Origin of the sequence: Rhizobium sp. PP-F2F-G48, assembly GCF_004342335.1 — a bacterium.
Classification (GTDB): Bacteria; Pseudomonadota; Alphaproteobacteria; order Rhizobiales; family Rhizobiaceae; genus Ferranicluibacter.
This window is the reverse complement of sequence record NZ_SLVH01000002.1, coordinates 532,852-590,324: the sequence shown is the minus strand read 5'-3', so window position 1 is coordinate 590,324 and position 57,473 is coordinate 532,852. Positions and strand designations below refer to the sequence as shown.

The window sequence follows — 57,473 nt, the reverse complement described above, 5'->3', positions numbered from 1 at the left end:
AGCTTGGCCTGCGCCGTTTCGCTCGCGCCGATGCCGCCGGCCCCTGTGTAGGTGGTGTAACCCGTTTCGGTGACGACGATCGGATCGCCCTTGGAGGCTCCGCCCGCCAGATCCATCGAATTCTGCATGCTATCGTCGATGACCGAGCCCGTGTGCGGATAGGCATGGGCATTGGCGTAGTCGGAATATTTGCCGAGATCGCCCAGCGCCTTGTAGGCTTCCAGGCTGTCATGGCTGATGCTCAGGTTGAGAACGGAGACGTCGCTGAGGCCGGATGCGCCCTTGACCGCCGTGTAGAGCGCTTTCTGGAAGGCGGCTGCCGCTTCCATGGTGAAGGCGCCGATATGCGCGCCAGCGATATTGGCTTCGTTCAGTCCCTCGACGGAAATGATGCTGCCCGGGTGCGCTGCCTGAAACGCCTTGAGGACATCGACATAGGCTGCAAGCCCGGCCGAACCGCGGGCGACGAGCTCGCCCGGCGTCATGAAGTCGAACTTGATGCCGGCCGCCGCCATGGCGTCGAGAACCGGCTTGGCCTGGCCATAGGCGGACAGAGAATCCCGCACCGTATCGATGCCGAGATATTTGAGGCTCGATATGGTCTGGCTGGAGTTCTTGTAGGCATCCATATAGTAGCCGCCGCTGGTATTGATGCCAATGGAGCCGACAAAGGCGTTGGCGCTGACGGTTTTCGTGGTGATGATCGGGGTGGATGCCATGTTGGGACTGTCTCCATCGTCGTTTGAGGAGACGGTACCCGAGCGCCAGAAAGAAAGGTTTAGGCGGATAGTTCAACTTTTATCGATCGGACGATTCGCCATCGGTCCATCGGGAAACCCCTTGGCCATGTCGCGAAAGATCGCCTTCGATCGCGGCGGCGATATCGGTACGGGCTCCTCCGAAGCCCGTACCGATGACCATTTTGCGACCGGTATCCGGCCATCGCCCGGCGCTTTCAGATGTCTGTTCCTCAGACGAACAGGAAGTTTCCGGCTCCCACGCTGCCGACGGAAATGCCGAGGAGTGTAATGCTGTGGCCGTTATCGAAGGAGATGACGGTGTCGTTTCCGCTCTGGTTCAGGTGCAGGTCGCTCATCGCCGTCGCCCAGTTGGCGTCGAGAAGGATCCGGTCCTGCGTGCCCGGCGTGACGTTAAAGCTCGAGAGCGTGTCGTTGCCGCCGTCAAAGTCGAAGATGCCCTTGATGGTGTTGCCGAACTGAATCGTGTCGTTGCCGGTGCCGCCATGGAAGGTCTGCTCGTTTGCAGCGACCGTAATCGCGTGCGAGCCGTCCTGATGGCGGATATCCGCCAGCAACAGCTTGACGGCGCTGTCATAGGCGTCGGTGCGGACGTTGCCGGTGCCATCCTTCAGAAACGTCTCGACCGTGCGGGAGCCGTCACTCGCCAGCGTGACATGGGTCGAGATCTTGCCCGCGGCATCGTAGGACGAGATTTCCTTTGAGCCATCGAGATGGCGGACTTCCTTGTAATCATAGGTTCCGTCCGCATGCAGACGCTCGATCAGCAGGATGTTGCCGGCTGCGCCGATGGTCTGGTGTTCGGTCGTATAGGACAATCCGGTCTTGTTGAAGCTCGTGTAGTCGATGGTTCCGTCCGCATGCTTGATCGTCTCGTTGGTGAGGACACCATTGACGAAATTTTTGACGTCGAACGTTCCGTCGCTGTACTCGATTTTGCTCTGCGTGAGTTTCGACGTCGCCGGGTCGTAGGTCAGAGCCAAGCGCGATCCATTGACCCCGACCGTCACGTCGCTCACCAGCGCGCCCTTGGCATCGTAGGAGAGATACACCTTGCTGCCGTCGGCGTTGACGGTCTGGCGGAAGTCGAGCGTTCCGTCGGCATGCTTGCGGATGAGGTCGATCAGTTTGCCCCCGGCGTTCACGACCTGCGTTTCGGTGACGTAGCTTTTGCCTTTGATGCCGAAGGCCGTGTATTCGAAGCCGCCATCGGCGAAGATCTTGTTTTCGCTGACCACCGTGCCGCTCGACAGGCCGTATTCGGTCCGGGTCAGAAGATTGCCCGCCTCGTCGAAGGTCTGGACCTTTCGCCAGGTCTGCTGTTCGAAGCTGACCGAGAAGGTGACGTCGCCCTGCACTTTCGACAGAAAAGCGCCGTAGGTCGCGATCATGTACTTCATCGTCTCGATGGAAGAGACCTTGAGAACGGCGCTGTCCGACAGCGTGATCGACTGGAGGCCGGTGGCGCCGGCAAGTGTATCGATCCTGGCGACCAGCTCGGCCGCCGTCATCGTCAGGTTGGGCGCAACGGTCGTCACCGGCTCCGTCACCGGACCGCTGGCGCCGACCTCGATGATCAGCGCGTGGTCGCTGAGCGGGATCTTGATCGACTGGACATTGCGGTAGACGGCGATCGGCTCGAGGCCTGTCAGCGGATCATAGACATAGACCAGCGCCTCGACCTTGCCCAGATCGACGGTCACCTCGGTCGCAGCCGTGACGACGTCCTTGCCCGTGGCCTCGTTCCAGACAATCTTGTCCGTCCAGACCACGATATCGTAGACGCCGCCGGACTTCTGCATCGCCATCGCATGGGTTTCGGACGGCGCGTTGCTCAGGCTGTAGGTGATGGTGGTTCCGGCCGCTGCCGAACCGTCGTCGCCGGACTGAAGAATGGTGGTGAAATTATGGATCGCGTTGGCGGCGAGCTTCGGGCTGCCATCGGCATTGAAGACGCCGAACTCGACTTCCTTCGGGCCGCGGAAGGCAGCCGACGGCAGGTCGAACAGCATGAAGATGTAGGTCTGCTGCGACCCGTTCTCGTAGGCATTGAGCAGGTTGTTGAGGATCAGCTTGGCCTGTGCCGTTTCGCTTGCGCCGATGCCTCCGGCCGGTTTGTAGGTGGTGTAACCCGTTTCGGTGATGATGATCGGATCACCCCTGGAAGCCGCGCCTGCGAGATCCATCGAAGTCTGCATGCTCCTGTCGATGACCGAGCCCGTGTGGGGATAGGCATGGGCGTTGGCATAGTCGGAATATTGCCCGAGATCGCCCAGCGCAGTGTAGGCTTCCAGGCTGTCATGGCTGATGCTGAGGTTGAGAACGGCGACGTCGCTGAGGCCTGTTGCGCCCTTGACTGCCGTGTAGAGCACCCTCTGGAAAGCGGCCGCCGCTTCCATCGTAAAGGCAGCCGTGTAGTCATCGGGGATATTGGCTTCATTCAGTCCCTCGACCGAAATGATGCTGCCGGGATGCGCTGCCTGAAAGGCCTTGAGGACATCAATATAAGCAGCAAGCCCGCTTGCGCCTTCGGCCACGAGGCCTTTTCGCGTCATGAAGTCGAACTTGATGCCGGCCGCCGCCATGGCATCGAGCACCGGCTTGGCTTCGCCATAGGCGGCCAGAGAATCCCGCACCGTATCGATGCCAAGGTATTTGAGGCTCGATATCGTCTGGCTGGAGTTCTTGTAGGCGTCCATATAATAGCCGCCGCTGGTATTGATGCCAAGGGAACCGACAAAGGCGTTGGCGCTGACGGTTGTTGTGGTGATGACCGGGGTGGATACCATGGTGGAACTGTCTCCATCGTCGTCAGGCGGGGGGCGTCCAACCGCCAAAAGGAAAGGTTCAGGAAGTCGATTCGACTTCTCAAGGTTCGAAGGTCAGCCAGCCGTTTGTAACGACCAGGTGTCTGCTGCAGTGGCAGCAGGGTTTGGCATCACGGGGCTAAAGAGATTTACGTCTTGTGTGCACTGCACAATGCCCTTATCGTAAGCGCCTCGTCTCCTTGCCCTGCTTCAGCTTTGTGATCGTCGGACAATCATTTTGAAGCTTGATGAAAAAGAGACGCTTATGCTAGGTGTTCGTAATTTAGATTATTCTAAATATCAACGAACTTTTTTTGATGGGAATTCTCGTGGCAACAATTCCAGTACAGAAGATTGCTGAGACGACGGTTCCCGTCAGCGCGCATAGGTCTCGAGTGTCGCACGCTATACCGCCTGTGAACAACATGGACAGCTTGCGACTGTTCTTCGCGAGCATTGTCGTTTTCGCTCACTGCTATGATCTCACCCTAAACGCCGCGCTTATACCCCTGCGAACTCTGGCCTATTCCAGCGTAGCGGTTCAAGGGTTCTTCATCCTGAGCGGGTTTCTCGTGACCATGAGCTACGAGCGGTCCAAGACGTTAAAATCGTATTTGAACAAGCGCATAAGACGCATTTACCCCGCGTATTTTGCGATTATTGTCCTCTGTTCCGTTCTGGGCGTTTGGCTGACGACGCTGAGCCTTCGCGAGTATTTCGGGCTGGATCTTTTAAAGTATCTTTTCGCAAATCTGATCTTTTTGAATTTCTTGCGGCCAAATTTGCCGGGCGTGTTTGACGGAAATCTATTGAACGCCGTAAATGGCTCTCTCTGGACCATCAAGATCGAGGTGTCTTTCTATCTCGCCGTTCCGGTTATCTGCTATTTTATCCGCAAATTCGGCGCTTTAAAGATGTTGATTGCCATCTACATCCTGTCCTTTGCCTATAAATATACGTTCGATTATTTAAGTGTCACGACGGGTCGGAACATCTTCGATCTTCTCGCAAAATCGTTGCCGGGTCAGATGATGTATTTCGTTTCCGGCGCCGCTCTGTATTATTATTTTGACGTGTTGATGAAGCAAAAACTTGTGGCTTTTGCTGTGGGCATTGTGCTTCTCGGTCTGGGCTGGGGCCTTGGATTTGAGCCGGTTGCGCCGATCGGTTTGGCTCTGGTCGTGTTCTCGGTCGCTTTCGGCCCGTACTTCGGGAACGCCGCGAGATTCGGCGATCTCTCATACGGTGTCTACATTACGCATTTCCCTATCGTGCAAACGCTCATCCTCTTCGGGGCTTTCGCTGCGAACCCGTATCTGGCAACTGCCGGCGCATATGTCCTGGCGGTTCTCGCTGCGCTTGTGTCGTGGCACCTGATCGAAAAGCAATGGCTGTCACGCTCAAGCCATTATGTCGCCGTAAACACGTCGGTCCCTGCAGGGCATACGGCATCTTGAGGAGCAGGTGAGAACCATATGCAAGCGCTTCATGAAGCGGGTCAGGCCGCCGTGGGAAACAATTTGGAACACTCTGCCAGCCCGATGAGCACAAATAGCTCAGATCGACTTAAGAACTTCATTTTCAAATATTCCGTCTTTACATTCGTGCTATTCTGCTTGCGGGACGGCTTTACGGGCTCGGTGCGCTATTACTTTCAGATGCTCGGCATCAGTTTTGTGTGGTTTTTGCCGGACGTGCTGGCATTCGGGTCGGTTCTGATATTTTCGTACTTTCAAATATTTAAAGAGAGAAATCCGGTTGGTATATTTTTCGTAGCGGCATTTTGTCTGGCTTTGTTTACCAGCGTCATTTTTATGAATGACAGTGCTTTTACGCTATTTTCATCTATCAAAATGTTTATCCCAATGTTTGTTGGGTTTTGTTTCTACGAAAGGCGCATAACGGACATTAAGTGGGCGCAGTATCTGTTCCTTTTCGTATTTTTTGCTTCTGCCATTGGGGTCATACTGAATCCCTATGTTGAGTATCCCTGGTACGGTCAGGTTCTCGTCAATTTCGGCGTTGAGCGAGAAGCAACCAAGATGTGGTGGGTGGATGGCGTTCCCCGCTATGGCGGGTTTGCGGGCGATAGCACGATGGCCGCCTTTATGACGCTCTTCACGTATCTTCTAATATCTCCCTATCGTGGGATCATTTTCAACGTCTTATGCTGGCCGATCGTGATCATCGCCTTGTATCTGACGAATAGTAAGACGGCGATCGGGATCGCTGGGATCTACGCTATCCTCTACACAGCTATGAACTTCGTGCCATACGCCTCGCGCGTTCCGCTTGTTAAGACGTTTACGCTGTTGTCGTTCATATGCCTGATCGTCCCTCCAATCCTCATGATCGCGCTCGGGGGAGTCGATCTCGGCGCCATCGACCCGAAACTGGAAAGTATGGCGGACCGTATCAACAACACGTGGAACGGACCGTTCATCTGGATTTCCGAACTGTTTCCTGTCGGCATGTTCACGGGATGCGGAATCGGCTGCTACAGCTACCCCATGTCCTACACCGACATGGCAAAGTACAACCTGCCACTCGATAACTTCTACATGACGACATTCCTGATGATGGGGTACCCATTCCTCCTGTTCGTCGCGTTCCTGTTTTCCAGGGTTCCGTTTATGCGGGATCCGATCAAGCTGTCGATCCTCATGCTTTGGAACATCTACTCCGTTACCGTTCAGGGGTACGGCCCGTCCTATGCGACGCTGCTCTACGGCTACGCCATCAGCGAGGTCTTCGGGCGGGTCTCCATCCGTCGCTCGTCGACCCGCTCTCTGAAGCGAGCACCGGAGGGCAATCCGGGCCTGCAGACGATCGCCGCGCAGCCTGGTTGAATTCGCCCAGCCTCCGTTCTGCCTTACATACATGTCATCCGGATCTGAATTCGCCCGTCGAAATGAGAGTTCGAGAGAAGGAGACGTGATGAAATTTTGGGATGTCGTCAAAGCTGATATGCGGGCAAACGCCGGTCATGCGAACATGCTCAAGCTCCTCCCGACCTTCATTTTCAATCCCGGATTCTCGGCCATATTCCTGCATCGTGTCGCATGCAAATTGCGGCAGGGCGGCGTGGTCCGGCGTCGGCTGGGGCTTCTCGTCTGGCGTTGGAACGTTGGCCGTTCGGCGTGTCATATCAATCTCGACAGTGATATCGCTCCAGGGCTCTTCCTCCCGCATCCCACGGGTATCGTCATCGGTTCGGGTGCCAGGATCGGTCCGGGAACCACGATCTACCAGTCGGTGACGATCGGGAAGACGGCGTCTCCGCAGTATCCCGTCATTGGCGCCGGATGTGTCCTCTACCCCAATTCCCTCGTCATCGGCCCTCTCACGCTCGGCGACCGCGCGATTGTCGGCGCGGGATCCGTCGTGTTGAAAAGCGTGCCGGCGGACGGCGTGGTGGTCGGTACGTCGGCAAAGGTCCTGCGGGTGGGCCAACCGGAAAATGCGGTCGCCCTGCCGGTTTAGAGCGTTTTACCGCAGTGTCCGACGCCGAAGCGATTCCGCTTCGGGTGGAGATGCCCCCCATCGACGCGACGCCCAACGCTCCGCGACGCCCAACTCTCCGTAAGAGCCCGGGGCGTCCTGTCGCGACTTTTCAAGTTCGCCTCTCCCATCGGTCGGTCCCGTCCTCTGCGCGTGGGCGGGCACGTAGTGCCGTGCGCGGCCCTCAGGTCGCGGTGTCGGGCTGACGGGAAAAGATCAGGAGATAAGCGCCTCGGATCCCCGTCACGACCAAGGCCGTGATCAGCGCGGCGACGCCGGTTCCATTGAAGCCCAGCCAGGCAATCATGGCGGCCGTCATCGTGACCGACAGGCAGACGCCAAACATGTTGATCGTTGCGTAGTGGCTGTCCTTGTTCAGGCTGGTCAGGCCGACATTGAGCAGGTCGGAGCACGAGCGCACAATGGCTGCGAGCAGCAGCAGGATGAACAGTCCACGATGTTCGCTGATTTCCGTCATCGACAGGAAGCGGATCAGCAATTCGCTTCCGCCGAGAACGCCGGCGGCAAGCACGGTCGCGATAATGGCGGTCTTGACGATCTGCTTGCGGAAAACCTGCTTCCACTCCGCAATCGAGCCCTTCTGCCGGGCCTGGAACAGGATCGGCAGGGCGAGTTGGACCACGGCGGTCTGCATCAGCGTCTGCAGCGCATTGGTCAGCGACCAGAAGAACGTATAGATGCCGGTGAGCGTGAGGTTCAGCATATAGTTCACGATGTAGCGGTCGGCATAGATCAAACCGACGATGCTGAGATCGCTGATGTAAATGTGCCAGGAGTGGCGCAGCCGCTCCTTGATCCAGCCGAAATCGACGGGTGTTGCCGCCGTCTGGCGAAGCGGCCAGCTGCGCAGCAGATAGGCGAGCAGTGCCGCCGCAAGCACGTAGCTGGCGATCCAGCCGATGAAGACAGCCTCCAGCGTCCGGAAGACGGGAAATGCGACGCCGAGACCGACAACGACCGGCACCCAGAGGGCCGAGCGGACGAAAACCAGCAGATTGGCTTCCGTCGCCATGCTCTGTCCGATCAGCGGCATATGAATGTCGAGCCCGTAGGTCTCGAGCCAGATAAGGGCGATGATCAGTCCGTAGAGGAACGTGATCTGGTACCCCATCGCAAAGGCCACGATCACCCCGATGATGGTGGCGAGGACCAGCGTGACCGTCGTGACGAACAACCGGTTTTTGACGATGGCGGCAGCAAAGGCTGCATCCCGGCCGATGACTTCGCGAGATGTCCGATAGTTCAGCCCCCATCCGAGCATCGCCGGCAGAATGCCGATCGCTCCGAGCGCCAGACCGTAAATGCCGGTTGCCTCGAAGCCGAGATACTTGATGATGTAAAAGGACAGCAGGAACCGAAAGACCAGCGTCGAGCCCCGAAATGTCAGGTTGACCAAGCTCGACAATTTACGAAAGTGGCGCATCAGCAGTGATCTTTCATCTGGACGACGACGCGATGGTCGTCACCACACGCAGCAGCTCGGTCGCGCTGTTCTTCCACGAAAACTCTGCCGATCGCAATCGTCCCGCTTGTCGCAAAGCCTCTAGGTCGGCCTGGCCGTCCAGGACGGCGAGCATCGCGCGGGACATCGAGCCGATGTCCAGCGGATCGAAATAGGCAGCGGCATCGCCACAGACCTCCCGCAGAACGGGAATATCGGAGGCGAGGACAGGACAGTTCTCGCGCATCGCCTCGAGCGGCGGAATGCCGAAGCCCTCATAGAGGCTCGGAAACACGAGAGCCTGCGCATGCGCGTAGAGCGAGAGGATCTCGGCGTCCGACAATCTCCCGGTTTCGAGGAGATGGGCCGGGCGTACGGTCGCTTCGCCTTTGGAAAACGCCTTTGCCGCCTTGCCGACCAGAACGAAGGAGACGTCGCTGCGGTCAAGCGCGCCGAAAGCCTGGATCGCCCGTGCCAGGTTCTTGTTCGGGGCAGGGGAGCCGATGAAGAGAAAATACCTGCGATCCCTCAGTCCCAGCCGATCGAGGACGGTCTCGTCCGCCGTCACGTCGCCCATGTGATCCACCGCATTCGAGATGACCGAAATCGTCTCGACCGGCACCTTCAGAACGTCGGACAGTTCTTTTCGGGAGAAGTTCGAGACTGTCGCGAGACGCGAGCGGCGCGCGAGCAGGCGGCCCAGCGTCTGGTGGAGAAGGCGGTATGAGCGGGAAAAACCCTGGGGGAAGCGGTAGACCAGCGCGTCATGGATGACGGTCAACTGCCGTCCGTGCAGAACCGGTGCCGAATTGCAGGGGTTGACGAGAATGCCGTCGCGGCTGGCAGCGAGGAGGTCGATCTGTTCCCAGGCATGGCCCGTCAACCGCCCGGCGGTTTTGACCGCGATCTTCCGAAAACCCTGATCGAGCGATACGCCTTTCGGCACGAGGATCGTCCAGGCCTTTGCCTGCTCGTCGTCCAGCAGGTCGTCGATCGCGTGCAGGATCCCGCCCGCGAAACGCTCGACGCCCGTAAGCGGACGTCCGAGGAAGCGACCGTTTACATAAATCGGGATCTGGTGGGGTGGGGTCCCAGACGGCATCACGCGATCATTCATTATGGCTACCGGGTGCAGGCCCGCAAGCAGGCAAACAGTGTCCGCCTGTGTTGGCATGGAATTGTGCGGCGCACAAACAAGTCTCGCAATGTGGGCTGGACATGGCAATCGTTGAATGGCCGGCGTGGCGAAAAGGACACCTTCTGTCCGGTCCGCGGGCTTGCCTCGCGGGGCAAATCGCGATCGATCCCGTTTCTCTCTCTGCGTGGCGCTCTTGGATAAACAATGTTTTCCAGCTAGGTGTGGAAAAGCCCTCGCGCCAATGAAAAGGTTGATCGAACATCGTGCGGATCGCCATTTGCAATGCCCTTTATCCCACACCCGACGATCCCCTGATCTTTGGCGGTGCGGAAGTCTTCGTGCGCCAGTTTGCGGAAGAGCTGGTCCAGCGTGGCGACACCGTGACCGTGTTGCGCGCATCGCTGAAGGGCAGGCGCTCGACGGAAAACGTCAACGGCGTCACCGTGGAGTTCATCCCGGTGCGCAATCTCTTTCCACCCTTCGAAGAGCGGAAGAATCCGCTCGTCCGACTTGCCTGGCACGCGATCGATGACAGGATCCATGCCAGCGGCGAGATCCAGCGCATTCTGGACGCTTTTGCACCAGACCTGCTGCATTCGCACACATTGAACGGCTTGAGCACGGATGTCTGGCGGATGGCCAAGCGGCTGAAACTGCCGATCCTGCACACGATGCACGATTACTATCTCATCTGTCCCAAATGCTCCCGTTTCAAGTCCGGCGCGTCCTGTCAGACGACCTGCGGATCCTGCCGGGTGCTGTCGGACAACCGGCGTCGCCGGACGGCTCTCGTCGATGCGGTTGCCAGCGTCAGCCAGCGCACCCTCGATATTCACCGCGAGAATGGCGTCTTCGACGGGTCGAAGCCGACCTATGTCGTCCGCAACGTGCCCAACCCTGCCATCGTCTTCTCCGAGCTGACGCGCGGCCCGGGGCCGCTGACGATCGGTTATCTCGGCCGTTTCTCGGAGGAGAAGGGTGTCCGGCTTTTGCTGGAGGCCGTTGCCCGTCTGCGTCCGGGCAGCGTGCGCCTGCTCCTGGCTGGCCGCGTGTCCGACGCGGAGAAGGAAACGCTGAAAGCTCTGGCGCCGGAAGCCGATGTCGATTTCGTGGGCTTCGTATCGCCATCCGATTTCTACCGGCAGGTTCAGGTGGTCGTCATGCCGTCGATCTGGCACGAGCCGGGGTCGCTGGCCCTGGTCGATGCTCTCGCGGCGGGCAGACCCGTCATCGGCACGCCGTTCGGCGGAATACCCGAGATCATCGAAGACGGGGTGACCGGCTGGATTGCGGAGGCGACGCCGCAGGGCATGTCCGCCGCCATATCCCGCCTCGTCGCGGAGCCACAGCTTGTCGTGGCGGCGCATGAGGCCCTGGCTGAGAAACGTCATGCCCGACGCGCTTTCTCCGACGTCGTCGACGACTATCAGTCGATCTACAGCTCTCTCCTGCGGGGCCGATCGAACTCGCCCGGCACGGCAGCGGTCTTGCCTCTCAGATGATCGAGGGGGACGCGCCCCTTCCTGTGGTGAGACCGGAGGAGACCCGATTGAAGAATCGCCGGCCGGGCTCTTCCACGAAGCGGTAGGTGATCGTCGCGAACATGAGGACCACGCCGATATAGGCGAGGGCGACAAGATCCATCAGTCCGGCCGGGCCGAAATCCAGACGGTCATGAAGGCCGTCGAACCGGATGAGATCCACGCCGAGCCGCCCCTGCGCGATGCGAACCGCCGCGAACAGGATCGTGAAGACGATGAAGTGAACCAGATAGATCGAGTAGGACAGCGTACCGAGTAACAGGAGCGGCCGCACGCGCAGCAGCCGGGAAATCTGACCCCGCTCGAAGGAAAAAAGCAGGATGGCCACGCCGAACGCAATGATGTCGGCGGCGACGTAGCGGGGCTTGAACCAGAACAGCAGCACCATGATCGTCGTTGCCACGAGCTCCGGTGCCGTTCCCGTGAGGTAGGGCTTGTCCCGCAGTCGAAGATAGAGGTCGTAGGTCAGGTTGCCGGTGAAGAAGCCGAAAACGCACTGCACCAGGCCGAGGCCCGATGCGAGATTCAGCGTCGTCTGGATGTCATCGAGCCAGAAAAGCAGCAGGCCCGACGCGGCGAACATGATCACGGCCCCCCACTGGCGGTAGGTTCCAAACCCGAGAACGACCGCGACGAAGATCAGATAGGTATAGAACTCGGTGCTGATCGACCAACTCGGAGCATTCCAGGTCAGTTCTGGAAACGGAATGATGGCTTGCAGAAGAAACATGTTCGCGACCAGCGACGGGACATCATTCGTCCCGGCAAAGGGCGCTTCGGATCCGTGATAACCATGCGACGACAGGTAGAGTTTCGCCGTTTCCAAGAGGATGAGGATGCCCAGCGTCACGATGTGCAGCGGATAGAGCCGGCCGAACCGGCGGATCATGAACCGCAGGCCCTCCTGCGGGCCATCAAGGCTGGCGCGATAGGCATGCGTGATGACGAAGCCGCTGAGAACGAAGAAAAAGGGAACCGCGAGATTGCCGTTCCGCACGAAGGGGACGGCGTAGAAGTAGCCTGCGGCCTGGAAATGAAACAGTGCAACCAGCAACGCGGCAATGCCACGCCAGGAATCCAGCGCATCGAACCTGACCGGCTTTTCTCTCATCGTGGCGCCTCGTTTTAACGTGAGCCACTGTTTTAGAACAAACTACATAAGCGTCAATGAGAATGCCGAGCGAAAGCGCGAGTGCCGTCAGAAGACGCGCATTCGTTGCGAAGTGGCATGCCGGACGCCCGCGCCGGAGCGCAGAGTCATACGGGAGCGCGTGCCCGACCGGCGTTCAGACGGCGGCTCAGCGCGGCCCCGATGGGCTTTTCGACCCAGAGATGCACGGCCAGCGACCCGGCAATGGTCGCCAACATGCCCAACCAGTAAAGCGCATGCAGCGGCAGGCCGGCCTTGACGCCGATGGCGGCAAAGATCTTGATCGTGAACGGATGCGTGAGATAGAGCGCATAGGACGCATCGCCGCCGAGTGCCAGAAAGCGCGAGACGCGACCGTCAGGCGCGGGATTGCCGAGCACCACGGCCGCCGTGATCAGCACCGCGGGAATGCCGCCGGTGATCAATCGTGGCAGGTATTCGTAGCTTCCCGTCTGGAAGAACAGGACGGCAAGCACGAGGCCCGCGCCGACGAGAAGGGCTGAGACGGGCCGCGAAATCCGTGTCTTCCGCAGGAACAGGGCGGCCACCAGAATGCCGAGCAGGAACTCCCCGATGATCGAATTGCCCCAGAAGCGGAGAGGCCACACGGTCGGCGGAACGGCCAGCGCGACGATCATGAGCAGCGCGAAGGCAGCGACGAGCAGGCCGAGGCCCAGACGTTTCGGCAGGAGAAGCGCGACCGCGAAAACGAAATAGAAGAACATTTCGAAGTTCAAAGTCCAGCCGAGCGACAGCAGGGGGAACAGCTCGCCATCGGCTCGAGGCCATGGCAGGAAGGCGTAGGACGCAACGATATGCACGGGATCGATCCCGTTATTGTTGATCATGCTGCCCGCTGCGAGGATCGAGGCCAGCATCAAGGTCGTGCAGATCCAGTAGAGCGGCACGATCCGGATCAGGCGACGCATCAGGAACAGTCTGGCGGTGCCGGGCACGCCGAAACGATCATGCATCAGGTAATACATGATGAAACCGCTGATCACGAAGAAGATGTCGACACCGAGCCCCCAATCGAGCGGATGCCACATCGTGAACGCCTGACCCGTCGCGCGGGCCTTGTTCTCGATCTCCACACCCACATGCGCAAAAACCACCAGGATGGCCGCGCAGAACCGCAGGATCTGCACGTTCACGACATATCGGGCGGCCATGTCGAATCCTGTCATGGTTTGGAGGCGGCACAGGCATGAAGCATCATGCCGGGGAATACGGGTTGGCCAACTTTAACGCGGTCTGAACCGGGTTACAATCCATCCCACAGCTTAGATCGTTGTTTCCCCTTGACGAACGCGCTTGTCACGGGCGCGGCGACGGCTGTTTTTTTCCGGGGATAATCGTCCTTCGTCGAAAAATCGTTCCCGCTTTGTCCCCGCATGCCTCTGCGGTGGGATAGTCGGCCCGTCATCTGAAACGAGGTTCCCATGATCTGGACAGGTATCGGCATATCGCTCTCAGCGCCCTCGACCGCCTTGGCTGTCACCGCCGCCGCATACGTCCAGCTGAAGGGGAAAGTGACGTCGGGTGGCGACGTGGACCTGTCGGGCCTTTTGCCTGGCGGGTCCAGAATGGCTCTCATTGGAAAGAAATCATAATGGCTGGTGAAATCGAACTCTCCGACATCCGTACCCTGACGCATGTCCTCGGTCATGACGCGCAAGGCCTTTTCGGCCGGGCGCCGATCGGCAAGATCGCTGCGCCGCGATCCTTCAATATCGTCGCAGCCCTTGGCGACAGCACGGTGCAGCAGATGCACCTGGACTCGACGGTCCGGAACCGTGCGACCTACAACCACTTCTTCATCGGCAATGCACTGTCCGGCAACCGCATCGCCCGCGCCTACAATTTCGGTGTTTCGGGCGAGCGCACCGACCAGACGCTGGCGCGTCTCCCGGCGGCGCTCGCAACCGATGCCGGGGTCCTCTACATCAGCGAAGGCGTCAACTCGATCGCCCAGGCACCCTACACCCATGCGGTCAGCGGCCTGACCGTTTCGGCGGCAACCGTCGGAGCATCGGCCTTTGCCGATACGCAAACGAAGGTCGATGCGGCGCTGGCCCTGGGCTTGCGCGTCATCGTCGTGCTTTGCCACGGCGCGACGAACTATACGGCCGCGCAGATCAAGCAGCTCGTCATTTACAATGCGGCTCTGCGGCGCCTGGCGGAACTGCGTCAGAACGTCTGGCTCCTGGATGCTCCGGCCATTCTCCACGATCCCGCCACGTCTCCTACGAGCCTCGTCTTCCGCACGGGCTATATGCGGCTCGGCGAGGCGACGATCGTTCATGAGGCGACGACCGGCGCCTACTTCGTGGGCAAGGCCTTCGCGAGGATCCTGAGCGAGGTCATGCGGCTTCTTCCCCGGAATTCTGTCGATGGCTCGAACCAGCGCGTCAACGGCCAGCAGCTGATGAACAACCCGTTCTTCAACGCGACGACCGGCAATGCCGGCACCCTCGGGGCAGGCGGGTCGCTCGCGGCGGGAACGTCGGCAGTTCCGCGCGAATGGCTGTTCAACCGGGCGAGCGGCGACACGACCACGACGTTTACGGTGGGTGTCGAGCCGAACGCGGACGGCAATGGCAACGACGTTGTCATTACCTACAATGTGACCACGGCCGGCGGTGGTGTTCGGGTCGTTCAGGATCTGGCGGGCACCAGCCCGAATGGCGACTATTGGGTGCCGGACACGGTTCTGCAGGGGTTTTCCAAGATCTCGGTCGCAGCGGGATCGACGGGCATCGCGTCCGTGCAGACGAGCGTCGACATGAACGGTACGCTGAACGGCACCAGTACGACCCTGACCACGCACGCGCTGCTGGGCGATCTGGCCAGCGGACTGCTGCCCTCGACGGAAGGCTACGCGTTCGAGCATGCCACGGAGCAGATCCAGGTTCCCGCCTATAGCGCGCGCGCCTATCTCAGCTTCCGGGCGCTCAACCTGCTCTGCGGCGCGCCGGGCACGGGCACGGTGCGGCTTAACATGCCGCAGCTGAATGTGATCTCGACATTGGTTGCCTGACGATAGAACAGGCCCCGATCCCACCGTATGGGATCGGGGCCTGTTTTCCATTTGGCGACCGCCGGACGTCGTTACGTGACATCCGTGTCGGGCAAGGACTTGCCGGCATAGACGGCGTCGATTTGCCGGACCATCCGATCGGCCGTGTAGGTCGAGGCGAACCGCTGATATCCGATCGCGCCCATCTCTTTCAAACTTGCCTTGTCGAGGGTCCGAAGCGTCTCGTGCAACTGCTCGATATTCTCGGCTTCGACGATATAGCCGTATTTTCCGTGATCGACGATTTCCTGCAATCCGCCGACGGCGGAAACGATCACCGGCTTCGACAAACGCATGGCTTCGATGGCCACGAGGCCGAAGCCTTCCCAGCGCGAGGGGACGACGAGAACGTCGCAGCTCTTCATCTGGGCCGTCACGTCTTCTCTGCTGAGCCAGCCCAGCTTGACGATACAGTCGGGCAGTGCCTCGGGCAGGACATTCCGGCTGACGGCGACATCGCCCACGAGGCGCACGCTCAGCTTGTCCTCGAGACCTTTCACGGCCTTGATCAGGACATCTACGCCTTTTTGATAATCGAAGCGTCCCGCGTACAGAACCTTGATCCGATCGTCGTTCCAGACGGCCGGTTCAACGGCGGGTGCGGTCGTGGCGATGCCGTTCGGAACGAGACTGAGACGATTGAACGGGATGCCCAGTTTGAGCGCCCGGCCGAGTTCATGGCTGGAAATGACGATGATCTGATCCGGAAACACGGCGAGGCCGCGCTCCACAAGTTCGGCAAGCTTACGGGTTCTCGGGTTACCGGTCATGTCCATAGACCAGCCATGCGCACAGAAAATCAGCCGGGCTTTGGTAAAAGCCCGTGCGACGCGCACCACCGCACCCGCGATCGACGAGTGCGCATGAACAATATCCGGTTTTACGGATTTCAATACTTCAAGATACCGTCTCGCAAGCAAAAATGCGCCATAAAGTCTCTTGGGCCGTCGGAATGTCGTAATCGTGATGCCGGTCGAGAGTATTTTTGGATCGATATACTTTAAGTGGGATTCAGGGACTAAGAGAGAAACATTCTCTACGCCGTATTTTTTGACCTGATGAGGGACGAGTTCAGCAAGATATGATCCCGTCCCTCCAATGATTGTTTCACAAACGTGCAAAATCTTCATAAAAAAACGTTTCTTTCAACTCCAAAATGGACCGGCTCTTTCGGTTTTACTGTTATAATCAAGCCGTCTTGTCGTCAATCGCTAACGTTTGGGTTGGCTAACTGCCTTGTTGTCCGATAGGAGTAGAGCTGACCTCCCGCCGGCTATTCGCCAGAGACTCTGCCAAGGCCTGCGCGTTGGCGCGGGGAAGCCCCGGGACTCCGGTGCAGGATTTGATGATCCTGGGGACGCCGGGTGGTTTGAGGAGCGGAAGGACGAAGCGCTTTCGAAACAGCATCATGCTTTTCAGATGTGCGCGTCCTGCAAACGTCATCGGGCCGCTGGCGCTGGAGCGCTGGTGGTCGTGCACGAGTTCTGCCCCAGGGAAGCACTTGACCTTGTATCCGTAGCACCAGACCCGCGCGCAAAGATCCACGTCTTCCATGTAGAGGAAGTATCGCGTGTCCATTCCGTTGAGCTTCTTGTAAAGCGCCCGGGGGATCAGGAAACCCGTTCCCATGACCCATTCCGCATCGAAGGGCTCCTCACGCGGCCAGGCATCCAGCATCAGGTGCCGGTCGAGATGCTTTTGCAGAAGAGGCTTCAGTTGCGCCACCCGGCGTGCGACCACGTCGAGCGCGGAATAGAAGCGCCGTGCGGAAAACTGCCGGCTCCCATCGGGGTTGATCAGATCGAGGCCGACCAGCCCCACATCCTGGTTCTCCGCCATGTAGTCGAGCACGCGCGATACACTGTCGAATTCGAAGTAGGTGTCCGGATTGAGCACGAGCAGAAAGTCGGCCGTGGCATTGGTGGCGCCGATATTCACACCGGAGCCAAAACCCTCGTTCGTCGGCGAGAGGACGAGCTTGATCGACGGCGGAAGCTCGCGCTTCAGGCGCTCTGCGGAATCATCGGGAGAGAGATTGTCGACGACGATGATGTCTTCCGGGTCGCAGATCTTCTGCTCGACGATGGATGCGATGCATCGCAGCGTCAGATCGACCGTCCTGTAGTTGACGATGATGACATTCAGACTGGGGCGGTGTGACATGAGAACCTCACAACGATGTTTCTCTTGGGTCGGGAACGGTAAGTCCCAAAGCTGCAAAGAACGTCCTTGCATCCGACCGGGATGTTTCATGCATGGATTTGACGTGCAGGACGCAAGCTTGCGAAATAACGGTCCGTTGCTCGGCAACCTCCGTGATCACGCGGTCGAGAAGCCGTACGTCCTGTTCAAGGTCAAAGGTGATGAGCATGCTCGGAAGACGCATCCGCTCGGGGATGCATCCGGTTGAAGAAGCGAGAATCTCGCTTCCATAGCTGTAAGCTTCCAGTATCACCAGCGGGTCTGCTTCGTCTACCAGGCGTGTGGGAAGAATGAAAATGTCGACGTCTTCGTAGAAATGCGCCTTTGCGTCGCCTTGCACGGAGCCGAGATAGGTCGAAATCGTCGGGTGCCGCTCGCAGAACGCGACGATCTCCTGCTTGAGCGCGGCGTCGGCCACGGGGCCGGCAAGGCAGAAACGGAAATCGCTCCGGATCGCGGCCAGTTTCTCGATCATCTGCAGAAGGTAGTCGACGCCTTTCTCCCGCGTGATCACGCTCAGATGGCCGATCGTAACCGGGCCATGACGCTCCGCCGTGCGCCCCTTCTCGTCGTAGAAGAAGAAGGCATTCGGCAGCACGAAGCTCCGGCTCTTCTGTTGATCGGTGAGGTAGAGCGCCGCGTACCCGTCGCGCATCCTGGCGGACAGGAAGACGTGACGCTGGAACGGCCCGCCCAACCTGCACAGGACACGACTTGCGCGCGCCGGACCGAGATTGATCGGTCGGAAGGAATGGTGATGGACGATGTGGTCGAGTTTGCGCAGACGCAGCGCGGCGATGGTGGGAAGAAACAGCCAGACGCCGTTCTGGCCGGGAGGAGACGTGTAGACGTGATCGTCCCGACGAAGGAAGAACAGGATGATGAAGGGCAGCAGACAGCCCGCTACGATCTTCTCCGCCCCGGTGCCGCCCGTCGGCAGAATGGTCGTCGGGGCCTGTGATTCGAAGAATCGGGTGATGGTGGCATTGTAGTTAGACTGGCCATTCAGTGGCAGCGGCATCGGGCCGATCATCCAGATGCGCGGGCGCAGATGCGTCTCGGCTCTTGCCGCGCGGGCCCTGTTCATCAGCAATATCAGGAACTTCAGCATGGATACCCGTTTCAGAACAATCGGTTTCAGGACGGCCGACGGTCAGGTGTGTGGAGCGAATCAGTCGGTGATATCGATCGAGAACGGCTTGGCTGCATCCACATCATACATGATGGGCGCCGGACCGAGAGCAACATTTTGCGTTGCAACATTATTATCGCCGCACATCATCGTCCCGGTCGGGGTCCCGAAGGGCAGCGTGAAGGTCGCTTTTCTCTGTTCGTAGGACGTCCAGAGGACGATCTTCTGGCTCGTTCCAGACGTTATGCGGGCAACGAAGACATCCTTGAGGGGTTGTCTGACCTCGATGGCGTCAGCCGACTTGACGAGATCGGTTGCCGTGCGGACGAAGCAGACGGCCATCTTCGGCTTGTCGGCATAGGTGAAAAGACCGTAATTGCTTTCGCGATCGACCGGGTCCGGGCTGATGTTCTTCAGCGCGTGTATCCAGATGCCCTTGATCCACGGGATCGTTGCACTCTGCAGGATAAATTGTGCAAAATTATAGGCCGTGAGGTCATAGGGCATTCCGCAATTGCCGTTCGATGTCGGCCAGCCGTACTCCGTAATGTAGATGGGCGTCTCGACGCCGCCGCGAATGGTCTTCAGCTTGGCCTGAAGATCCTCGACGCGTTCGATCATTTCCGCCGCCGTGCGTTTCGACGGTTCCGCGCGGCACTGGTTGTAGAGGTGAACGGACAGGCCGAGGGCATTGTCGAGGACGCCGCCCCGAACCACCGCCTGAGCCCACTCCCAATTCGCGTCGTCACCGACGGTGCCGACGAGAATGCGCGCGTTCGGCATTTTCGCCTTGATCGTCTGGACGGCGAACTTGGCCACGCGGACATAGTGGACTGCGGCCCGCGGATCGTCCGGCGGTCCTGCGCCGTCAAGCGTCTTTTCCCGCGCGCCAAAGCCGATCGTCATGTTCCACTCGTTCCAGATCTCATAGATTGGATTGAACGGTGCGGTGATCTCGACGGCTTTCCTGAGATAGGCTCCGAAGTAACGCAGCCCCTCGTCGGTGAGCGGCGGTACGCCGCCGGGCACGGTCAGCGTGTTGGTGTGCCCAAGGTTGATCAGCGGCTGGAGATCGGACTTTGGCAGGAATCGCATCATGCGCCCTGCACCGGCAAGCACGACGCCGCCCGCCGGCGGAAACTTGAAGGACTGCCAGATGAGATAGTCACGGGTGGATGTGGCTCCGAGGTCGTGCAACTGGCGCAATCCCGTATCGGGATTGATGTAGCCGAGCACGCGAGACGGACCGTAGTAGACGTTGACGCCGATGATGGGCGGCTCGAACCTGGGCGCGTGTGACGCGATCGGATCAAACGTCACGGAGCGTGTTTCTGCCAGTGCGGATGCGCTCAGAGCGATCGTGGCGGCAGTGATGGACGCTGCCCATCGAAGCAGAGACGACAATCTTGAAAACAGGGCTGTAACTCCTTCCGTCTTTTCAGACGAGATGATGGCCCCCCAGAGCGACATTTGTGCGACGATGGCGACGCACGAACCTTCCCACACTTCCCTTACGCCCATGCTTCGTCAGAGGGGCGCGATCTTCCTGGCTGTCTGTATAGACATTACGCCCGCTTTCCGACAGGCCCGGAATCGCGAATTTTCTCCATGAACGCCAGAAATCTCGAACCCAGATGATCGGGATCGTATTCGCTGGCGCGCGCTGCAGCATTGGAGCGGAGATGCGCCAGTTTTTCAGGCTGGGACAGAAGGGTCTCCAGCGCCCGACGCCATGCATCGACATCACCCGGTTGTACCAGCAATCCGTTGTAGTCATGCTCCACGAACTCGGGGATGCCGCCGATCTTGCTCGCGATGACGGGCACGCTGTTCTGTAGCGCCTGCACCACGACACCGCCTAGAACCTCGAACCACAGGGATGGGATGCACAGGACATCGCTGCCGGCGATATGGTCGATGGCTTCTTGCATCGGGACGTGGCCGGTAAATTCGATCCAGTCGTGATGCCCGTAGCGCGCCTTGAGGTCCGCTTCGGCGGATCCCTTGCCGACCACCTTGAACGTGAAATTCCAGTCCTTCCTTGCGGCTTCAGCTGCCGTCAGAAGGACATCGACGCCTTTGCTTTCTTCCAGGCGTCCGGCATAGACGAAGCGGACAACATCGGATGGCTGACGTGCGATCGTGGGGGGCGGATATTTATTGGCGTTCGGAATGGCCGCCGTCGGATAGTCGTTGAGCGGCTGGTGCCGTGCGTTCAGTTCCAGATTGGCGCGCGATGGAGAGGCAAAGCCGATGCGCCGCGCCGCCGTGATGCCCTTGCGCTTCGACCAGGCCGAGACCTTGCAGACGGTGCACTGGGTTTCGCAGGTTTTCCCCTTGGAGAACATCGTCATACGGACGCACGAAAGTCCCATGTCGTGCATGACGTACATCATCGGGATATCCCTCTTGCCGATTTCGGCAAGTGCATTGTGCCCGATCCCCGTCATGTAGTGGACGTTGCAGAAATCTGGCTTGAACGCGTCGAGAACCTCACCGAGAATGCGCGGGTTGCGCGGGTCGATATGATCTTGCAGGTGCCAGAGTGGCTTGAGATAGGTCTGCTTGACATTCCCCTGCTTGTGGATCGGGTAGGGCCGCGGAAAGAAACGCGCCCACACCTTCATGCCATCGACCATCTCGCCGGATTTTTCCTCGTCCGGTGAGGGAGCAGCCGTGAGCACCCCGATTTCGTGTCCCTGCTTCAGGAGCCATGAAGCCAGGTTGGAAGCCGAGATCTCGGCGCCGCCAAGAATATGCGGCGGGAACATTGCTGATACGACAAGAATCCGCATTACAGTCCGCTCTCATGTTGAACGGACCCAAATTCCCGATCATGTGCAGCGGAAGCCAGTTTTTCACAGGGAATCAGATAAGAACGACCAAAGTCGCACGTCTCAAAGAGCTTCCGGTTTCCGAAACGCCGTTCGTGAATATTCAGTAACATTAAAAGCTCCGCAGCGTTCGAAGTATAGTGTGCAGCGGTTGCTTTTATATCAGAAAAATGCTGCAGGGCAATGATGGGGCTCGCTGCAGCGCACTAAATTTCGCGATGTCGTTTCGGTGGGCGGAAGCGCAACGCGCGCAGCGGGGCCGCAAGCGTCAGAGCGTGCGCGCATCCATCACGCGTCAAAGACCCAGGCGGCGTGGCGGCTCAAGCGGCTCGGCGTGTCAGCTTGCGTGAGCCGTTGATGCTGCGTTGCGCGATGTGTCGGCGAGATTGCCTTGGGCGCTTGATGCCGGCGTGAAATTGCGAATCTCGTCCATAAACGCAAGATATTTCGCGCCGAGATAATCCTGGTCGAATTCGCTGGCGCGGTTGGCAGCGTTCGTCTGAAAGCGCGTCAGGCGCGCGCGGTCCGAGAGAACCGCATGCAGCGCCTCGCGCCAGGACTCGACGTCGCCCGGTTGCGCCAGAAGGCCATTCTCGTCGTGGCGGACCAGTTCGGGAATGCCGCCGACATCGCTGCCGATGACCGGCACGCTCATGCCGAGCGCCTGAATGACGACGCCGGGGGAGTTTTCCATCCAGATCGACGGAATGCACAGCATGTCGCTTCCGGCGATAGTGTCGATCGCCTGCTGGAGCGGCACATGACCCGTGAAATCGATCCAGTCATGATGATCGAACCGGGCGCGCAAGTCCGGTTCGGCCGCTCCGCTCCCGACCACCTTGACGGTAAAATCGAAGTCCGCTTTGAGCATCTCGGCTGCGGAGAGCAGGACATCCACGCCCTTGGCCGACTCCAGCCGTCCGGCATAGATGAAGCGGACGGTTTCGGATGGGCTGCGCGCCATCGTGGGGGTAGGGTACTTGTTGGCGTTGAGGATGTGCGCCGTGGGATAATCGGCGAGCGGCTGGAAGCGTGCATTTCGCTCGAGATTGGCGCGGGACGGTGCGCAGAATCCGATCCGGCGGGTGGCGCGGATGCCTTTCCGCTTCGAACGCGCCGAGAGCTTGCACGTCAGACACTGTTTCTCGCAGGTCTTCCCGTCCACGAACATCGTCAGCTTGCTACAGGACAAGGCCATGTCCGGCATGACATACATGACCGGAATGTCGCGTTTCCCGATCTCTTCCAGAACATTATGCCCCAGCCCGGTCAGGTAGTGGACATTGCAGAAGTCCGGCTTGAAAGCATCGAGGATGGGCGCAACAAGCGACGGGTTCCGGGGATCGAAATGATCCTGCAAATGCCAGAGCGGCTTGGAATATGTCTTCTCGACGTGCCCCTGCTTGAAGATCGGGTAGGGCCTGGGCATGTACAGGCTCCAGATCTTCATGCCATCGACCATCTCTCCGAACCGCTGTTCCTCCTGGGTCTTTGCGGCCATGACGACCCCGATGTCGTGGCCCTGTTTCAAAAGCCAGGATGCAAGATTAAAGGCGGATATCTCTGCGCCACCCAGTATATTGGGAGGAAACATTGCCGAGAAAACGAGGATGCGCATGTCGTGACCATTTCAATTTCGCGGGTTCTTCTGGACCCTGACGTGCTGAGAAGAACGGAATTTTGGGAAGGATATCCCGGTTGTTTTTCGGGACCCGATCGGCTTTCCTTTTTGCGTCGAGGGGTTTCAATCTTTCAGAGGGATCAGGCGCAGATCGATGGCCTGTATCCTGGCTGTCACGGAACGGCCGCCACGTATCATGGAGCCGTTGCGGGGAGGCTTGGTGATGCTCGCGCAACGGTTGCAAGGGCGCGGAGAGCATAAGTCTTCCACGCTCCTCAGGAAGGCGAAACGTCCACCAGCAAGTCTCTGCATTGTCTATCGTCTCTCCGCTCAACGCTGCCAACAGAGGGCCGGAGAGTGGTGCAATGCAAAGCATCTCACCCTATCCGGTTGTAATTCCACGATGTTGCATTGCGGTAGAGGCGAAAATTGGGCATGGTGACACGAGGCTCTGCTTTTCGATATCTTCTAAAGTATGAAAGACTGAAAAGATATTCTTGGTAATGGCAGGGTTTGAGATCAGCTTTAAATTGTATAAAGAAGTCACATGCGCTTTCTCATCACTGGAACGGCCGGCTTCATCGGCTTTCATCTCGCAAGACGGCTTCTGGACGCAGGCCACTTCGTCGTCGGTTTCGACGGGCTGACGGCCTATTACGACATCGAGCTGAAAAAGAAGCGGCATGCCATTCTGGAGCGGTCGAACGGTTTCAAGCCGGTCATCGGCATGCTGGAAGACAAGGTGGCCATCGATCACGCGGCCGATCTGGCCGAGCCGGATGTCATCATTCACCTCGCCGCCCAGGCGGGCGTTCGCTACAGTCTGGAAAACCCGCGCTCCTACGTGGAATCCAACGTGGTCGGCTCGTTCAATATTCTGGAAATCGCCAGAAACCTGAAGCCGCGGCACCTGCTGCTGGCATCGACCTCGTCGGTCTATGGGGCCAATGAGAAGGTGCCTTTCGCCGAAAGCGACAAGGCCGACGAGCAGATGACCATCTACGCGGCCACGAAGAAGTCGATGGAACTGATGGCGCACAGTTACGCCCATCTCTTCCATGTTCCGACCACGGCGTTCCGGTTCTTCACCGTTTATGGCCCATGGGGTCGCCCGGATATGGCGCTGTTCAAGTTTGTCGAGGCGATCCGCAACGACCGCCCGATCGACATCTACGGCGAAGGCCGGATGAGCCGGGATTTCACCTATATCGACGATCTGGTCGAGGGCATCGTCCGTCTGGCCGATATCCCGCCGAATGAGTCCAATCGGGTGACGACGGAGGGTGTCAACGACACCCTGTCGAAGCATGCGCCTTTCCGTGTCGTGAACATCGGTGGAGGTCAGCCGGTCGAGCTTCTCCGCTTCGTCGAGACGATCGAGGCGGCGATGGGCAAGGCGGCGGTGCGCAACATGCTGCCCATGCAGCCGGGCGATGTCCCCAGAACCTACGCGTCGCCGGATCTGCTGGTCGCCCTGACGAACTTCCGTCCGGACATCGGTCTGGACGTCGGTGTTGAAAAGTTTGCCGAATGGTATCGGACGCATTACGCATAGGCGACAGATTGCCATCGGCGTCGGGCCGGGCTGTGGAGATGCGATGTGAGACACCTGTTTGCGGCTTTGTTGGCTCTTTCAGCCGTTGCGATCTCCCCCTCGGCAGCTTTGTCTCAAGGCCCTGAGAAGACGATCGCCTTCGATGCCCGGACTTTGGTCTCGCGGCCCGAGCCGCTCATCATCGGCGTCGGTGTTCATTTCGGCATCGGCGGCGACATGAACTATGTTGCCGAGGCCTCTGCCGCGCGCCTGAAGGAACTCGGCGTCGATTCCTACCGTGACGATCTGGTGTGGCCGATCTTCGACCAGCCGGGGAGCGTGGCCGGCGCCTATCAGCCGCGCCAGCTGTTCGATTTCATGGCGGTTGCCGGTCTTCGCCCGCTTCTCATTCTCGGTCATGGAAACGAGCAGGTGAAGGAGGGCAATCCGCCCTTGACCAAGAACGGGCGGCAGGCCTTTGCCGATTTCGCCGCGCGGGCGGCGGCAGCGACGCAGGGTTTCGACCCGATCTACGAGATCTGGAACGAGTGGAATGTTCAGCAAGGCTTCAATCCGCCCTGGCTGATCGGCGCGGGCGTGCCGTCCGACAAACGCGCCGCTGCCTATTATGCTGCCCTGGCGAAGGTTGCGGTGCCCGCCGTTCGCAAGGTTGCCCCCCGTTCGACCGTTCTGTCCGGAGCCGTGGGGGCCGATCAGGACTGGCAATGGACGAAGGCGATCATCGATGGCGGTGCGATCCGCGATGCGAGTGCCTTGTCCGTTCACCTCTACAATCACTGCGACCCAGATGAGACCAAGCGCACCGCGACGGAAATGATCGACAGGCTTTCCCTGCTGCAGGAGCGTTTGTCCGGCAATGGCGTGCCGAAGCCGATCTACGTGACGGAGTTCGGCTGGCCGACGGCGCGGAAGCCCTGTGTGATCAGCCAGCAAACGGCTGCCGACAATGTCTCCCAGTTTCTCCTCTGGTCGGCCGCCACCCCCTGGATGAAGGGGGCGTGGGTCTATCAGTTGAAGGATCAGGGCCGTAGTCCGGACGAGATGGAGTTCAATTTCGGCCTGTACGACTATGACTACAAACCGAAGGCCGCCGCCTGCGCCGTGCGCGAAGCGACGCGTCTCATCAAGGGTGGAAAGGCCTTCCGGCTGGAGCGCCCATTTCCCGACATGTTCGTGCTGCATGTCACGGGCGACGACGGTCAACGTCTCGTCGCCTGGACCACAGGGGCCGGCAAGACGGGCAGTCTTTCCCTAGGGACCTCGGAAGGCGCACCGGCACGGGCGCTTTGCGGGTCCGGGGCGGTGTGGAAAGACGGTCGGCTGACCATCGGCGGGGAGCCCGTCGTCATCGATCTGCCGAAGGCGGAGACGGTCAACGTCACCGTCGGCCTGGCCGGGAGCCCTTGATCGACGCTTGTTGGCCCCGCTAAATTATGCGACTGATCGCAGCGCGATAACACGGCTCGGCAAGCACCCCACCGGAGGGTGACGGCCGGCAAAGAGGTGGTCTTGAAGCTCTATAAAACGGATAGCATCGACGTTCCGATCGGACCGCCTGGCAGCAGGGCCGAGTTCATCGATTTTGACGAGTGCATTGCGGTGATCAGGAGGCAGGTGAGGATTTTTCTCATCATCCTGCTGGTGTCCCTGTGTGTCGGCGGCGCTTATCTTTCCGTGGCCAAACCGTTCTACAGCGCGGATATTCTTGTCCTTCTCGATGAAGATGGCGACCTCGCCAGTGAGCGGCGGTCGGAGTCTGCGCGCGATTGGGCCAAGATCGACCCGATGCGCAACAGTCCCTACATCCTCACCCAGATGCAGCTCTTCACATCCAACGCGGTGCTCGACAGGGTTATCGACAGTCTTGGCCTCCTCAAGGATCCGCTGTTTCAGGACTCCAACCGGTCGCTTCAGGAGTCTCTTCTGAACGTGCGGACGAAGATATTGATCTTTCTGGGAATAGCCTCGGACGGCCGTGTCGCTGCGGATGCGGACGTCGCGCGCGAATCTGCGCGCGCGGGGCTTCTGTCGGCTCTGCGCGTCACCCGGATCGGTGAATCGAGCGTCGTGCGCGTCCGGTACGTCTCGACGGACGGCGACATGTCTGCCCGGATCGTAAACGCGATCGGCGACGCCTACGCGACCGATCTTCTCAGTGCGCGCTACGACGCGACGCGGCAGACAGGCAGCTGGCTACAGGCAAAAATCGGGGAACTGCGTCAGCAGGCCCTCGATAGCGACATGGCGGTTCAGGCCTTTCGGACCGAGCACGATTTGTTGACCACGACCGACAAGGAGACCGAGGAAGACTCTCTCATCTCCGATCAGCAGTTGCAGGAGCTCAACAAGAGTCTTTCGGCCGCAACCTCGGACGTATCCTATCTCCGTGCGCAGTATGATCAGATCAAGCGCATCGTCGATTCCGGACGAACCGATTCCGAGGTGACGGGGACGATCCGAAACTACCTGTCAAATGATCTGCGCCAGCGCTATCTCGACGCGGTCCGCATCGAGGCCGATCTCAGCCGCCGTTTCGGTCCGAACCATATTCAGGCCGTCCGTGAGCGCGTGACGATCGACGGCTATCGCAAATTGATGTTCGAGGAACTTCAGCGTGTCGCCCAGACCTATCTCAGCGAGTTGACCGTCGCGGAGGCTCGATTGGCCAATATCACCGATCGCGTGAAGAAGGCCACCGAAGTGACAACCCTGGCATCACAGGACAAGGTCCAGATGCGGGAACTCGAGCGAACGGCCGAAACCTATCGCCGGCTCTATGGCGCATTTCTCGCGAGTTATCAGCAGGCGCTCCAGCAGCAGAATATTCCGGTTTCACGATCGCGCGTCGTCAGTAGCGGTCGTCCGCCCGAAGCGCCGAACTATCCGAGCAAGTCCTTGATCATGGCGCTCTTCTTCATGATCGGAATGATCGGCGGCGGCAGTGTCGCCGTGCGCCGCGAAAACCGGGAGAAGTTTTTCCGCAATGGTGCGCAGGTGCAGGAGCGTCTGGGGCTGACCTTTCTGGGTACGGTTCCCGCAATCGTCAAAACGGACGCAACGAAGAGTCTCGAGCCGAATCCGCTGCTCGGGTCGCAGGCCGCTTTCGCAAGCTATGTTCTCGACAATCCGTTTTCGGATTTCGCGGAGACCTTGCGCAGCACGAAGATCGCCATCGACATCGCGAAGAGCAGATCCGGGGCAGCTGTGATCGGCATCGTCTCCACGGCGCCCGGCGAAGGGAAATCGACGATTGCCATCAACTTCGCAAAGCTTTTGGCGGACCAGGGCAAGCGCGTCGTTCTGATCGACGGAGACTTGCGCAATCCCGGGGCGACCCGCGCGCTCGCCCCGGCCGCGACCCGCGGTCTGTTGCAGGCGCTGATGGAGGAAGGTGCCCTGGGATCGACCCTCATCGAGGACCAGCGAACCGGACTGAAATTCCTGCCGGCCGTCATCCAGCACCGCGTCTCGCATTCCGCCGATCTGCTGTCGTCCGATCGGATGCAGGCGCTCCTCGAAGGCATGAAGCGGGAGGTGGACTACGTCGTCATCGACCTTCCGCCGCTGGAAGCGCTGGTCGATGCGCGCGCGATGGAGCATCTGATCGACCGGTTCGTCTTTGTCGTGGAATGGGGCGGCATCTCGGAAAAGGCTGTGCTTCAGGCGTTCGATCGCGCACCAATGGTGATCGACAAATGCGTCGGGGCGATCTTGAGCAAGGTCAACATGGCCAAGGCAAAGCTTTATCGGCGTCCCGATCTTCTGAACTGATCGGCTGCCGGAGACGCGGCGGTCGTCTGGGGAAGACGAGACGCAATCCCCCGAAGACGAGCGAAAGCAGAGATATCCAACGTTTTTCTGATCCGGAACGGAGCTGACGGACGCCTCGAGGAGAGGTCAGGTCGATGCTGCGGAACGTCGTTTCCGCGGACCGCGGCGAGCGGAGCGTCCGTTCAGGGGCGGCAACCGATCGAGGCGACGAGCGGACACAGGAAACATGCCCCAGAACGCATGATGGCGTCGGTCCTGTCAGAGCCGACGCCATCGCTTCGCGTGAGAACCGTATCCGTGTTACTTGAGCGGCCGGATATGGCGCATATAGTACCAGCCGGGAGACTCGGCCGAGATCAGGTTCTCGTACATGATCCGCGGCGCCTTGATGCGCCGGACGGAGCCGTCGTTCAACTTGATCAGCAGAGCACTTGCCGCCACGTCATAAGACGCCGACGAAATCATCTTCGATGTCAGATTCATTGTTTCCATAAGGACCACCGCTGCGAGCAAATTCACGTGAACCGGTAAAATGCCACCGATTCATGGTTAAATTGTGCGCTGCAGCGAAGATTGTCAACCGCCTATCCGGTGCCGGCCTTACAGAGCAAACCAGAGGCGGGGGTTCTCGCCGGACTGGATCTTGATCCAGGAGAGGCCCGCCTGGCGGAAAGGCCGGATCCGGCTGGTGCGATTGTCGAGGACGAGATCGCCATCGGATGTCTTGACGACGAGGACAGCGTGACCTTCGCCTTCACGGGTGCGGGCGACGGCGATGCGCAGTGCCGTGGCGGGCCAGCCGAGCGACATCAGCTTGCGTCTCTTGGTGAGGGCGAAGTCCTCGCAGTCGCCGGCTGAGACATCGGCCTGCCAGACATCGCCCATCGTGCCGCTCCGGTCGTTGACGGGGATGATCGCGCCGTTGACGGCGCGGTTGACGCGCTGCAGCTCCGCATTCTTCTCCGAGGTCAGCGTGACGATGGCCGCACTGGAGCCGACCTCGCAGTCGCCGGGGTTCTGCAGGCAGAAGCGGATCTGCGCGAAAGGCGCCAGCGTCGGGCCCTTCTGCTGGAGATAGAGGGCAGGGTTCACGAAGCCGACCCCGCGGGAGAGTTCGCCGAGCGGTGCAGCGACCGCCTGGAAAGGGACCATCATGGATGCCGTTACGGAGAAGGCCAAGATGAGATGTCTGATCATACTGTTCTCCATTTCTGGCGCCTCGATGAAGCGCATCTCGGCGGTTCCAACCGGCGCCGTGTCTGGCGCTTTTCGTTTCCTGTGCGATCACCCTAGCAGCGAGATTTTACGGGCCGCTTTCCCGGATGCTTAAAATTTGAACGGTGCTTCGTTTTCGGAATCTCGGTCCCGTTTTTCTCTCTGTCGCTCTGGGGACGCTCCGACGCACGATTGAAAAATCAGCAGAACGCGGGTAGAACCCGGCCATGCAATGGACCGATGAGGCTATAATCCTGGGCGTGAGACGTCACGGCGAGACGTCCGTCGTCGCCGAGGTGATGACGCGGGCGCGGGGGCGTCATCTCGGTCTGGTCCGGGGCGGGCGGTCGCGCGCGATGCAGCCCGTGCTGCAGCCTGGCAATGCGGTGGAGGTCACATGGCGCGCCCGCCTGGACGAGCATCTCGGCGAGTTCCGGATGGAGCCGCTCGAACTGCGTGCGGCCCGCCTTATGGAAACGGCGGCCGCGGTCTATGGCGTACAGGCGATGGCGGCGCTGCTGCGCCTTCTGCCCGAGCGCGATCCGCATCCGCACCTCTTCACGTCTCTGTCCGTCATCCTCGATCATCTGCATGATCCGCGCGATGCCGGCGAGCTGTTCGTCCGGTTCGAAATCGCCGTGCTCGAAGATCTCGGCTTCGGGCTCGATCTCGCCCGCTGCGCGGCGACGGGAACGCTTGAGGATCTCGCCTTCGTTTCGCCGAAATCCGGCCGCGCCGTCAGCCGCACGGCGGGACTGCCCTATGCCGACCGCATGTTCGCGCTGCCGCCCTTTCTGTCGCTCGAGGGGAGGGCGGCCGATCGGCAAAGCCTGGAGGATGCGCTGCGCATGACGGGATATTTCCTGCACCGGCATGTCTACGAGCCGCGTGGCATCGACGTGTCCGCTGCCAGAAACGGCTTCGTACAAGCCGCGCTGAAGGCGCTCGCCCCGCTGCCCCCCGCGCCGGATGCTTCGGAGACGGGCACCGCGGCAGGGGATAAGCCGCGTGGCATCCCCTCTCTTTCAAACGATTAGCCTCCGATCGCGAGATTAACGCCGCGCCCGTCTTGGTTTCCGCGGCAATGACGATAAGTTGCCGTCTTTCCTTATCGCCTCCGTCGGCCGCTGCCGGCAGGGTCTGTATGACGGGTACCCATGACCGACCTCCTTGTCCTCGCCGCCTTCGTCTTTTCGTTTCTGGCCTTTGCCCGGACCCGCCAGGCCCAGGAGCGCTTCACCCGCGACATCGCCTTCCTCCAGTCCGAGGTCGCGCGTCTCTCCGCCGACCGTCCGCAAGCCGCACTTGCGGCAGGCGCGGCGACGGAGGTCGTGGTGGTGGATGAGAACAACGAGGCCGATGGCGCAACGGCAAGCGAGGCCGTGATCGAGCCTGGGACGCTGGAGGCCGGGGAGCCGCCCGCGCTGCCGCCGGAAACCGAGCCGCAGACGCCGCGCGAATCCTTCGAAAGCTGGCTCGGCGCGCGCTGGGCCGTCTGGGTCGGCGGCATCGCTCTGGCGCTGGGCGGTATTTTCCTGGTCAAGGTCTCGATCGACGCCGGGCTGTTGAGCCCCGCCGTGCGGCTCGTGCTGGCCGCGCTGTTCGGCGCTGCCCTGATGGCGGGCGGCGAGATGATCCTGAGGCGCGGCTCCGTCGAAGGGGCGCGGCGGTTCGGCAATGCCATGATCCCGGGCATCCTGACCGCGGCCGGCGCTGTGACGATCCTCGGCGCGATCTTTGCGGCGCATGCGGTCTACGCGTTCATCGGACCGACGACCGCCTTCGTTCTCATGGGGCTGGTCTCGTTCTTCGTGTTCTTCCTGTCGCTGCGCCACGGACAGGCGCTGGCGGGGTTGGGTCTCGCCGCCTCGCTCGTGACGCCGCTGCTGATCGATGCCGACGATCCTTCTCCCTGGAGCCTCTTTGCCTTCCTGTCGCTGGTGTGGCTCGCCTCCATGGCCACCGCACGGATCGGTCGCTGGCGCATCGTGCCGGCTCTCGCCAATATCGGCCTCGCGCTCTGGGGCACGGTCTATCTGATCGCGGCAGATCCGGCCGTCACCCTGCCGGTCTCCCTCTCGCTGCTCGTCCTCATCTTCGGTCATGCTTTCGTGTGGCCGGCTGGTGCCGACGATGCGGAGCCCGAGACCGTCGAAGACGACCATCCTGTCCGGGAGCCAACCGAACCGACCGGCGAGATCGCCGACGTCCCAGCCGAAGGCCCCGCCGCCGTGCCGCCGCGCCGCGCCGCGCCCTGGCGCCGCCTGCTGCTGCCGCGTCATGCGCCCATCATTCTCACCGGCGCCTTTGCCGTCTTGATGACCGGCCTCTCGCTCATCGGGCCGCTGACGGAAACCATCGGCGATCCGACCTATGAATTCCTGGCGGTCACCGCCGCCCTCGGCCTCCTCGGCGCCTTGCGCGTGCGCGCCGTTTCGGCCGCGCTGGCAGCGGGTCTCATGGCCGTGCTCGGTGTCTCCACGCTCGCCACCTTGCCGCAGCTTCTGGAACTCTCCAGCATCGGCGTCGTTGCCGACCGGCCGTTTTCGACGTCGTCCTTTGCGGCGCTTAGCCTCGCGGCCATCTTCATCGCGCTCTGCGCCTTCGCGCTGCACCGTCATTCCGGAAGAGCGCGCTTCGCCATGCTGTGGGCAGGGCTGGCGGCCGTCACGTCGGTCGCCTGCGTCGGGCTCTCCTTCCTGATCCTCGGCACCTATGCCTTCGATCCGCTGCATGGCCTGGCTGCGACGGTCGCCGCGGTCGCCTTCCTCGCGCTGGCGGAGTTGTTCTCCCGCCGCGATGCACGCCTGCCGCCGGTGGCGCAGGGGCTGCTGCTGGCCGGCGCGCTCGGCCATCTCGTCATTGCCGCGCACGCGCTGTCGGACGGATTGGGAACGGTGCTCGCAATGGCAGTCTTCGCCGCTGCCTTCATCGCGGCCACGAAGGTTCGCAACTGGGTGGCGCTGCCATGGGTCGGCGCTCTCGGCTTCGTTCTGGTGCTCGCGCGCATCGGCTGGGAGCCGACCATCGTCGGACCGCTTGCCCTTGGCCGCACGCCCGTGTTCAACGCGCTGCTGCCGGGTTACGGCGTTCCCGCGCTGCTCGCGCTCTGGTCGGCCTATGCGCTGCGCGACTGGCCGTCCGACCGGCTACGTAACGCGCTGCAGGCCATCGCCAGCCTATTCGCCCTGCTGACGCTCGCCATCCTCGTGCGTCACGCCATGAATGGCGGCCAGTTGCAGGGCGGGGCGCCGTCGCTCGCCGAACAGTCGATCTATACGCTGCTGGTCATCGGCGGTTCCGCCATCCTGATGCGGCTCGATCTTAGCCGTCCCGGCTCGTTCCTGCGCTATGGAAGCATCGGCCTCGGCGTCCTCTCGCTGCTGATGACGTTGTCGGCCCATCTCTTTGTCCTCAACCCCTATCTGACCGGCGAGATGCTCGGCCCCTATCCGCTGTTCGATCTCCTGCTGATCGGCTATCTCCTGCCGGGTCTTGCCTATGCCGGTCTCGCGCGCGTGGCGGTCGGCCGGCGCCCGCCGGTCTTCGTCGCAGCCCTCGCGACGGCTGCGGCTTTGCTGGCTTTCGCCTGGGCCACGCTGTCGGTGCGCCGTGCCTGGCAGGGGCCGGGGATTGCCGACTGGAAGGGCTTCCTGGCGGGCGAGACCTACACCTATTCGGTCGTCTGGCTCGTCCTCGGCGTGGTTCTGCTCGTCGCCAGCCTTCGCTTCCACAGCCGCGTCATGCGCATCGTGTCCGGCGTGCTCGTCTTCGTGACGGTGCTCAAGGTCTTCCTGTTCGACATGGCCAATCTGGAAGGACTGCTCCGGGCCCTGTCCTTCATCGGCCTCGGCCTCGTGCTCATCGGCATCGGGCTGTTCTACCAGAAAGTCCTGACATCGCGGCCGAAACAGGCCGACGATGCGTCGGCGGGAACAGGCCTATGACGCCGACCGGGAGACAGTCCGAGGCTATGTCCTCACCCGGCCTCACCGCCGCCTTCGCCCCTTTCGAGGATCTGGCCGAGGCACTGCTTGCCGAAGGAGCGGCGGGTGACGACGGCTCGCACGATGCGGCGCATCTGATCCGCGTCTGGCGCAATGTCTGCCGCCTGCAGGCGGAGGAGGGCGGCGACCTGCGTCTGCTGTGCGCGGCGGTGCTGCTGCATGACGGGGTGGCGGTGGAGAAGAACGCGCCCAACCGCGCAAGCGCCTCCCGGTTGTCGGCGGAGAAGGCCCGCGGGCTTCTGGCAGGCCTTCGCTGGAGCGCATCCGATATCGATGCGGTCGCCCATGCCGTCCTCACGCACAGCTTCTCGGCCGGCATTCCGCCGGAAACGCTGGAGGCAAAAATCCTTCAGGATGCGGACAGACTCGATGCGATCGGCATGATCGGTGCCGCCCGCTGCTTCTACATCGCCGGGCGTCTCGGCAGCGGTCTCTACGATCCGGTCGATCCCCTTGCCCAGCACCGTCCGCTCGACGACAAGGCCTTCGCGCTCGATCATTTCGAGGTCAAGCTCTTCAAACTTGCCGCCAATTTCCAGACCGGGAGCGGCCGGCGCATGGCCGGGGAACGGCAGCAGCGTCTGCGCACCGTCGTCGACATGCTGATGCAGGAAATCGGCTGATCCGGACAAGCGCCGTATCCAGCGTCGTCGCCTGTTCAAGCGTTAACCGCGACTTCTGAAAGGAGACGCGAATATTTGACTTGGTGTCATCGCGATGATGTTGTGTCGGGGAGCTTCACCTTTCACGACGTGACCGGAAACGGCTGCCAGCGGGATGTCCATGCGCGCCACCAGACACATTGCGAGCCTCGATGGCCTGAGAGGCATCGCCGCCTTTCTGGTGGTCGTCTCGCACGTCGCTCTTCTGTATCCGCATCTGCCGGGATGGTTCTCGCTGAACATCGGCGCAGAGGCGGTGGAGATCTTCTTCGCGCTCAGCGGCTTCCTCATGGCGAGCCTTTACGCGGCGCGCCCGATCGATCGGGTGGCGGCCACCGATTATCTCTTGCACCGCTTCGCCCGTATCTATCCGGTCTATCTCGTCGCCGTGCTGTTCGTGGTGTTCCTGTCGTCCGTCCCGGGCCTGGATTACATCCATCCGATCGAGGGTCCGGTGGAGATCCTCCGGCATGTCGTCCTGCTCGGCTCGTCCGGCGTCTTCTGGTCCGTGCCGCCGGAAATCCAGTTCTACTTCTTCTTCCTGCTGGTCTGGCTGTGCCTCTCCAATCCGCGGAAGTACCGGTTTCTCGCCTTGTTCCTGACCCTGTGCCTGATGCTGGATGCCGTCTTCGATTTCCCGGGGCCGGGCATCCTGCTGCCCTCCAAGATTCATTTCTTCCTGTCGGGCGTCGCCGCCGGTCTTCTCTTCGCATCCGGGCGCCTGCGGCCGACGGGCCCGGCCGTCGGCATCGCAACCCTGGCGCTGCTCGGCTTCGTCTTCCTGTCGAAGATGCTGATGTGGCGCGACCAGCAGGACGGCTGGGGACTGGTCATGGCCGTCACGGCGGGCGTCATCGTCTTCCTGACGGCGCAGGAACACACCCTGTCGAGAGCCGTGCTCGCGAGCCCGCCCTTGCGGTTCCTCGGCAAGATCAGCTTCTCGCTCTACCTTTTCCACGTGCCGGTCATGTTCCTGTCGATGAAGACCCTTGGCATGTTCCTGCCCGGTGCCGTCTCGGTCGTGCTGGCCGTCGGCATCGCCGTCGTCTTTGCCACCTTCTCCTATCATCTGGTCGAGGACCCGGCCCGCCGCTGGCTGGTGGAGAGCTGGAAACGGCAGCGCGCAGGCCATGGCGATGGTCTGGCCCTGCCCGGCGAGACGCAGGCCAGGGAGGCCCACACGAGAGACGCGCACCCCAGAGATGCGCAATCAAGAAACCCGAACGGAAGAATGCCATCGACGGCGTGATCCTTCGGCGGTTAGAAGGATGCACCAAGCCGCCGTCGGAGGACCGCCCAGATGCCGCAAAGTTCCCAGATACCCCTGGACGCCCGTGTCACAGCTCTCAACATCCATCCGCTGAAGAGCGGTCGGGCGATGCCTGTCGATGAGGCCGATGTCGGGTATGACGGTCTTGCCGGTGACCGCCGCTTCATGCTGGTCGATCCGGAGGGCACGTTCATCACCCAGCGGGAATGCCAGACACTGGCGCAGATTTCGGCCGTGCCGCAGGCGGGCGGTGTCGATCTGCAGAAGGGCGATGCCAGCCTGTCGGTGCGGTTTGCCGGCGACCGGCGCATGATGGTCCGCGTCTGGTCGAGCAGCGTCGATGCGGCCTGCGCCGACGATGCCGCAAACGAGACCCTGTCCTCCTGGCTCGGTCGCCCCGTCCGCCTCGTTCACATGGACGACAAAGCCGAGCGCACGGTCGGTGCGGAATGGGCGGGCGCGCCGGCGTCCGTCGGTTTTGCCGACGGGTTTCCAATCCTGATCACGACGACCGGTTCGCTCGATGCTCTCAACCGGACGCTTGCGTCGCTGAACCAGCCAAGCGTCGGCATGGACAGGTTCCGCACCAACATCCTCATCGATCACGACGGGGCATGGGACGAGGACCTGTGGGAAGCGATCGAAATCGGCGGCATCCGCTTCGATCTCGTCAAACCCTGCACCCGCTGCATCATGACGACGCAGGATCAGAAGACAGGCGAGCGCACGGGTGGAAATCCGATCGAGGCCTTGCGCGTGGAGCGCATGTCGGCCGACCGCCGGGTGGCCGGCGTCCTGTTCGGCTGGAATGCGGTGCCGCGCGGCACGGGGCCCATCGCAGTGGGGGCGCCCGTCCGCATTCTTTCGACCCGCAGCGAGCGCTGGCCTATGAAGCGTCGCGGCTGATCTTTCGCCCGGCGGGGTCGGGCGCCCGGTCGTCGGAGGAAAACCACCGGCGGCGGGCGACCAGAGCCAGCTTGCCGAGCGCGAGGCCGACCACGCTCCCGATCGATTTCACCACCGCGTCGGAGACCTCTGCATGCCGGGTCGGCGAGATCCATTGCAGCATCTCGATGAAGAAGGCGGCGGCGATGAGGAACACGGCGAGTGAGAGCCAGCGGCGCGGATAAGCGATCGCGAAGATCGCGCCCGCCAGGGCAAAGGCCGCAGCCCGGTCGATACCGACCTCCGTGACGGTATGCGGTCGCCAGCCGATGGGCGAGACCGTGACGAAGACCAGGACGAGGAGGGCAGCCCAGGCGGCTGCACGAAACAGGGAGCGCAGTGTCATCGGACCGTCATAGAGCCTGCGAGCCTATGTTGCAATGCACACTGGTGTGTTCGCTGTTGCAGCATGAACGAAGCGGTGTCCTTGACGTCATCCGATCAATCCGATTGATCCGTCCGTCACGCGAATTCACTTTCGATCCTGCTTTCGCTCGCCTAGTCTTCATAGCCTGCCTTGCCTGCACGGCACACCCTCCGGAGCCCGACCATGTCCGCCGCCATCCCGTCCGTTGCCGTCCCGCCCGGTACCACGCCCACGCCCCGCCGCGGCTTGCCGTGGCTCATCCTCGTCTCGGGTTCGCTGGTGGCGATGCTCACCTTCGGGCCGCGCTCGGCCATGGGCTTCTTCCAGCTGCCCATGCTGGCGGATCTCGGCTGGGACCGCACGACCTTCGGCCTCGCCATGGCCCTGCAGAACCTCTGCTGGGGCCTGAGCCAGCCTTTCTTCGGCGCGATGGCCGACAAATACGGCACGTGGCGGGTGCTGGCGCTGTCGGGCGCGCTGTATGCGACCGGCCTGATCGTCATGGCCTTCGCCACGGCGCCGGTCTGGCTGCATGTCGGGGGCGGCGTGCTGGTCGGGCTGGCCGTCGGCGCAGGGTCTTTCGGTACGGTCCTCTCGGCCTTTGCCCGCAACGTCACGCCGGAGCAGCGCTCCATGGCGTTCGGCATCGGCACAGCCGCGGGCTCCGCCGGCATGTTCCTGTTCGCGCCGCTGAGCCAGGGCCTCGTCTCGGCCTTCGGCTGGTCCGACAGCCTCGTCTATCTCGGCCTCATGATGCTGGTCGTGCCGCTCGTCGCCATTCCCCTGCGCGGCAACGCCACGTCCGGCTCGCAGAAGCAGTCGGTCTACAAACAGTCGATCGGCGAGGCGTTGAAGGAGGCGCTCGGTCACAAGAGCTACCTCTTGCTCGTGTCCGGCTTCTTCGTCTGCGGCTATCAGATCGCCTTCATCACCGCGCACTTTCCCGCCTATATCGGCGACATCGGCATCGATGCGCGCTACGCCGTCATCGCGCTCGCGCTCATCGGCTTCTTCAACATCATCGGCTCTCTGTCGGCCGGCGTCATCGGGCAGCGATATTCCAAGCCCTATCTCCTCTCTCTGATCTATATCGGCCGTTCGATCATCGTCGCGGCTTTCCTCCTGCTGCCGCAATCGCCCCTGAGCGTCATCCTCTTCGCCATCGCCATGGGTCTGCTCTGGCTGTCGACCGTGCCGCCGACGAATGCCCTGGTGGCCATCATGTTCGGCACGCGCCATCTCGGCCTGCTCGGCGGCATCGTCTTCCTGTCGCACCAGCTCGGCTCGTTCCTCGGCGTGTGGATGGGCGGTTATCTCTACGATCATTTCGGCTCCTATGATCCGGTCTGGTGGATCGGCGTCGCCCTCGGCCTCGCCGCCGCCGTCGTCAACTGGCCCATCGAGGAAAAAGCCGTCACCCGGCCGACGATGGCGTGACACGCACCCGCCCGAGACGGCCGCTTATGCTCGACCTGATAAAAAGCCTATCCGGCCGTCTTGATATCCGTCACAAAACTTTCTAATTCAGCAGAACCGGCAATGCCGGTTTTGTTTTGGCCCGTTTATGCTCATTATGAGTATATTCGCTGTCGTGGTGGAGCGGCAGAGAGGGAGGACGGCATGACTCAGGCAGTTCATTCAAGGGACGATGGAGCGCCGCGGCACCTGCCGACGGCTGCCGAGCGCTTCGGCGTGCGCCCGATGCCGGACCTCGCCTTCACGCTCGAGATTGCCCGCGAGATGGAGCATCTCTACCGCAAGGTCAGCGATTTCATCCCCGCCTTCGAATGGCCGGTCTATGCGCCCTATGTCGCCGCCATCAACCGGCTGAAGCGGGAGCGAGGCGCCGTTATCCTCGCCCACAACTACCAGACGCCCGAGATTTTCCACTGCGTGGCCGATATCGTCGGGGACTCCCTTCAGCTTGCCCGCGACGCGACGCGGGTGGATGCCGAGATCATCGTTCAGTGCGGCGTGCACTTCATGGCCGAGACGTCGAAACTCCTCAATCCGCAGAAGACGGTGCTCATTCCCGATTCCCGCGCCGGCTGCTCCCTGTCGGAATCGATCACCGGCGCCGATGTCCGCCTGTTGAAGCAGCGCTATCCCGGCGTGCCGGTCGTGACCTACGTCAACACCTCCGCCGACGTGAAGGCCGAGACCGACATTTGCTGCACCTCGTCCAACGTGCTGGCCATCGTGGAAAGCCTGGAGAGCGACACCGTCCTCTGCATCCCCGACGAGTACCTGGCGATGAACGTCGCCAGGCAGACAAAAAAGACGATCCTCACCTGGAAGGGGCATTGCGAGGTGCACGAGCGTTTCACGGCCGCCGAACTGCTTGCCTACAAGGCCGCGCATCCCGGCATCGAGATCATCGGCCACCCCGAATGCCATCCGGACGTGATCGCGGTCTGCGATTTCGCGGGCTCCACCGCCGGCATGATCTCCTACGTCAAGGACAAGCGCCCGCCGAAGGTTCTGCTGGTCACCGAATGCTCCATGGCCTCCAACATCCAGGCGGAGGTCGAGGGCGTCGAGTTCGTCAAGCCGTGCAACCTCTGTCCGCACATGAAGCGCATCACCCTGCCGAAGATCCTCGACAGCCTGTTGAACATGACGGACGAGGTGCTGATCGATCCCGAGATCGCCGACCGCGCGCGGCTGGCCGTCGAACGGATGATCAACCTCAAGCAGTAGCGCTCCAGGCCATCCGTCGTCTCAGACAAGAGGGATGGCGGAGGCCTGCGAGACGCGAGATGGCCTCACGGAGGCGGCGGAGGAGACTGCCATGCTGACCGATCATTTTCGTCCCCAGTCCTTCAACGGCATCGATGACATCGTCATCGTCGGCGCCGGGCTCGCCGGCCTGTTCTGCGCGCTGAAGCTCAGTCCGCGCCCGGTCACGGTGCTGGCGGCCGCGCCCATCGGCCATGGCGCCTCCTCGGCCTGGGCGCAGGGCGGGATCGCCGCGGCCATGAGCCCGGGCGATTCGATCGACAGCCACGTGGCCGATACGCTGGCGGCCGGCGCCGGCATCGTCGACGAGAAGATGGCCCGTGGCATGGTCGCGGAAGGTCCGGCCCGCATCCACGATCTCCTCGCCTATGGCGTGCCCTTCGATCGCGATCTGGAAGGGCACCTTCTGCTCTCGCGCGAGGCCGCGCATTCGGAGCGGCGCATCGTCCGCGTCAAGGGCGACATGGCCGGGCGCGCCATCATGGAGGCGCTGATCGCCACCGTCCGGGCAACGCCCTCGATCCGCGTCATGGAAGGCTATGTCGTGGAGGATCTGATCCGCGAGGGCCGCTTCGTCGCCGGCGTCATCGCCCGGCCGGATGCCGGACAGTCGCGAACCCGCGTCTCCTTCCCGGCGCGCGCCGTCGTTCTCTGCTCGGGCGGCGTCGGTCATCTCTTTGCGGTCACCACCAACCCGCGCGAGGCGAGCGGGCAGGGCGTCGGCATGGCGGCCCGCGCCGGCGCGATCATCGCCGATCCCGAATTCGTCCAGTTCCACCCGACCGCGATCGACATCGGCCGCGACCCCGCGCCGCTCGCAACCGAAGCTCTTCGCGGCGACGGGTCGCATCTCGTCAACGGCGCCGGCCACCGCTTCATGCGCGCCATCCACCCCGACGGCGAACTCGCGCCGCGCGACATCGTCTCGCGCGGGGTGTTTGCCGAAGTCGCCGCGGGCCGTGGCGCCTTCCTCGATTGCCGCGAGGCCATCGGCGACCATTTCCCGCAGGCCTTTCCCACGGTCTATGCCTCCTGCAAAGCGGCCGGCATCGACCCGGTGACGCAGCCGATCCCGGTCGTGCCGGCCGTCCACTATCACATGGGCGGCATCCTCACCGACGCCGAGGGTCGCACCTCGATCGACGGGCTCTGGGCGGCGGGCGAGGTAACGTCCACCGGCGTCCATGGCGCCAACCGGCTTGCCTCGAACTCCCTGCTGGAGGCCGTCGTCTTCGCCGCCCGCATCGCCGAGAACATCCAGGGCATGCTGCCGGCGCCGCGCCAGGGCAACTGGGCCGGCAATGCCGGCGAGAGCGACGATCTCGTGACGGTCGAGGACAGCCCGCAACTCCGAAAACTCCGCCGCATCATGTCCGCCCATGCCGGCGTCATCCGCGACCGGGCGGGCCTGCTCACCGCCGCCCGCGCCATCGCAACGCTGGAGCGCGACACGCCGCGGCTGCGCTTTGCCAACATCGTCACGACCGCCAAACTGATCGTGGCCGGCGCGCTTGCGCGCGAGGAAAGTCGCGGCGGTCATTTCCGCTCCGATTTCCCCGAGCCGAACGCCCGCTGGCAGCACCGAACCTTCATGACGCTCGATGAGGCCGACCGGATCGTCGCCGACGCGACGGAAACCGCATTCGCCTGACGCTACAGCTTCCTTTCGAGAGACCCGCGATGACCGCTCTTCCACCTTACATGCCCACCCTCATGGTCGAGGACATCGTCCGCGCGGCCCTGCTCGAGGATCTCGGCCGCGCCGGCGATATCACCACGGCGGCCACCATCGCGCCGCATCTCAAGGCGACGGCCATCCTGAACGTCCGGGAAGCCGGGGTCGTCGTCGGCCTCGATCTTGCCCGCGCCGCCTTCCGCCTGGTGGATCCCGCGCTGGCCTTCGAGGCGCTGGCAAAGGATGGCGATCGCGTCGTCGCCGGCACGGCCATCGCGCGCATCTCCGGCCCGGCCCGCGGTCTCCTCTCGGCGGAGCGGGTGGCGCTGAACTTCCTCATGCATCTGAGCGGCGTCGCCACCCTGACCGCCCGCTATGCCGACGCCATCGCCCATACGGCCGCAAACGTCTGCTGCACGCGCAAGACGCTGCCCGGCCTTCGTGCGGTCGAGAAGTATGCGGTGCGGCTCGGCGGCGGGTCGAACCACCGCTATGGCCTCGACGATGCCATTCTCATCAAGGACAACCACATCGCGGTGTCCGGCGGCGTCGCGCCGGCCATCCGCGCGGCCCAGGCCTATGCCGGCCACCTGGTCAAGGTGGAGGTCGAGGTGGACGGGCTGGAGCAGATGCGGGAGGCGCTGACCGCCACGCCCGACGCGATCCTGCTCGACAATATGGGACCGGACCTGCTGCGCGAGGCCGTGGCGCTGAATGCCGCGCATTGGGGGCTCTCGGCCGATCCGTACGCGACGGACCGGCGGCGCACGCGGCTCGAGGCTTCGGGAAACGTCGATCTTCAGACCATCGCCGCCATTGCCGAGACGGGCGTGGACTATATCTCCACCTCCAAGATCACCATGGCCGCGCCGACGCTCGATATCGGTCTCGACATCGGGATCGGCGCCCCCTGACGGGAAAATCCGTCGGAGACGACAACGGAGACGGCATTTGAGCGATATCTGGATGTTCATCCTCATCGGCTTTTTCGCGCAACTGGTCGATGGCGCGCTCGGCATGGCCTTCGGGGTCCTGTGTACCACCGCTCTTCTCGCCTTCGGCATGCCGCCGGCGGTCGCCAGCGCGATGACGCACATCACGGAGGTCTTCACCACGGCGGCCTCCGGCGCCTCGCATGTCTGGCAGAGAAACGTCGATTGGAAGCTCGTGGCGCGTCTCGCGCCGGCCGGCATGATCGGCGGCATTCTCGGCGCCTACATCCTCTCCAACATCGACGGCAAGGTCATCGAGCCGTTCGTGTCGGTCTACCTCATCCTCATCGGCCTCTATATCCTGTTCAAGGCGTTCCGGCCGACGTTCCGGCGCGATGTGCATGACGGGTTGGTGCCCGTTATCGGCTTTGCCGGCGGCGGCCTCGATGCGGCCGGCGGTGGCGGCTGGGGTCCGATCGTCACGACCTCGCTCATCGGTCGCGGCCACAACCCGAAGAAGGTGATCGGCTCCACGAGCCTCACCGAGTTCGCCGTAACGCTGACGATTTCCGCCACCTTCATCGTCACGCTCGGCTGGTCGCAGCTCGATGCGGCGGTCGGCCTTATCATCGGCGGTGTGCTGGCCGCACCCATCGGGGCCTATATCGTCAAGCACCTTTCGGTCCGCCCGCTGATGGTGGCCGTCTCCCTCATCATCATCGCGACATCCGTCATCCGTTTCATCTGACCGTCATGCCTTCGCATGCTCCTCACGCGCTTGTGTGGGGAACCGCCCGGGGTTGCCCGGCGTTGCAGTTCTGCGGTCGTGCGACGACGCGACACCGTTTCCCGTGGGATCGGGAGCATCAGGGAAGGAACATCATGAGATCGGCATTGATCACTCTGACGGCAGCCATGCTTGCTGCCACCGTCGCAGCGGGCCCCGCCGCCGCGCAAATGCAGTCCCAGACGGCCAAGGCCAGCTTTGTCGGCAAAGACGACAAAGAGACCGGCCGTGCGCTCCTGACCGCCGGCAAGAATGGCGTGTTCATGGAGGTCGAGGTGACCGACCTTCCGGCGGGCACCTGGGTCGCATTCCACGTGCATGAAACCGGAAAATGCGATCCGGCCCACAAGCACGAGTCCGCAGGCGGCCACTTCAACCCGGACAAGACCGAACACGGCTTCCTTGCGGCCAACGGCCCGCATGCGGGCGATATGCCCAACCAGTATGTCGGTGCGGACGGCACGCTGCGCGCGCAGGTGTTCAACAGCATGGTGACGCTGGACGATAAGGCCAACGGCATCCGGGGGCGCGCTTTGATGATCCACGCCAAGCCCGACGACAATCGCAGCCAGCCGTCCGGCGACGCGGGCGAGCGTCTCGCCTGCGCCGTCATCCAGTAAACCTGGCGGCTGCTGATCAGGGACCGAGAGGGCCGGGGTCATCGCCCCGGTCTTCGTCCGTCTGGGTTTCTGGCTCGTTGTCGGGCTCGGGTTTTACCGCAAACTCGTCCTTTACCTGCTTCAGCATGCTGCGCGTCGTCGCCCACCAGTTCGACGTCGAGACCCAGTAGCGCAGCGTGACGCTGGCGGCATCGCCCGCAAGTTCCGAGATGAACACGGACGGTGCCGGTGTCGCAAGAACGGCGTCGGTGCCCTTGGCGATATCCAGCAACCGCCGCATCGCCGCATCGAGGTCTTCGGCGCCGCCGACGGAAATCGTCAGGTCGTGCTTGCGCGTCGGCAAACGGCTGAAATTGCGCACCGGCGTGTTCCAGAGCGTCGAATTCGGTGCGAGCCGATAGACCCCGTCGGAATCCACCAGCTCCGTCGCAAACAACCCGATCTCGCGAATGGTGCCCGTCACGCTCGATGTCTCGATGGATTCGCCGACCCGGAACGGCCGGAGGACGAGGAGCATGATCCCGGCCGCGATATTCTGCAGCGTGCCCTGCAGAGCGAGGCCGACGGCGAGGCCGGCAGCACCGAGTGCGGCGATGATCGAGGCCGTCTGCACCCCGAACTGGCCGAGCACGGTGACGAAGACCAGCACCAGCAGGGCGTAGCGGATGATGTTGGAGAAGAACCGGGCCAGCGTCTCGTCGATCCCGTGCACCCGCTTCAGGCCGGCATAGGCCCAGTTGTGCAGCAGCCGGGCAATGAGCCAGCCGGCACAGAGCAGCACCAGTGCGCCGACGATCGAGAACGAGTATTGCACGGCCAGAGCGGACGCCTGGCTGAGCGCCGTGCGGGTCGCAAGGATGACGTCTGGCTGTTGTGATTCCATGAAAGGCCCTCTTCGTTGGAAGGAGGGGACATGGGGCGGGAGGCCCGCGGGTCAACCGCACGCCGCATCTTGGTACGGTTCAGCGACTGCCGAGTTTGAGGCCAGGCGCCGGTCGCTCGTCAAGGATCTGCCGTCGAAAGCGGAAGAGCGCGGCCGGTCGCCCGCCGGTCGCCCCGGTGGTCATGCCCGTCGGCTCCACCAGCGACGCACCCTCCACGAGCCTGCGGAAATTCTGCTTGTGCAGGTGCCGTCCGGAAATGGCCTCGACCGCTTCCTGCAGGCGCGTGAGCGAAAATTCCGGTGGCATGAGTTCGAAGATGACGGGCCGGTATTTGATTTTTCCGCGCAGCCGTGCAACGGCCGTGGCGACGATCCGGCGGTGATCGTGTCGCATGGCCAAACCGACGCCCTGACCTACGCCATCGGGGCGCGTTTCCGAGCCGTGCCCCTCGGCATCGCTGCGGCTTTCCGCAACGAGCCCCGCCTCGTAGAGCAACTCGTAGCGCTCCAGCACGCGTTCCTCGTCGAACGGGAAATCGTCGAGGCCGAAGGCGAGGCGCAGGCGGCTGCGTCGGTTGGCGGGGTCGTCCCGTTCCCAAGCGGCCAGGGCCGGCAGGATGACGCGATCGAGCACCGCGGGGCGTCCGCGCCGCCAGTCTTCCCACGGCAGATACGCATACCAGTCACGCCACTGCGCTCCGACCTCTGCCAGGCGCAGGGTGGTCTCCGGGTCGCTCCGCGTCAGCGCGAGATAGCCGACGGAAACCATGTGCAGGCGATCCTCGTTCGCCAGCCGTTGCCGGCCATGGTCGCCAAACGTGTAGAGCTGCTCGATATAGCCGAGATCGAGCGCCGTCTGCTCCTCGACGCGTGCCCGCAGGCTTGTCTCGAAGGTGCGGTGCATGGCCGGGTCGAAGGGGCCGAAGGGCAGGGCATCCAGCCCCCCATCGCCGCCCTCGCTGACGACGAGAATGCGCGGCGACCTGTCGACCATCGCGACGATGGCCGCGTTCAGACCGATTTCCACGGTCATTTCGCCTCCAGCACCTTTACTCGGCATCGGCGGGCACCATCGGCGGTGTGACGGGAAAAGGCAGGGGGTCGAACACGAACGGCGTGTTGCCGTCCGCGTCCCTGCCGCGCCCGATGCGCTTCATGGCGGCCACCAGCCGGCCGCCGCGGCCGAGCATGGCATCGCCGATCGCGATCAGCCGGGCATTGGGCGTGGCAAAGGGCGAGGCCGCGCGCAGCCGGTCCGCCAGGGCCTCGTCGTCCTGATCGGGCGCGATTGCCAGCGCGACGATGGCGGCTGCTGCCGGCGAGCGCGACACGCCCATCCAGCAGTGGATCAGCAGCGGCGTCTCGCGCTGCCAGGCGCGGGCAAAAGTGACGATCGCCTCCACGTGTGTCTCGGCGGGCGCAATCAGCCTGTCATTGCCGGCAAAGGTGATGTCGTTCAGTCCGAGCGTCAGGTGCCTCTCGACGGCGATCACCCCCGGCCGGTGGAACGTGTGCCCCACGGCCATCAGGCTCAGCATGTCGCGGCAGCCATGCCGGACGGCCATTTCCCCGATCCGGGCAAGCGGCGAGACGACGATCACGCTCATGGTTCCGCCCTCTCCGATCCGCGACCCGTCGCCCGCTCGGCCTCGATCGCCTCGAACCGCGCCACGAACAGCCGCTGCGCATCGAGCGCGGGCAGGGGCTCCATCGCCAGCATGTCGCGGGTGATGCCGCGCGGCTGGCCGAAGATGCGCCGGGCTTCTTCCAGCGTGAAGCCGGCAAGCACGGTCGCTTCGAAATAGGCGGCGATCTGGTCGGCCTTCTTGATCCGGTCCTTGACCGCGTCGGGCGTGATCGGCGGCAGGCCGAACCGCAGGTGGATCGCGCCTTCAAGCCGCTTTTCCACCACCTTGTAGCCGCCGCCGACCACCGCCTTGAACGGCGAGATCATGTCGCCGATGACATATTCGGGCGCATCGTGCAGCAGCGCCATCTGGCATTCCGCCGCACTCGCGCGGCCGTTGCGGCGAAAGATCTCCTCGACGATCAGCGAATGCTGCGCCACCGAAAAGGCATGCGGCCCGTGCGTCTGCCCGTTCCACCGCGCCACGCGCGCCAGTCCGTGCGCGATATCGGAAAGCTCGACGTCGAGCGGCGAGGGATCGAGCAGATCCAGCCGCCGACCGGAGAGCATGCGCTGCCAGGCCCGTGGCGACATCAGGCGCCGGCCTCGGAGGTTTCAGGCGTCGCGTCCGGCAATGGCACGGGGAAGGCGAGCCCTGTCCAGGCGGGCAGCGCCAGCGCCACCTTGACGTCGCCCGCGAGAATGTCCGTCCCGCGCGCCAGCGCTTCGCCCACCTTGTCGATCCGCACGATGGCAAGGCCCGTGTGGCCGGCGACGCTGCCGAGCGTGCCGATGGCCTTGCCGCCGGCCGTGATCGCCGTGCCGGAGGCGGGCAGATCGGAGACACCCTCGACCGTCACCACCCGCCGCCGCGCCGTGCCCCGGTGCTGCATGCGGGAGACGACCTCCTGCCCGACATAGCATCCCTTGCGGAAGGAAAGGCCACCATTCTTGTCGAGAAGGATGTCGTGGGGAAAGGCGTCCTGCAGCGCATAGTCTGCGCCGGAGACGGCGATGCCGGCCGCAATGCGCGCAGCGTCGAGCCGCCCCTCGACGTCATCGACGCCCTTGACACCGTAAATCCGGAAGATCGGCGCGCCCGATGTCGCAAACCGCACGTCGCGCAATGCGCCCTCGACCGGCTCGAACGACACGGCGACGTCGGTGTCGGCGTCGAGAGACAGCGTGATCGGCGCGCGAAGCTTGTAGAGCGTCAGCCGCTTGAGGAGCGCCTGCGCCTGGTCCGCGTCCGTCTCCAGCCGCAGGCCGCTGTCCGTCCGGCTTATGAGGAAGTCGAACAGGATCTTGCCCTGCGGCGTCAGCAGCGCGCCGGGACGAACCTCATCCGCGGCCAGCAGCTCGAGGTCGGTGGTGATCAGCGCCTGGAGAAACGCGACGGCCGGCTCTCCGGAAACCGTGACGAGAGCGCGATCGGGGACAGCGAGAAGGGACATGGTCGATCCTGAAAGGGCTGGACTGCCCAGGGAATGGAAATCGGTCGAGCGCAGCCTGCAAGCGTCAAACCTGGGATGGACGGCGCCCGCGCGCCTCGCAAACCATCGGCGGAATGGTGAGACGCGCGCGTTCACCAGAGGTAGGCTTTCGACGGCGGCCCTGCAAGCGTCCAGCCCGGTCCGACAACGCAATCCCCGACATGGCCGGGCGGTCAATCGCCGCCGATGAAGAACTTCCATTGCCCGTCCGGCGTAATGCCGATGCGGTAGAAATTATAGCTGCCGAATTCCTGCATCGCTGCGACGTCGCCGGCGGTGACGAGACGCATGAGATCGACCTTTTCCGGCGGCGTCAGGCTGTCGAGCGGCTTGGCCGCGAAATAGGGCCAGACATACATTTCATCCGGCGTGCCCTTGTCGATCACGGTAAAGCCCGTGGACAGCACGTCGAGCATGATGGCGAGAATTTCGAGGCCATCGGCATCGCCGGAGAGGCTCTTCACCGCGGCGACCGGATCGGTTTCCTCCTCGCTGTCGCCGATGGCCGTTGCCGTCTCGCCCTTGCCGAGCAGCGGGCGCAGACGCTCGATGTCGCCGGAGGCGGCGGCCTCGACGATCAGTTCGCGCATGCGGGCGACCGGTTTCGGGATCTTGGAGACGTCCGTCAGCACCTCGACAGGGCCGTCGCGCGTCTCGGCGGCGGGTGTCTCCGGGGCAGGCGCCTTGCCGGGTTGGCCCTCGGCCTTGCCGGGCCGTGCCGGGGCGGTCTGCTTGTTCACCAGCGGATCGGGCATGGGAATGCCGCCCGGCGCACGTGGGGTGATCTCGTCGTCTTTCGGGGCCGCATCCGGCTCGTCCGCCGCCGCGTCGCCCGGAATCGTCCGCAACTGGCTGAGCGCGAAGGCGGGTGCCGCGGGAATGAGGCATGTCGAGGCGATGAGGGCGGCGAATGCAAGCGCACCCAGAAGAGCGGAGGAACTCCGGCTGTCCGACGAACGTGTCATGGCATTCTCGCTACTGCTGGGGCGCTGCCGCTCTGGCGCGACTGCCGGCTCGTGACTGCTCGGGCCGTCCGCGAAGAGGACGTAACCGTATCGGGCAGCGGCTATTGAAGCGAGCGCTGCGGAGAAAACTCGCCGGCAAGCATGCGCTCACGCAACGAATTCAGCATGGCCTCGGCCCCGTCCTCGCCGTGAAGGCGGATCGTTTCGCGCATGGCGAGCGCGATCGCGGCGTCGGCGATGATCTCCGGCTCGATGCCGTCCGCCATGCCGTCTGCCCAGGCCTCGTTCTGATGTTCCAGGGCCGCCTGCATCTTCTCGTGGACGATCATGTCGTCTATCTCGTTGAGGCTCTGCTCCATCGATCGTTCCATGCAATTTACGCTTTCACATCACGCCGGTTCGGAATCGCGGCGGTACTTGTTACCATGGTCTTAACAAGACTAGCAGTCTTTTACCGAAACGACACGGCCCGTTCGAAAAAAGGTTAACGGACACCTAATTTCCAAAGCGCGAGACAATTTCGGCGGCCAGTGTTGCCCCTTCGTCACGGTAGCGTTTGTCGGCGAGCACGGCACTCGGCGTGCAGCTTGTGTAGACCGCAGCAAAACTACGGTAACCCCTGTTGAAGGCGGCGGTAAGGCGCGCTTTGCGATCGGCCTCCGTGCCGGCCTCCCGGTCGATCAGCGCCTGCATGTCGGATCGCCAGTCCGCAGCGCCTGTATCGGCACAGAGCGTCCGTAGATAAGTGACGGAACCGACGATCTCCGCCATGCGCAACAACCGCGCATCATAGGGCGCGGGCTTTGCCGCCGGGGCTTCCGGGGCCGGCAAAGGCGCGGTTTGGGCCAGCGCAAAGGGCATCGGCAAGCCGAGAAGCAGGAGGCCTGCAAGGGCGGCGCGCGAGGGGACGACAGGGCGCGAACGAAGAACGAAGCGCGAGGGATGAGCGAGAGTCATGCCGGCGAAAATGCCGGATTTCGTCGATTTCGCAAGCCCCGGCCGCCTCATGAGGTCCGCAACGCTTCCAGCCTCGCGATACAGTCGCGCACGCTTGGCGGGGCCGGCAGCGCGGCGATCTCGTCCGCGGTGAACCAGCCGAGGCTCGCCGCATCGTCTCCCGCCACGGCCTCCGCGTCGATATCCGCCTCGACGCGGAACACCGAGAGGAAGAAGTGCCGACCGCCCGCGCCATCCGCCCTGTCGGCCGGCAGGTCGTAGGTGGCAAAAAGCTGCGGTGCCGAGCCGGAAAGGCCGGTCTCCTCCAGCAATTCCCGCACGGCCGTCTCCGCCGGCGTCTCTCCCGGCTCCGCTCTTCCGCCGGGAAAGGCGTACATCTCCGCAGACGGCGGCTTGGAGCGGCGCACGAGCAGGTAGCGCCCGTCGCGCACGACGATCGCCGACGAAGCAAGGGCGGGAGAGGGTGTGGGGGACGGGGCGGGCGGTGCAGAGGCAGTCATGGTGGTTCCGTTCTGGCGTTGTGTGCGAATCGATCCTACATCAGCGAGCGGGGTCGGTGCGATCCGATGCGGAACGCATCGCCGCCGGCAGTGGATGAGGGCTGCCTCGGTCGCCCATCACGGGGAGAACCAAACCATGTGCGGACGTTTTGCCCTGACGGTCACGCCCGAGGAGCTCGAAGAGGCGCTCGCCGTCATCGAGGCCGGCGATTTCCCGCCGCGCTATAATATCGCGCCGACGCAGCCGATCCTCGTCGTCACCGCCGCCGACCGCACGGACCCCCGCAGCAATGCGCCGCCGCGCCGCGTCGCGCTGGTGCGCTGGGGCTTCCTGCCGGGATGGGTCAAGGATCCCAACGATTTTCCGCTTCTCCTGAACGCCCGCGCCGAGACGGCGATCGAGAAGGCCTCGTTCCGCGCCGCCATGCGTCACCGCCGCGTCCTCGTGCCCGCCTCGGGCTTTTACGAATGGCGGCGTCATCCGAAAGAGAGCGGCCTGCCGTCGCAAGCCTACTGGATCCGGCCGAAAGCCGGCGGCATCGTCTCGTTTGGGGGATTGATGGAAACCTGGGCGTCGGCCGATGGCTCCGAGATGGATACGGGTGCGATCCTGACGACGCGCGCCAATGCGGCGATGTCCTTCATCCACGATCGCATGCCCGTGATCATCCGCCCGGAAAATTTCGAGCGCTGGCTTGACTGCAAGACGCAGGAACCGCGCGACGTCGCCGACCTGATGGTGCCGGCCGATGACGATCTCTTCGAGTTCGTGCCGGTGTCCGATGCCGTCAACAAGGTCGCCAACACGACGCCGGATATCCAGGCGCCGGTCGCCGCCCCGACGGATGCGTCATCCAAAACAGCCGGCAAGCCCGGTGGTCAGAAGGCGGGTCCGGAACCGTCGCCCGACAAGGGCGACGGTCCTCAGCTGTCGCTGTTCTGACCGTCTGGCCGCAGCGACCGGATCGGCTTTGCCGCTGCGCGCGATCAGTGCTCGCGCCAGTCGCGGGCGCGATCCGAAACCTTCGCCGTTTCCGCCGCTGCCTTGGGCTTCTGATGCAGGGCCGCGGCGGCCACGGCCTTCAGGCCGAGCGGGCGATAGCGGTCGATCAGCGTCTCGTTCTTGGCAGCGGTCTCGGCCGTGTCCGTCTTGCGTTCCGTCATGTCACTCTCTCCTTAAAATCATTTCCGTCCCGGATCGGATCCCGCTTGGCCGAACATGCAACCTGCAGGACCTCGTTCGTTCCGGGAGATTCGAGCTTCTCTTGCGTTGTCCCCGCAAGCCCGACTCTCCTGGAAATCTGTGGTTTTCAAGCGTTTCAATCATGACAAATTAATGACCTTCCTGCGAGCTTTTTGCGCGGAAAAGCATGCTGCAACGCCACGAGATTCATGCTGCAATGCAACCGGACGGGGCGCCCCGCCGGCCACCTGTACCGTCCGGTGCGGGGCCTTGACCCAAAGGGCGAGAACGGCGATAAAGCCGCCATGAAAACGGAAACCTGCATTCTCTGCGGCTCGATCATTCGCTAGCGTTTCGCGCTGGCCTCTTCCGTTTCGTCTCCTTACCCAAGACCAAGATGACAACGCGAAGGCCGGCCGGCCAGCGCGCGTGATGTGCGCACTTTGCGGCGGCCATCCGCCGTTCTGGAACAACGTGACGACGACGACGTAAAGACAAACGACAGGAAGACGGGGAGACGATACGCATGACGGACGTGCCGGCACTGAGGCTCTACAACACGCTGACGCGCGAAAAGGCCGTGTTTGCGCCGATCGATGTCGACAATGTCCGTCTCTATGTCTGCGGCCCGACCGTCTACGACTTCGCGCATATCGGCAATGCCCGCCCGGTCATCGTCTTCGACGTCCTGTTCCGCCTGCTGCGCCATCTCTATGGCGAGGCGAACGTGACCTATGTCCGCAACATCACCGACGTCGACGACAAGATCAACGCGCGAGCGCTCCGCGATTTTCCGGAGCTGCCGCTCAACGCTGCCATACGGGCCGTGACCGAGAAGACCGAAACGCAGTTCCTGGAGGACGCCCGCGCCCTCGGGTCGCTGGAGCCGACCGTCCAGCCACGCGCCACCGAGAACATCGCGGAGATGATCACGATCATCGACGCGCTGATCGCACGCGGGCATGCCTATGTCGCGGCCGGCGAGGTGCTGTTCGACACGACCTCGATGGCTGATTACGGCGCGCTTTCGCATCGCAACCTCGACGAACAGCAGGCCGGCGCCCGCATCGCGGTCGATGCGCACAAGAAGAGCCCCGGCGATTTCGTCCTGTGGAAGCTTTCCTCCGACAACGAGCCCGGCTGGGAAAGCCCCTGGGGTCGCGGCCGTCCTGGCTGGCATATCGAGTGCTCCGCCATGAGCCACCGCTATCTCGGCGAGACCTTCGACATTCATGGCGGCGGCCTCGATCTCATCTTCCCGCACCACGAGAACGAGATCGCCCAGTCGCGCTGCGCGCACGGCACGAGCGCCATGGCGAACGTCTGGATGCACAACGGCTTCGTGCAGATCGAAGGCCGCAAGATGTCGAAGTCGGACGGCAATTTCGTCACGATCCACGATCTTCTGCACACGGAAAACTTCGGCGGCCGGCAATGGCCGGGCGAGGTCCTGCGCCTTGCCATGCTGATGACCCAATATCGCCAGCCGATCGATTTCAGCCTCAAGCGGCTGGAGGAGGCGCAGGGCATCGTCCATCGCTGGGCGGACGCCAAGGTGCGGGTCGCGGCCCTTCTGGCCGAACAGCCGGACGCGCCGAGCTGGACGCTGCCGCCGGAAAGCTCCGTCCTCGACGATCTCAATCTCTATCCGGTCATCACCGGCATGAACCAGCTCGCGACCGACGCCGCGAAAGGCGATCTGGCCTCTGCCGCCGCCTTCCTCGGGCACCTCGACCTGATGGGTTTCGAGGCGATCGAGCGTCTGAGCCAGCAGGCGAGCGATCTCGACCTCGGCCTTGCCGACGAGGACCGGTGGGCCGACGTCAATAAGCGGATCGAGGAGCGGTTGGTACTTCTCAAGGCCAAGAACTTCACGGAAGCCGATCGCATCCGCGACGCGCTTCTGAGCGACGGCATCCAGCTGAAGGACGGCAAGGACGCGGAGACGGGAGAGCGGGTGACGACCTGGGAGATCAAGCGCTAGAGGGCCGCGCGAGGAGAAGCGGCCTTGCTTTCTGGCGTTGATCGGCATGAAATGAAGGGCAGCGGGATCGCCGGATCGGCCGGTGAAACGCGACACTGCAGGGTGAATGCGGGAGGAAGGTGCGATGATCTGGCCGTTCATGCGATATGCGCGCTTGACGATTCAGATTGTGAGCGGCCGGCGATACACCGCTGACGCAGCGGGCTTTTCCCGTCTCGCGCATCAGAAGAGGACCGGCTCATGACGACGGACGTACACTTCGGCGGTTGCCAGTGCGGTGCCGTGCGCTTTCGGGTGGAAGGCAGGCTGACCGACGCCTCCATCTGCCATTGCCGCATGTGCCAGAAGGCATTCGGCGCCTATTACGCGCCGCTCGTCTCCGTGCGCGGAGTGACCTTTGAATGGACGCGCGGCGAGCGGAAAACGTTCCGCTCCAGCAATGTCGTGACGCGTGGCTTTTGCGGCGATTGCGGGACGCCGCTGACATACGAGGCGCCGGACGGCATGGCGATTGCGAGTGGAGCCTTCGATGATCCTTCCGCCTTTCCGCCCGTCACCCAGTTCGGCACCGAGGCGAAGATCGCATTCGTCGATCGTCTGCAGGATCTGCCGGGTCATCCGACCGAAGAAGACCTCGATGATGCACCGTTCCTCGATGGTCTCGTGTCCTACCAGCATCCCGACCACGAGACGGATCAATGGCCGCCGCAGGAGAGACCGCGATGAACGAAGCTGAGAGAACAGGCGGATGCCAGTGCGGCGCCGTGCGCTTCCGTTTCAAGGGCACGCTCGGCCGCCCGTCGATCTGCCATTGCCGCATGTGCCAGAAGGCGTTCGGCGGCTTTTTCGGGCCTCTGGTCACGGTGCCGGAGGATGGCTTCACCTGGAGCCGCGGCGAGCCGGCCTGGTTCCAGTCGTCCATCAATATCGCGCGCGGCTTCTGCGCCTCCTGCGGCACGCCGCTTGCCTATCGCCATCCGGGCGGGCTTGAAATCGCCATCGGCGCGTTCGACGACCGCACGGATCTCGCGCCGCAGATCCAGGTGAATGTCGAGGCCCGTATCCCCTGGGTCAACACGATCTTCGATCAGCCGGTCCATGCCGACCCGGATTACTACGCACAGCAGGAAGCCGTCATTTCCTTCCAGCATCCCGATCACGATACGGCCGACTGGCCCACCCACGGACTGAACCTATGACCCTCGATCACGATACGGACACCACCCTTCGCGGCCTCTATCCGCCGATCGAGGCCTATGCGTCTGGTCATCTGGATGTCGGCGACGGGCATGCGATCTACTGGGAACGGTCCGGCACGCCCGGCGCAAAGCCCGCCGTGTTCCTGCATGGCGGACCGGGCGGCACCAGCGGCCCCAATCATCGCCGCCTGTTCGATCCCGCGCTCTACGACGTGCTTCTCTTCGACCAGCGCGGCTGCGGCAAGTCCACGCCGCATGCGGGTCTGGAGGCGAATACGACCTGGCATCTGGTGGCCGATATCGAGCGCCTGCGCGAGATGGTCGGCGTCGACACATGGCTCGTCAATGGCGGCTCCTGGGGCTCGACGCTGGCGCTCGCCTATGCCGAAACCCATCCCGAGCGGGTCTCGGAACTGGTCCTGCGCGGCATCTACACCCTGACGAAAGCCGAGCTCGACTGGTACTACCAGTTCGGCGTCTCAGAAATGTTCCCGGAGAAATACGAGCGCTTCGTCGCGCCGATTCCGCCCGAAGAACGCCACGAGATGATGCAGGCCTATTATCGCCGCCTGACGGGCGACGACATGGCGCTGCGCCGCGAGGTGGCCAAGGTCTGGAGCAGCTGGGAGGGCGAGACCATCACCCTCCTGCCGCAGCCCGACACCAGCAGCAAGTTCGCCGAAGACGATTTCGCCGACGCTTTCGCCCGGCTGGAAACGCACTATTTCGTGCATGCCGGCTGGATGGACGAGGGCCAGCTCGTGCGCGATGCGCACCGACTCCACGGCATTCCCGGCGTCATCATCCAGGGCCGCTACGACATGCCGTGCCCGGCAAAATACGCCTATGCCCTGCACAAGGCGTGGCCGCAGGCGAAATTCCATCTGGTCGAAGGCGCCGGCCACGCGATGAGCGAGCCCGGCATCCTCGACCGGCTGATCCGCGCCACGGACACCTTCGCCGGCAAGGACGCCTGAGCCATGAAGCGCGAGCGCATCTACCTGTTCGACACCACGCTGCGCGACGGCCAGCAGACGCCCGGCGTCGATTTTTCCGTCGAGGACAAGATCGCCATCGCATCGATGCTCGATGATTTCGGCATCGATTACGTCGAGGGCGGCTATCCCGGCGCAAACCCGACCGACACCGCCTTCTTTGCCAAGCGCCGCACCCGCAACGCCCGTTTCGTCGCCTTCGGCATGACCAAGCGCACCGGCGTCTCCGCCGCCAACGATCCGGGGCTGGCCGCACTTCTGCAGTCGGCAAGCGACACGGTCTGTCTCGTGGCGAAGAGCTGGGACTATCACGTCGCCGTCGCGCTCGGCTGCACCAACGAGGAGAACCTCGACAATATCACGGCCTCCGTGGACGCCGTCGTGGCGAGCGGCCGCGAGGCCATGGTCGATTGCGAGCACTTCTTCGACGGCTACAAGGCGAACCCCGACTATGCGCTCGCCTGCGCCAAGAGCGCGCATGAGGCCGGCGCGCGCTGGATCGTGCTCTGCGATACCAATGGCGGCACGCAGCCGGAAGAGATCCGCGCCATCGTCGCCTCCGTCATCGCTGCCGGCATCCCCGGCGACCGCCTCGGCATCCACGCGCACAACGATACGGGGCAGGCGGTCGCCAATTCGTTGGCCGCGGTCGAGGCGGGCGTGCGCCAGATCCAGGGCACGCTCAACGGCATCGGCGAGCGTTGCGGCAACGCCAATCTCGTCACCCTCATCCCGACGCTCGCGCTGAAAGACGTCTATTCCAGCCGCTTCGAGACGGCCATCGACCTGGACCGCCTGCAGGAGCTGACCAAGCTGTCCCACGCCTTCGACGAGCTGCTCAACCGCTCGCCCGACCACCAGATGCCCTATGTCGGCGTCTCTGCCTTTGCCACCAAGGCCGGCATCCACGCCTCCGCGCTTCTCAAGGACCCGCGGACCTACGAGCATGTCACGCCGGAAAGCGTCGGCAACCTGCGCAAGGTCATGGTCTCCGACCAGGGCGGCAAGGCCAATTTCATCAATGCCCTGAAGCGTCGCGGCATCGTTGTCGGCAAGGACGATCCGCGGCTCGACAAGCTGATCTCCATCGTCAAGGAGCGCGAGGCGACCGGCTATGCCTATGAGGGTGCGGATGCGAGCTTCGCCATCCTCGCCCGCCGCACGCTCGGCCACGTGCCCGATTTCTTCCATGTCGAAAGCTTCCGGGTCATGGTGGAGCGCCGGTTCGACGCCAACGGCCAGTTGAAGACCGTGTCGGAAGCCGTCGTCCGCGTGACGATCGACGGCGAAGAGACCCTGTCCGTCGCGGAGGGCCACGGCCCGGTCAACGCGCTCGATCTGGCTTTGCGCAAGGATCTCGGCAAGTACCAGCACGAGATCGTCGATCTTGAACTCGCGGACTACAAGGTCCGCATCCTCAACGGCGGCACCGAGGCCATCACCCGCGTCCTCATCGAATCCACCGACGCCACCGGTGCCCGCTGGTGGACCGTCGGCGTCTCCGACAACATCATCGACGCCTCCTTCCAGGCTCTGATGGACAGTATCGTGTTCAAGCTCCTGAAGAACCGCGACGGCGCGGTGGCCGCCGCGGCGGAGTAGGGCTTTCCTCGGAGATGCGAACATCGCGGCCGTGATGAAAGATGCGAATGATGGTTACCTGCTCGTCCTTCACCTGAAAGACGATGCTGGCCCGGCGGCGAAAGCCGACGACACGGAGCCCTGGGCGCAGATCTTCCCGTGCGAAACCGCGCTCGGGGAAGAGGGCGAAGCCGAGGCAATAGCCGTGAATGTCACGAACGTATTTGAGGGCGATGGTAGACCCGGCGCGCGGTGCGAGATAGTCGAAAAGCTCCGTCAGATCGGCGTTGGCTTCCGGAGTAAACCGGACAGGCCGATCGGTCATGGTTCGTCGTT

Annotated in this window: 52 protein-coding genes (2 of these 52 only partly in view); 25 read left to right on the top strand and 27 right to left on the bottom strand. The window is 62.7% G+C overall.

The window, feature by feature from the left end; translation table 11 throughout:
- A protein-coding gene (locus tag C8J36_RS07385) for a hypothetical protein (protein WP_132533745.1) crosses the window boundary here: on the bottom strand, positions 1-719 show its 5' portion. The gene continues 3,334 nt to the left of window position 1, outside the view; the window shows 719 of its 4,053 coding nt (coding positions 1-719); it begins with the start codon at positions 717-719; its stop codon lies beyond the left edge, outside the window.
- Between the two features lie 251 nt (positions 720-970).
- Positions 971-3,547 (bottom strand): hypothetical protein, encoded by a 2,577-nt coding sequence (locus C8J36_RS07380; RefSeq protein WP_132533743.1) that lies wholly within the window; start codon positions 3,545-3,547, stop codon positions 971-973.
- Between the two features lie 335 nt (positions 3,548-3,882).
- On the opposite strand from C8J36_RS07380, the gene C8J36_RS07375 reads away from it, so the two are divergent.
- From C8J36_RS07375 to C8J36_RS07365, 3 genes are all read left to right on the top strand, one after another.
- Complete coding sequence (locus tag C8J36_RS07375; protein WP_132533742.1) at positions 3,883-5,022, top strand: acyltransferase; 1,140 nt, start codon at positions 3,883-3,885, stop codon at positions 5,020-5,022.
- Positions 5,023-5,040: 18 nt separating this feature from the next.
- A complete protein-coding gene (locus C8J36_RS07370) occupies positions 5,041-6,414 on the top strand; it encodes a hypothetical protein (RefSeq protein WP_132533740.1) in 1,374 nt (457 codons plus the stop codon).
- 88 nt (positions 6,415-6,502) lie between these two features.
- The gene (locus C8J36_RS07365; RefSeq protein WP_165914983.1) at positions 6,503-7,048 is read left to right on the top strand and encodes a hypothetical protein; all 546 of its coding nucleotides are present in this window, start codon (positions 6,503-6,505) and stop codon (positions 7,046-7,048) included.
- A gap of 202 nt (positions 7,049-7,250) precedes the next feature.
- On the opposite strand, the gene C8J36_RS07360 is transcribed toward C8J36_RS07365, so the two are convergent.
- Positions 7,251-8,510: an oligosaccharide flippase family protein gene (locus C8J36_RS07360; protein ID WP_132533736.1), complete on the bottom strand. Its 1,260-nt coding sequence runs from the start codon at positions 8,508-8,510 to the stop codon at positions 7,251-7,253.
- A 13-nt stretch (positions 8,511-8,523) separates the two neighbouring features.
- Positions 8,524-9,630 carry a glycosyltransferase family 1 protein gene (locus C8J36_RS07355; RefSeq protein ID WP_165914982.1) on the bottom strand — a complete coding sequence of 369 codons (1,107 nt, stop codon included), beginning with the start codon at positions 9,628-9,630 and terminating at the stop codon, positions 8,524-8,526.
- A 299-nt stretch (positions 9,631-9,929) separates the two neighbouring features.
- On the opposite strand from C8J36_RS07355, the gene C8J36_RS07350 reads away from it, so the two are divergent.
- Positions 9,930-11,168 (top strand): glycosyltransferase family 4 protein, encoded by a 1,239-nt coding sequence (locus tag C8J36_RS07350; protein WP_165914981.1) that lies wholly within the window; start codon positions 9,930-9,932, stop codon positions 11,166-11,168.
- On the opposite strand, the gene C8J36_RS07345 is transcribed toward C8J36_RS07350, so the two are convergent.
- Positions 11,161-12,318, bottom strand: a complete 1,158-nt coding sequence (locus C8J36_RS07345; protein ID WP_132533731.1) for an acyltransferase — start codon at positions 12,316-12,318, stop codon at positions 11,161-11,163. The genes C8J36_RS07350 and C8J36_RS07345 overlap by 8 nt on opposite strands.
- Positions 12,319-12,464: 146 nt before the next feature.
- Complete coding sequence (locus tag C8J36_RS07340; RefSeq protein ID WP_165914980.1) at positions 12,465-13,529, bottom strand: acyltransferase; 1,065 nt, start codon at positions 13,527-13,529, stop codon at positions 12,465-12,467.
- 440 nt (positions 13,530-13,969) lie between these two features.
- Here C8J36_RS07340 and C8J36_RS07335 point away from each other — a divergent pair, with 440 nt between their 5' ends.
- Positions 13,970-15,397, top strand: coding sequence for an SGNH/GDSL hydrolase family protein (locus C8J36_RS07335; RefSeq protein WP_132533727.1), 1,428 nt, complete (start codon positions 13,970-13,972; stop codon positions 15,395-15,397).
- Between the two features lie 71 nt (positions 15,398-15,468).
- Here C8J36_RS07335 and C8J36_RS07330 read toward each other — a convergent pair whose 3' ends face one another.
- The 6 genes from C8J36_RS07330 to C8J36_RS07305 all read right to left on the bottom strand — a co-directional run bounded on the left by C8J36_RS07330 (position 15,469) and on the right by C8J36_RS07305 (position 23,105).
- Positions 15,469-16,566 (bottom strand): glycosyltransferase family 4 protein, encoded by a 1,098-nt coding sequence (locus C8J36_RS07330; protein ID WP_132533725.1) that lies wholly within the window; start codon positions 16,564-16,566, stop codon positions 15,469-15,471.
- A 97-nt stretch (positions 16,567-16,663) separates the two neighbouring features.
- Positions 16,664-17,599, bottom strand: a complete 936-nt coding sequence (locus tag C8J36_RS07325; RefSeq protein WP_132533724.1) for a glycosyltransferase family 2 protein — start codon at positions 17,597-17,599, stop codon at positions 16,664-16,666.
- Between the two features lie 7 nt (positions 17,600-17,606).
- Positions 17,607-18,749, bottom strand: a complete 1,143-nt coding sequence (locus tag C8J36_RS07320; protein ID WP_132533722.1) for a glycosyltransferase family 4 protein — start codon at positions 18,747-18,749, stop codon at positions 17,607-17,609.
- A 60-nt stretch (positions 18,750-18,809) separates the two neighbouring features.
- On the bottom strand, positions 18,810-20,090 hold the full coding sequence (locus tag C8J36_RS07315; protein WP_132533720.1) for a hypothetical protein: 1,281 nt from the start codon (positions 20,088-20,090) through the stop codon (positions 18,810-18,812).
- Positions 20,091-20,335: 245 nt separating this feature from the next.
- Complete coding sequence (locus C8J36_RS07310; RefSeq protein WP_132533718.1) at positions 20,336-21,565, bottom strand: glycosyltransferase; 1,230 nt, start codon at positions 21,563-21,565, stop codon at positions 20,336-20,338.
- A gap of 376 nt (positions 21,566-21,941) precedes the next feature.
- The gene (locus tag C8J36_RS07305) at positions 21,942-23,105 is read right to left on the bottom strand and encodes a glycosyltransferase (RefSeq protein ID WP_348631352.1); all 1,164 of its coding nucleotides are present in this window, start codon (positions 23,103-23,105) and stop codon (positions 21,942-21,944) included.
- Positions 23,106-23,772: 667 nt separating this feature from the next.
- Between C8J36_RS07305 and C8J36_RS07300 the strand changes: the two genes are divergently transcribed.
- From C8J36_RS07300 to C8J36_RS07290, 3 genes are all read left to right on the top strand, one after another.
- Positions 23,773-24,780, top strand: a complete 1,008-nt coding sequence (locus C8J36_RS07300) for an NAD-dependent epimerase (protein WP_132533715.1) — start codon at positions 23,773-23,775, stop codon at positions 24,778-24,780.
- A gap of 45 nt (positions 24,781-24,825) precedes the next feature.
- Positions 24,826-26,187 carry a cellulase family glycosylhydrolase gene (locus C8J36_RS07295; RefSeq protein WP_132533713.1) on the top strand — a complete coding sequence of 454 codons (1,362 nt, stop codon included), beginning with the start codon at positions 24,826-24,828 and terminating at the stop codon, positions 26,185-26,187.
- A gap of 78 nt (positions 26,188-26,265) precedes the next feature.
- Positions 26,266-28,551 carry an AAA family ATPase gene (locus C8J36_RS07290; protein WP_132533711.1) on the top strand — a complete coding sequence of 762 codons (2,286 nt, stop codon included), beginning with the start codon at positions 26,266-26,268 and terminating at the stop codon, positions 28,549-28,551.
- A 300-nt stretch (positions 28,552-28,851) separates the two neighbouring features.
- Here C8J36_RS07290 and C8J36_RS07285 read toward each other — a convergent pair whose 3' ends face one another.
- Positions 28,852-29,043: a KTSC domain-containing protein gene (locus C8J36_RS07285; protein ID WP_082477113.1), complete on the bottom strand. Its 192-nt coding sequence runs from the start codon at positions 29,041-29,043 to the stop codon at positions 28,852-28,854.
- Positions 29,044-29,151: 108 nt separating this feature from the next.
- On the bottom strand, positions 29,152-29,748 hold the full coding sequence (locus tag C8J36_RS07280; protein ID WP_165914978.1) for a transglutaminase-like cysteine peptidase: 597 nt from the start codon (positions 29,746-29,748) through the stop codon (positions 29,152-29,154).
- Between the two features lie 245 nt (positions 29,749-29,993).
- On the opposite strand from C8J36_RS07280, the gene recO reads away from it, so the two are divergent.
- The 5 genes from recO to C8J36_RS07255 all read left to right on the top strand — a co-directional run bounded on the left by recO (position 29,994) and on the right by C8J36_RS07255 (position 36,611).
- Positions 29,994-30,803: a DNA repair protein RecO gene (gene recO / locus C8J36_RS07275; protein ID WP_132533707.1), complete on the top strand. Its 810-nt coding sequence runs from the start codon at positions 29,994-29,996 to the stop codon at positions 30,801-30,803.
- 120 nt (positions 30,804-30,923) lie between these two features.
- Positions 30,924-33,713 (top strand): DUF2339 domain-containing protein, encoded by a 2,790-nt coding sequence (locus C8J36_RS07270; protein WP_132533705.1) that lies wholly within the window; start codon positions 30,924-30,926, stop codon positions 33,711-33,713.
- A 26-nt stretch (positions 33,714-33,739) separates the two neighbouring features.
- Positions 33,740-34,396 (top strand): HD domain-containing protein, encoded by a 657-nt coding sequence (locus tag C8J36_RS07265; protein ID WP_132533703.1) that lies wholly within the window; start codon positions 33,740-33,742, stop codon positions 34,394-34,396.
- A 160-nt stretch (positions 34,397-34,556) separates the two neighbouring features.
- The gene (locus tag C8J36_RS07260) at positions 34,557-35,684 is read left to right on the top strand and encodes an acyltransferase (protein WP_165914977.1); all 1,128 of its coding nucleotides are present in this window, start codon (positions 34,557-34,559) and stop codon (positions 35,682-35,684) included.
- 51 nt (positions 35,685-35,735) lie between these two features.
- Positions 35,736-36,611 carry an MOSC domain-containing protein gene (locus tag C8J36_RS07255; protein ID WP_132533699.1) on the top strand — a complete coding sequence of 292 codons (876 nt, stop codon included), beginning with the start codon at positions 35,736-35,738 and terminating at the stop codon, positions 36,609-36,611.
- Here C8J36_RS07255 and C8J36_RS07250 read toward each other — a convergent pair.
- Positions 36,592-36,996: a VanZ family protein gene (locus C8J36_RS07250; protein WP_062594800.1), complete on the bottom strand. Its 405-nt coding sequence runs from the start codon at positions 36,994-36,996 to the stop codon at positions 36,592-36,594. The two genes, C8J36_RS07255 and C8J36_RS07250, sit on opposite strands and share 20 nt — an antisense overlap.
- 204 nt (positions 36,997-37,200) lie before the next feature.
- On the opposite strand from C8J36_RS07250, the gene C8J36_RS07245 reads away from it, so the two are divergent.
- The 6 genes from C8J36_RS07245 to C8J36_RS07220 all read left to right on the top strand — a co-directional run bounded on the left by C8J36_RS07245 (position 37,201) and on the right by C8J36_RS07220 (position 43,770).
- Complete coding sequence (locus C8J36_RS07245) at positions 37,201-38,454, top strand: MFS transporter (protein WP_132533697.1); 1,254 nt, start codon at positions 37,201-37,203, stop codon at positions 38,452-38,454.
- Positions 38,455-38,637: 183 nt separating this feature from the next.
- On the top strand, positions 38,638-39,717 hold the full coding sequence (nadA, locus tag C8J36_RS07240; RefSeq protein WP_132533695.1) for a quinolinate synthase NadA: 1,080 nt from the start codon (positions 38,638-38,640) through the stop codon (positions 39,715-39,717).
- A 91-nt stretch (positions 39,718-39,808) separates the two neighbouring features.
- Positions 39,809-41,407 (top strand): L-aspartate oxidase, encoded by a 1,599-nt coding sequence (locus C8J36_RS07235; RefSeq protein ID WP_132533693.1) that lies wholly within the window; start codon positions 39,809-39,811, stop codon positions 41,405-41,407.
- 29 nt (positions 41,408-41,436) lie between these two features.
- Positions 41,437-42,345, top strand: coding sequence for a carboxylating nicotinate-nucleotide diphosphorylase (gene nadC / locus C8J36_RS07230; RefSeq protein ID WP_132533691.1), 909 nt, complete (start codon positions 41,437-41,439; stop codon positions 42,343-42,345).
- Between the two features lie 52 nt (positions 42,346-42,397).
- Positions 42,398-43,111: a sulfite exporter TauE/SafE family protein gene (locus C8J36_RS07225; protein ID WP_132533973.1), complete on the top strand. Its 714-nt coding sequence runs from the start codon at positions 42,398-42,400 to the stop codon at positions 43,109-43,111.
- 134 nt (positions 43,112-43,245) lie between these two features.
- Entirely contained in the window at positions 43,246-43,770 is a 525-nt protein-coding gene (locus C8J36_RS07220) for a superoxide dismutase family protein (protein ID WP_132533689.1), read from the top strand.
- 16 nt (positions 43,771-43,786) lie between these two features.
- On the opposite strand, the gene C8J36_RS07215 is transcribed toward C8J36_RS07220, so the two are convergent.
- From C8J36_RS07215 to C8J36_RS07175, 9 genes are all read right to left on the bottom strand, one after another.
- The gene (locus tag C8J36_RS07215; protein ID WP_132533687.1) at positions 43,787-44,653 is read right to left on the bottom strand and encodes a mechanosensitive ion channel domain-containing protein; all 867 of its coding nucleotides are present in this window, start codon (positions 44,651-44,653) and stop codon (positions 43,787-43,789) included.
- 79 nt (positions 44,654-44,732) lie between these two features.
- Entirely contained in the window at positions 44,733-45,686 is a 954-nt protein-coding gene (locus C8J36_RS07210; protein ID WP_132533685.1) for an NAD regulator, read from the bottom strand.
- Positions 45,687-45,702: 16 nt separating this feature from the next.
- Positions 45,703-46,260: a tyrosine phosphatase family protein gene (locus C8J36_RS07205; protein ID WP_132533683.1), complete on the bottom strand. Its 558-nt coding sequence runs from the start codon at positions 46,258-46,260 to the stop codon at positions 45,703-45,705.
- The gene (locus tag C8J36_RS07200; RefSeq protein ID WP_132533681.1) at positions 46,257-46,877 is read right to left on the bottom strand and encodes an HD family hydrolase; all 621 of its coding nucleotides are present in this window, start codon (positions 46,875-46,877) and stop codon (positions 46,257-46,259) included. The genes C8J36_RS07205 and C8J36_RS07200 overlap by 4 nt, the downstream gene beginning before the upstream one ends.
- Entirely contained in the window at positions 46,874-47,734 is an 861-nt protein-coding gene (locus C8J36_RS07195; RefSeq protein ID WP_132533679.1) for a folate-binding protein YgfZ, read from the bottom strand. The genes C8J36_RS07200 and C8J36_RS07195 overlap by 4 nt, the downstream gene beginning before the upstream one ends.
- Before the next feature lie 212 nt (positions 47,735-47,946).
- Entirely contained in the window at positions 47,947-48,738 is a 792-nt protein-coding gene (locus C8J36_RS07190) for a hypothetical protein (protein WP_132533677.1), read from the bottom strand.
- Between the two features lie 101 nt (positions 48,739-48,839).
- The gene (locus tag C8J36_RS07185; protein ID WP_092988168.1) at positions 48,840-49,109 is read right to left on the bottom strand and encodes a hypothetical protein; all 270 of its coding nucleotides are present in this window, start codon (positions 49,107-49,109) and stop codon (positions 48,840-48,842) included.
- Positions 49,110-49,233: 124 nt separating this feature from the next.
- Positions 49,234-49,695: a TIGR02301 family protein gene (locus C8J36_RS07180; RefSeq protein WP_245506477.1), complete on the bottom strand. Its 462-nt coding sequence runs from the start codon at positions 49,693-49,695 to the stop codon at positions 49,234-49,236.
- Between the two features lie 47 nt (positions 49,696-49,742).
- Entirely contained in the window at positions 49,743-50,195 is a 453-nt protein-coding gene (locus C8J36_RS07175) for an NUDIX hydrolase (protein WP_132533675.1), read from the bottom strand.
- 136 nt (positions 50,196-50,331) lie between these two features.
- Here C8J36_RS07175 and C8J36_RS07170 point away from each other — a divergent pair, with 136 nt between their 5' ends.
- The gene (locus C8J36_RS07170) at positions 50,332-51,138 is read left to right on the top strand and encodes an SOS response-associated peptidase (protein ID WP_132533673.1); all 807 of its coding nucleotides are present in this window, start codon (positions 50,332-50,334) and stop codon (positions 51,136-51,138) included.
- A gap of 44 nt (positions 51,139-51,182) precedes the next feature.
- Here the strand turns inward: C8J36_RS07170 and C8J36_RS24815 are convergent, their stop codons facing one another.
- Positions 51,183-51,359 (bottom strand): hypothetical protein, encoded by a 177-nt coding sequence (locus C8J36_RS24815; protein WP_156468099.1) that lies wholly within the window; start codon positions 51,357-51,359, stop codon positions 51,183-51,185.
- 545 nt (positions 51,360-51,904) lie between these two features.
- Between C8J36_RS24815 and cysS the strand changes: the two genes are divergently transcribed.
- The 5 genes from cysS (at position 51,905) to cimA (ending at position 57,158) form a co-directional block, all read left to right on the top strand.
- On the top strand, positions 51,905-53,362 hold the full coding sequence (gene cysS / locus C8J36_RS07165) for a cysteine--tRNA ligase (protein ID WP_132533671.1): 1,458 nt from the start codon (positions 51,905-51,907) through the stop codon (positions 53,360-53,362).
- A 240-nt stretch (positions 53,363-53,602) separates the two neighbouring features.
- Positions 53,603-54,088, top strand: a complete 486-nt coding sequence (locus C8J36_RS07160) for a GFA family protein (RefSeq protein ID WP_132533669.1) — start codon at positions 53,603-53,605, stop codon at positions 54,086-54,088.
- Positions 54,085-54,561 carry a GFA family protein gene (locus tag C8J36_RS07155; protein WP_132533667.1) on the top strand — a complete coding sequence of 159 codons (477 nt, stop codon included), beginning with the start codon at positions 54,085-54,087 and terminating at the stop codon, positions 54,559-54,561. The genes C8J36_RS07160 and C8J36_RS07155 overlap by 4 nt, the downstream gene beginning before the upstream one ends.
- The gene (gene pip / locus C8J36_RS07150) at positions 54,558-55,538 is read left to right on the top strand and encodes a prolyl aminopeptidase (protein WP_132533666.1); all 981 of its coding nucleotides are present in this window, start codon (positions 54,558-54,560) and stop codon (positions 55,536-55,538) included. Before C8J36_RS07155 ends, pip begins: the two co-directional genes overlap by 4 nt.
- Before the next feature lie 3 nt (positions 55,539-55,541).
- A complete protein-coding gene (cimA, locus tag C8J36_RS07145; RefSeq protein WP_132533665.1) occupies positions 55,542-57,158 on the top strand; it encodes a citramalate synthase in 1,617 nt (538 codons plus the stop codon).
- Here cimA and C8J36_RS07140 read toward each other — a convergent pair.
- Together C8J36_RS07140 and C8J36_RS07135 are read right to left on the bottom strand one after the other, a co-directional pair.
- Positions 57,109-57,462 (bottom strand): type II toxin-antitoxin system RelE/ParE family toxin, encoded by a 354-nt coding sequence (locus tag C8J36_RS07140; RefSeq protein ID WP_132533664.1) that lies wholly within the window; start codon positions 57,460-57,462, stop codon positions 57,109-57,111. The genes cimA and C8J36_RS07140 overlap by 50 nt on opposite strands.
- Positions 57,459-57,473, bottom strand: the 3' end of a protein-coding gene (locus C8J36_RS07135) for a type II toxin-antitoxin system ParD family antitoxin (RefSeq protein WP_132533663.1). 261 nt of this gene lie beyond the right edge of the window; 15 of the gene's 276 nt are visible here — the last part of the coding sequence; its start codon lies beyond the right edge, outside the window; its stop codon occupies positions 57,459-57,461. The genes C8J36_RS07140 and C8J36_RS07135 overlap by 4 nt, the downstream gene beginning before the upstream one ends.

Coding starts and splice junctions, on each gene's coding strand:
- C8J36_RS07320 (WP_132533722.1), bottom strand. CDS start 18,749: ATGCTGAAGTTCCTGATATTGCTGATGAACAGGGCCCGCGCGGCAAGA.
- C8J36_RS07205 (WP_132533683.1), bottom strand. CDS start 46,260: ATGAGCGTGATCGTCGTCTCGCCGCTTGCCCGGATCGGGGAAATGGCC.
- C8J36_RS07235 (WP_132533693.1), top strand. CDS start 39,809: ATGCTGACCGATCATTTTCGTCCCCAGTCCTTCAACGGCATCGATGAC.
- cysS (WP_132533671.1), top strand. CDS start 51,905: ATGACGGACGTGCCGGCACTGAGGCTCTACAACACGCTGACGCGCGAA.
- nadC (WP_132533691.1), top strand. CDS start 41,437: ATGACCGCTCTTCCACCTTACATGCCCACCCTCATGGTCGAGGACATC.
- C8J36_RS07375 (WP_132533742.1), top strand. CDS start 3,883: ATGGGAATTCTCGTGGCAACAATTCCAGTACAGAAGATTGCTGAGACG.
- C8J36_RS07360 (WP_132533736.1), bottom strand. CDS start 8,510: ATGCGCCACTTTCGTAAATTGTCGAGCTTGGTCAACCTGACATTTCGG.
- C8J36_RS07380 (WP_132533743.1), bottom strand. CDS start 3,547: ATGGTATCCACCCCGGTCATCACCACAACAACCGTCAGCGCCAACGCC.
- C8J36_RS07170 (WP_132533673.1), top strand. CDS start 50,332: ATGTGCGGACGTTTTGCCCTGACGGTCACGCCCGAGGAGCTCGAAGAG.
- C8J36_RS07190 (WP_132533677.1), bottom strand. CDS start 48,738: ATGACACGTTCGTCGGACAGCCGGAGTTCCTCCGCTCTTCTGGGTGCG.
- recO (WP_132533707.1), top strand. CDS start 29,994: ATGCAATGGACCGATGAGGCTATAATCCTGGGCGTGAGACGTCACGGC.
- C8J36_RS07340 (WP_165914980.1), bottom strand. CDS start 13,529: ATGGCCGCCCGATATGTCGTGAACGTGCAGATCCTGCGGTTCTGCGCG.
- C8J36_RS07210 (WP_132533685.1), bottom strand. CDS start 45,686: ATGACCGTGGAAATCGGTCTGAACGCGGCCATCGTCGCGATGGTCGAC.
- C8J36_RS07325 (WP_132533724.1), bottom strand. CDS start 17,599: ATGTCACACCGCCCCAGTCTGAATGTCATCATCGTCAACTACAGGACG.
- C8J36_RS07180 (WP_245506477.1), bottom strand. CDS start 49,695: ATGACTCTCGCTCATCCCTCGCGCTTCGTTCTTCGTTCGCGCCCTGTC.
- C8J36_RS07305 (WP_348631352.1), bottom strand. CDS start 23,105: ATGGCCGCAAAGACCCAGGAGGAACAGCGGTTCGGAGAGATGGTCGAT.
- C8J36_RS07140 (WP_132533664.1), bottom strand. CDS start 57,462: ATGACCGATCGGCCTGTCCGGTTTACTCCGGAAGCCAACGCCGATCTG.
- cimA (WP_132533665.1), top strand. CDS start 55,542: ATGAAGCGCGAGCGCATCTACCTGTTCGACACCACGCTGCGCGACGGC.
- C8J36_RS07185 (WP_092988168.1), bottom strand. CDS start 49,109: ATGGAACGATCGATGGAGCAGAGCCTCAACGAGATAGACGACATGATC.
- C8J36_RS07285 (WP_082477113.1), bottom strand. CDS start 29,043: ATGGAAACAATGAATCTGACATCGAAGATGATTTCGTCGGCGTCTTAT.
- C8J36_RS07220 (WP_132533689.1), top strand. CDS start 43,246: ATGAGATCGGCATTGATCACTCTGACGGCAGCCATGCTTGCTGCCACC.
- C8J36_RS07155 (WP_132533667.1), top strand. CDS start 54,085: ATGAACGAAGCTGAGAGAACAGGCGGATGCCAGTGCGGCGCCGTGCGC.
- C8J36_RS07310 (WP_132533718.1), bottom strand. CDS start 21,565: ATGCGGATTCTTGTCGTATCAGCAATGTTCCCGCCGCATATTCTTGGC.
- C8J36_RS07245 (WP_132533697.1), top strand. CDS start 37,201: ATGTCCGCCGCCATCCCGTCCGTTGCCGTCCCGCCCGGTACCACGCCC.
- C8J36_RS07265 (WP_132533703.1), top strand. CDS start 33,740: ATGTCCTCACCCGGCCTCACCGCCGCCTTCGCCCCTTTCGAGGATCTG.
- C8J36_RS07250 (WP_062594800.1), bottom strand. CDS start 36,996: ATGACACTGCGCTCCCTGTTTCGTGCAGCCGCCTGGGCTGCCCTCCTC.
- C8J36_RS24815 (WP_156468099.1), bottom strand. CDS start 51,359: ATGACGGAACGCAAGACGGACACGGCCGAGACCGCTGCCAAGAACGAG.
- C8J36_RS07270 (WP_132533705.1), top strand. CDS start 30,924: ATGACCGACCTCCTTGTCCTCGCCGCCTTCGTCTTTTCGTTTCTGGCC.
- C8J36_RS07345 (WP_132533731.1), bottom strand. CDS start 12,318: ATGAGAGAAAAGCCGGTCAGGTTCGATGCGCTGGATTCCTGGCGTGGC.
- C8J36_RS07195 (WP_132533679.1), bottom strand. CDS start 47,734: ATGTCCCTTCTCGCTGTCCCCGATCGCGCTCTCGTCACGGTTTCCGGA.
- pip (WP_132533666.1), top strand. CDS start 54,558: ATGACCCTCGATCACGATACGGACACCACCCTTCGCGGCCTCTATCCG.
- C8J36_RS07300 (WP_132533715.1), top strand. CDS start 23,773: ATGCGCTTTCTCATCACTGGAACGGCCGGCTTCATCGGCTTTCATCTC.
- C8J36_RS07160 (WP_132533669.1), top strand. CDS start 53,603: ATGACGACGGACGTACACTTCGGCGGTTGCCAGTGCGGTGCCGTGCGC.
- C8J36_RS07330 (WP_132533725.1), bottom strand. CDS start 16,566: ATGAAGATTTTGCACGTTTGTGAAACAATCATTGGAGGGACGGGATCA.
- C8J36_RS07280 (WP_165914978.1), bottom strand. CDS start 29,748: ATGATCAGACATCTCATCTTGGCCTTCTCCGTAACGGCATCCATGATG.
- C8J36_RS07335 (WP_132533727.1), top strand. CDS start 13,970: ATGGCTGGTGAAATCGAACTCTCCGACATCCGTACCCTGACGCATGTC.
- C8J36_RS07255 (WP_132533699.1), top strand. CDS start 35,736: ATGCCGCAAAGTTCCCAGATACCCCTGGACGCCCGTGTCACAGCTCTC.
- C8J36_RS07260 (WP_165914977.1), top strand. CDS start 34,557: ATGCGCGCCACCAGACACATTGCGAGCCTCGATGGCCTGAGAGGCATC.
- C8J36_RS07370 (WP_132533740.1), top strand. CDS start 5,041: ATGCAAGCGCTTCATGAAGCGGGTCAGGCCGCCGTGGGAAACAATTTG.
- nadA (WP_132533695.1), top strand. CDS start 38,638: ATGACTCAGGCAGTTCATTCAAGGGACGATGGAGCGCCGCGGCACCTG.
- C8J36_RS07215 (WP_132533687.1), bottom strand. CDS start 44,653: ATGGAATCACAACAGCCAGACGTCATCCTTGCGACCCGCACGGCGCTC.
- C8J36_RS07355 (WP_165914982.1), bottom strand. CDS start 9,630: ATGCCGTCTGGGACCCCACCCCACCAGATCCCGATTTATGTAAACGGT.
- C8J36_RS07225 (WP_132533973.1), top strand. CDS start 42,398: ATGTTCATCCTCATCGGCTTTTTCGCGCAACTGGTCGATGGCGCGCTC.
- C8J36_RS07175 (WP_132533675.1), bottom strand. CDS start 50,195: ATGACTGCCTCTGCACCGCCCGCCCCGTCCCCCACACCCTCTCCCGCC.
- C8J36_RS07365 (WP_165914983.1), top strand. CDS start 6,503: ATGAAATTTTGGGATGTCGTCAAAGCTGATATGCGGGCAAACGCCGGT.